Source organism: Pantoea sp. EKM10T (assembly GCF_011800685.1).
GTDB classification, from domain to species: Bacteria; Pseudomonadota; Gammaproteobacteria; order Enterobacterales; family Enterobacteriaceae; genus Pantoea; species Pantoea agglomerans.
In genome coordinates, this window is record NZ_JAALEU010000007.1 from 287,064 (window position 1) to 342,353 (window position 55,290).

A 55,290-nucleotide genomic window follows, 5' to 3' on the forward strand; every position below is an offset into this window, starting at 1 on the left:
GGTTGGGAATATGAATCTGATAGCGCACCCGCGTAATCATGGTTTTGATGTGGGTGAGCAGGTCAGCACGCAGCTGCTGATCGTTTTGCAGATTGAAGTTGTAATGCGTGTTGATAAAGCTGAGCAGATAATCCACCAGCGCGTCGGCGTCATCAGCATTGATGGCGCTGGGAGCAATCGCCTGAATGCGTCGCGCGGCGATATTGACCCGCAGCCAGTTCTCTTCCGCCGGTGAAATCGGTTTGCTGACCAGCGGACGCATCAGATTAATCAGGTGATGGGCCGCTTCACGCACCTCATCACCAATCTCCTCTGCACCCGGATCGTTAAGCGGATAGCCTTCACTGATGCGCCGCACCGCCACGGCGCAGTAAAGCCGCAGATAGCGTTCACCCTCATCGCTGAGCCGAATGTTGTGCTGAGCAAAACAGCTTTGCAGCAGCGGGCGCAGCGTCTCCAGCATGCCGCTGTTCAGCGCTTCGATAGTGAGCAGCGGGCTCTCGGGCTGCGCCTGATCAATTTGCCATAACAGGTCGGTCAGGCAGGTACGAATTGCCACTTCGCTGCCAAACAGCTTCATGCCGTAGTGGGGCTTGCTCTCAATGGTGAGGTGATAGCGCCCCAGCCATTCGCGCACCTCCGCCATATCATTCTGCAGGGTGGCGCGGCTGACAAACCACTCTTCTGCCAGCTCTTCAAGTTTCAGGGAATAGGCGGCGGTAAGAAAGCGGGTCAGCAGGTAGCGAACCCGATCCGGCGAGGTGCGCGGCACCCGTAGCGGCGACGCGGTATGCTGTTGCAGATGCTGAAAGCGCTGAGCATCCTCAATCTTCAGCTGATAGCCCGCGCCGCGATTGAGGACAAACTGCGCGCCATGTTCTGCCAGCAGCGCATTCAGCGCCGTGATATCGGTACGCACGGTGCGTGTCGAGACGGCGAAACGCCGCGCCAGCTCATCCTGAGGCAGCGTTTCGTTTTGCATGGCATCGAACAGTTGCGCAAGGCGCTGATTGGGAAATCTCACAAGCGTTACCTGTTTGCAGACAGAAATAGGGAACATCAGCCTACGGAGATCGTCTCGCAACGTCCATGTTGCGCGATCTGCCTGTAACAGGCAGATCGTGTTGATCTCTAAGCCAGCAGCGTTTTACAGATGGCCAGCAACTGCTTCACATCTTCAACGCGGGTCTCTCCGCTGGCTTTGTCGATGATCGAACTGTAGACGTGCGGGATCACTTTGCTGACGCCCGACTCCAGCGCTATGCGCACGATCTCACCGAAATTTTCCAGATCGATGCCGCCGGTTGGCTCCAGCCAGAAATCCAGCTTTGCACAGGCTTCCGCCACAGCGCGATACTCATCCACCGCCTGCAGACCGCCCATCGGGAAATATTTTACCGAGCTGCCGCCCATATCCTGCAGCATCGCGATCGCCGTTTCGACGGGCACAATCCCATCACGCTGTTTTGAGCTGCGCGGTCCGGTGGAGATTTTCACCTGACCTGGCGTGCCGGTGGGCGAGATCAGACCGTTCACTATCGTCTGCGACTGCCCCAGCAGCGCACGGCTGGTGGCGACGCCGGTAAAGACCTGATTCACATGCTGCGGTTGCAGCACTGCCGCGAGCTCACTCACCATCTGTGACTGGTTGGGATCGCCCGCACCCAGACCAATCGAGAGCGCATTATCGATCAGCGCGGCATACTCGCGCATATCGGCGATAGCGGCTTCATTGCTGGCGTAGTTTTTCGACAGCACGCCGACCAGCACATGCCCTTCTGCCGCCTGCCAGATGGCGCGCGCATTCTCTTTCGATCCCGCCAGTACGTTAAGGCAGAGACGATCCTGATAGAAATTGGGGGTCAGCGTCATGCGTTTTTCTCTCCGTTTAACAGTACCTGAATGCGGGTGAAAATAGTGTGCAGTTGATCGGCGCTGACGCTGCGCACGTCCGCCTCAATGATCCCTTCGTTGGCTTTGTAGCCACGGAAGTAGATCGCCACCTCGCCGTTTTTCAGCGCCTGTACCAGATCGCCGGTGCGCTGCTGGATCGCGGCTTCGTCGAACTTGATCTCAGCACGGGCGATGTCGCGTCCGGCGGCATCCCACACTACCCGGGCCGTCACGCCATTCAGACCGTTGAGCTGTTCAATGAACGGCGTCATTTTTTCCACCATCTGCGCACCACTGATTTTTGGCTGCGTCAGATAGTTTTCAATCGCCTGGGTCAGCCCCAGGATCCCCTCTTTGCCCACTTTCATCGCGCGGCCAATGCCGTTGGTCTGGCGTTTGACCCACTCAACGTAGTGGTGTCGGCCAATTACCAGTCCGCTGGTCGGCCCTTCAATCGCTTTTGCTCCGCTGTAGATCACCAGATCGGCACCCGCCTGGTAGTAGCATTGCAGATCCTCTTCTGCCGCCGCATCGACGATCAGCGGGACGCCATGCTGGCGCGCAACGGCCGCGGCCTGCGCCACATCGAGATGGCTCTTCTGCACACAGTGGTGCGATTTTACATAGAGGATCGCCGCGGTCTGTGGGGTGATCGCCGCCGCCAGCTGGGCGGGTGAGCACTCGTTGCTGTAACCCGCTTCCACCAGTTGCCCGCCACCCAGTGCCACCATGCTGCCGACCGGTGCGCCATAGTTCACGTTGTGCCCTTTCGGCACCACAATCTGATGCGGGACGGTCAGCGGCGCGGCATGCAGGTTATCCACCAGCCAGTCGTTGTCTTTCACAATCACCGCCGCCACGCTCTGGGCGATACCGGCCGAGGCGCAGGAGACCACCAGCGCGTTCTCCACCTTCAGCAGACCGGCGATATAAGCACCGGTCTTATCCACCAGATCTTTCATTTCGAAGTAGTGATCGAGGCCATATTTCACCGTATCGATCACCTCACTCGACGGCGTAGAGACGCCGAGGATCGTCATACGGCCAGAGGCGTTAATCACCGGCTTCAGGCCATACTTTTCATATACCGAGGTCATGCGCTTTTCCTTCTTCAGTCGCGATCCACGTACCAGCAACGACGGCCGCCAGCGGGACCAGATGCTTCTCACCTGCGACCTGTTCACCTTCTGAATCGATGAATGGCCGGGTTTCCTCTTTGACGCTAAACACCGTCAGATCGGCGTCGTAGCCCACTTTCAGCTGGCCCTTGCGCTGCAGGCGCAGTCCTGCCGCCGCATTGAGCGTTACGCAGTCAATCACCTGCGGCAGGGTCATACCGACACTGAAAAATTTCGACATCACATGCGCCAGGTTGTGAACCGGTCCGGCCAGACGATTGCGGCAGTAGATGTCAGAGCTGATGGTGTCGGGCAGAATGCCCTGCGCAATCGCCGCGCGGGCGACTTCAAAGCTGAAGCTGGCACTGCCGTGGCCGACATCAAGTTTGACGCCACGCGCGATAGCCTGTTTTACCGCCGCTTTGAGTTCGCCCTGCGGCGTCAGGATACGGTTGGGTTTGCCGTTAAAGCAGTGCGTGATGATATCGCCCGTGGTGAGCAGATCCGCAATCTGGTCGAGATTGGGCGGATTATTGCCAATGTGAACCATCAGCGGCAGCCCGCCGGTTTCCTGCTGGATCGCCTTCGCTTTAATCAGCGGCTGCACACCATTCTCGCCCACCACGCTGCTGCTGATGCGCGCCTTGAGGCCGACAATAAAATCGGGCAGCCGCGCCACCGCCTGCTGCACCGCCTCGCCATCTATCTGCGTCATGTCAGCCAGCTCATTCTGGGTGACGATGCCGGTGCGGGCGATATTGATCAGCGCATAAACCTGGGTCTGTGCCGCGCGTGTCAGCCGGTAAAAGTCATCAATGTGCTCTGCGCCGGTGCTGCCCGCATCGACAACCGTGGTGACGCCATGCGCTACGCCAATCGCATCCGCTTCATCATGATAAATTGGTGATTTGGGATAGCAGTGAACGTGGGAGTCGATCCAGCCTGCGCTGAGGTAGTAACGGCCAGCCAGATCGCGCTCGTGCTGCGCGTTACCCTGCACCTTGCCTATGGCGGCGATACGGCCATCCTGCAGCGCAATGTCGACCACCTGCTCATCGCTGAGACGCGCACCGCGAATAATCAAGTCGTACATGGTTTCTCCTTAACGGCAGCCCGCTGCCGGGCTGCCGGTGAGATCAGAGAGCAATCGGAAACAGTGCCCCAAGGATCATCGCGCCGAGGATGGCGCCGCCGGTAATGGGCTTGTTCCAGAGATAGAAGAGCAGCGCGCCCAGCAGCGAACCCAGGCCAATCGGAATGGATGCCGCCATGGCTGACAGGATGATCAGCGGCCCCAGAAAGCGCCCCGAGGCATTACCCGCACCCATCATCACGTCTGCGCCGTAGGTTGAGTCGCTCTGATTGATGGTGAATTTACGCGCCAGAATAATCAGGTAGCCAATCGCCACACCAATTACCAGGCCCGTCGCCAGCGAGGCAGCGAAGTTCGCTACCGGGAAGACAATGCCCGCACCCAGCAGCAGTGCCGGAACGCCCAGCCCGACGCCGGTCTGAATCGCCCCGCCGATATCCAGAATGCCCACCAGTGAGCCTTCGATGATACGGGCGAACAGGAAGCTGGCACCAAAGGCGGCGACCGCGCCGTAGACGCCGGTCTCCATGCCTGCGCGCAGCATCGACACAAACGCCACTTCGTTGAACGCGCCGATACCATAGAGGTAATACATGTGAGTTCCGGCAAAGACGCCAGAAGAGAGCAGGCCAACAAAGATCGGGAAGGACCAGTCGGCGTACCAGAAGCCTTTATTTTCGTTCATCGCATCGCCTCTTATTTGCCGCTGACTGAGTTATGGATCATGTCGAGCCAGCCGGGAATGCCGAGCTGGAAGGACTGCAGCAGCTTCATATCGAAACCACGGAAGAAGCCGCTCAGCACAAACAGCAGCACGATGGCGGTCATCATGACTTTGGTGACCCGGTTCCAGCCGCTCTCTTCCACGCCTTTACCGATCAGGATACCCAGCACCAGCCCCGGCACGGCGTTGCCCATGATCAGCTGCGCCAGACCGCCAAAAATGGTGGCCCAGAAACCTGACTTTCTGCCCGCGTCGATCGCCGCCAGCCAGAAGATCACCGGCATGACGGTGTTCACCAGCAGGTTAGCGGCGGGCACCAGCACTTTGACTGCCGTGACCTGCAGCGCAGCCGGAACAGCCGAGGCGGTGGAGTTGAGGAAGGCGACCACGATCATGCCGATGATGCCGCAGGCGATGGCCATTTTTTTCGGATCGTGCAGCGTCTCCGCCACATTACGATTCTTCACCATCAAGGCGGCCGCACCCCAGTTTGGAATGATGCGATGATCCACATCCTGAGTGAATGAACCGGCTGCAACCGACGATGCCCAGGCATTGAAAAAGAAGCCAAGACCAAAGGAGAAGTGGGATGCCGGATCGCCCTCGCACGAGTTCAGCTCGCCCAGCGTACGGAAAGCGCCCATGCCCTGAGTGGTTGGCGCGTGGAACATGCGCGCCGCACCCGCACCGACGCCGACCCCTACCAGCCCGCCAATGATCAACGACTTAAACAAAATGATTAAAAACATGTTGTTGTACCTTGTTGTCGTTTTTACCTGCCCAATCGCACGCCGCCGCATCGCCCCTGCCTGATCATCGCGATGTCGCGACAGCAGAGCATCGGGCAAACGGCTGGCTGGCGTTAACAGGCTCTGTTTTACGATGCCGCCGTGAACGCCACCTGTTCGGTGTCGAAAACGGTGACGCTGACGGTGATCTCCAGCGTGACGCTGAAGCTCCGCCGTTGGCGCGCCAGAAAGAAGAAGAGAAACTTCTCGGTTTTGACGCTCTCCTGCGCGCGCAGCACCCGGACATCCTGAGGTTCAATGCGCAGCAGAATTTTTTGCGTCGCGCGCAGAACCTGGTTCTGCACACGACTCAGGGCATCGGCAAAGGCTTTCGCTTTGGTGTCGCCTTTGCCCTCGACCGTCACCTGGGTAACGTATTGTTCTTTCATAATCAGCTGCCGTGCTTCTTGTTCCAGGCCTGCACCAGCCGCTCGCCTAACTCTTCTTTATCCATAAAGCCGAAGCCCAGCACCGTGGCACCTTCATTAATGGCGGTGACGCCTTCGTCGACAGAACGCATGCCATGTTTTGCTTTGTAGCCATATTTGTTCTGAGCGGTGATAGCACCGGCGCCGCCGCTGCCGCAGAACGAGATGCCGAAATCGGCGTTTTCCGCCTTCATCACGTCACCCAGTTTCATGTCAGCGGCGACACCTGGCACCACGACGGCACGGCCACCCGCTTTTTCGATGCCCGCAGCCACTTTCTGTCCTTTACCTAAACGATCGCCAATCACTACTGTTACCATCTTATGTTCCTCTCTGGTTGTTTGATCGCGCGACTTCAATATGCACTGACAGCAGCCAGGCCTCTTCGCGGGGCAGATTGCCAAACAGATCGACGACCTGCTGCGCCAGCGCTAACGTTTCCGGCGGAATATCCTCAAACAGCTCCGCTTCCACTTCCGGCAGCGGCTCACCGCTCAGCGAGCGTGACGCCATGGCACCGACATGCGATTGCAGCATCTGCTGCTGAACCGCATTGGGCTGAATACCCTGCTGCTGATAGATCGCAGCAATCTGCGTCATCACGCTGTCAGCCAGCTGTTGCACTTTCTCAGGTGCCGCTTCATACACCGGGACGCCGTTATTACTCACCTTGCTACTCCTGTTAAACCGGATAATTCGCGTTAAAAACAAATTAGCGGTCATCGCCCCGGCTGTGGAGAGGCAACATTTCCAGCAGCAAGTGGAAATTGAAGTGAAGGTTGTGCGTCAGATCGCAGGCTGCATGCTTAGTGCGACACGCGTCGCAGAATGCGTAATTTGATGGATTTAACCGAGAAAAGCGGTGATGTTGTGCGGCGACAAGCCGGACGCGCGGGGGTTCAGGGTGCGGTAATAAGCAGAAGTGATGGTAAAAAACCGCCGGCCTGGCTGGCCGGCGATCTGATTAACGGAATTTCTTATGGTTGGTATTGCGGATGTCGTCGAACTTCGCTGCTTCGCGTTTCGCCCCGTCCACATTGTTGGCTTTCGCCAGCGCGCTGACCACATCGATCTGCGCGATCAGTGAGTCGATACCGGCATGGAAATCTTTCACCTGTGGGCTGTCAGCCGGCTGGCCTTCCAGCTTATCCGGCGTGCCCTGTCGCGCATCCTGCGCTGCGGCACGCATTTTGGTTAACGCCTGCTGCATCTCCTGGGCATTGTCACTTTTTTTGACGATTTTCAGGTTCGCATTCAGTGTATCCATATCCTGCTCCAGATCCGCCGCATAGAGACTGACGCTGGAGAACAACAGAGAAGCCGACAACATTGCAATCACATGCTTACGCATCATTACTTCCTTTTTATTGTGATGAAAAAAAGCAGCCAACCGGCTGCTTCAGGAATCCATCTTTATTGTCCCGCTATCTTCATCTCAGGCAGTAACACTGAACCGCACTGGATATTGCTGCGGGTTTCAATATCGTCACCGATGGTCACCATATTGCGCCACATCTCTTTGAGATTTCCGGCGATAGTCACTTCGCTGACCGGGTACTGAATAACGCCATTCTCGACCCAGAACCCGGCCGCACCGCGTGAGTAATCACCGGTAATGGCGCTGACGCCCTGTCCCATCAGTTCGGTCACCACTAACCCGGTGCCCATCTGCTTCAGCAGGTCGTCAAAGCTGTGGCCCTGGCCCGCAATGCGCCAGTTATGAATGCCGCCAGCGTGACCGGTGCTGGTCAGGCCCAGTTTGCGGGCTGAGTAGCTGGTTAACAGCCAGGTCTGCAGCACGCCATCTTTGATGATGTCGCGCGCCTGGGTACGCACCCCTTCGCTGTCGAATGGCGTGGAGGCGAGCCCTTTCAGCAGATGCGGCTGTTCATTGATGGTGAGCCACTCCGGCAGGATCTGCTGACCCATAGAATCCAGCAGGAAGGTCGATTTACGGTAAACGTTGCCGCCGCTGATCGCGCCAACCAGATGACCAAATAAGCCGGTTGCCACTTCTGAGGCGAAAATCACCGGGGCTTTCATGGTCGGAAGTTTACGCGGTGCCAGACGGGAGAGCGTGCGGCGCGCGCACTCTGCACCGACCCACTCCGGGCTCTTCAAATCTTCAAACGCGCGCCCAATGGTGTAGGCGTAGTCGCGCTCCATATTACCATCCTGCTCGGCAATCACGCTGCTGGAGAGCGAGTGACGGCTTGAGCAGTAGCTCTGTAACATACCGTGGCTGTTGCCAAAGACTTTGATGCCGACGTGGCTGTTGAAGCTGCCACCTTCGGTATTGGTAATACGCTTGTCGGCGCGCAGTGATGCCTGTTCCGCCTGCGCAGCCAGTTCAATGGCGCGGTCAGCATCAATCTCCCACGGATGGTAGAGATCCAGGTCTGGCGCATCATAGGCCAGCAGCTCTGCGTCGGCCGGACCGGCAAAGGGATCGGGCGAGGTATAGCGCGCAATATCAATCGCCGCCTGCACGGTGCGTTTGATCGCGTCCGGGCTGAGGTCGGTCGATGAGGCGCTGCCTTTACGATTCTGATGATAGACGGTGATGCCCAGCGCACCGTCGCTGTTGAATTCGACGTTTTCCACTTCGCCATAGCGGGTGCTGACCCCGATGCCGGTGGTTTTACTGACTGCCACTTCCGCGCTGTCAGTGCTTGCTTTAGCCAGTTCAAGTGCCTGCGCAATGGCCTGCTCCAGTACTTTTCGCTGTTCTGCAACCTGAGTAGATACGTTCATCGACCTGCCGTCTAATCTTATGTGTGAATGATTTGAGTCTATCAGAGTCAGAGAACAATTTCGCAGTCACCCGATAAACTGGTAGGATTAGCCTCTTTTTTTTGGGAGCCCGGAAATGACCAAACAGCCCGATGAGTGGCTCGACGATGTGCCAGATAATGACGAAGAAGAAGATGAAGAGATTATCTGGGTCAGTAAGAGTGAAATTAAACGCGATGCAGAAGAGTTAAAGCGCCTGGGTGCTGAACTGGTTGATCTGGGTAAAAACTCGCTGGATAAAATCCCGCTGGATGAGCGCCTGCGTACTGAAGTGGAACTGGCACAGCGCATCAAGAAAGAGGGTCGCCGTCGTCAGCTGCAGCTGATCGGTAAACTGCTGCGCAGTATTGATGTGGAGCCGATCCGCGTTGCGCTGGATAAGCTCAATAATCGCCATAACCAGCAGGTTGCGCTGTTCCATAAACTGGAAATGCTGCGCGATCGTCTGATTGAACAGGGTGATGAAGCGATGGGCGACGTGATTGCGCTTTATCCCGATGCCGATCGTCAGCAGTTACGCAGCATGATCCGTAACGCGCAGAAAGAGAAAGCGGGCAGCAAGCCGCCGAAGTCTGCCCGTCAGATTTTCCAGTATCTGCGCGAACTGGCCGAAGCGAAGTAACGCCATGGCGGGCAGCCTCGCCCGCCTCCCGGCAGCGCATTTATCGATAGATATAGAGAATACCGGTGCGCAGCCGCAGCTGGCGTTCGCTCGATGTCGCAGAACGTCCGATATCGCCAAAGGTGACGTAAGGCACCCAGACGCGATCGTTGCCAAGCGCATAATCGAACTGTAACTCCTGTTCGTAATCGTCATGTTTATTGGCAAAGAGTTTCGCATCCGCGTGCTTATACACCAGCTTATAGGTGGTGGTCAGCCGATCGCTTTTATTTCGCAGATAGAGATCAAAACGGTTGGCAGTGCGATGCCGGTCAGTATCGCAATAATCAATACCGCCGGTGCGGCATTGATCGTCATGCGCATAATCGGTCAGCTCAAGACGATAAAGGCCACCGAGAGACCAGCGATCATTAAATTTATACCAGGGTGCCACACCAAATTTCCATTCAGTGCGCGAGGAGTTAAACTCTGGCTGAATAAAAGGCGACACTGTCCAGTTCCCCCAGTAATACGATTTCAGAAAGGTCACCTCCACCACATTTAACACGGTGTCGTTATAATATTTGTCTTTTGGATCGGCGCCGCCGGTTTTGAATTTGGTTTCGACGCCGAGAAACATATTGTCCGGCAGCGTGGTGCTCAGACCCAGCTTGTCGTAGTGCGTGCGGTCGCGAAGGCGGTACTCATGCCGGTAATCAACGGTGGCCGTGGCCAGCGCCGCAGCAGAACTGCATAACAACGCGGCGCCCAGCAAAAACGACAATGAATTATTATTTCCCATATGAACATCCTTATTAGTGGTAATCAGAGCAATGAATTATCCGAACTCATTCGTTTAACCCAGAGTTAACTTATATTTAAAAACCTCATCAATATAAGATCGCGCATAAAGAGAGACTGTTATTTATCCCTTTAACTTTAACGCGTTAATTATTATTTCTCAGTTACTACAGGGATGATGCTAGAAATAACCGGCGAGAGCGGCCTTTCTGTTTCAGACACTAATAAGAAAAATATGGCAACGGCAGGAAGAGTGAGCAGATCGAATTCAAAAATATGCGGGATTTATTGAGGGAATAATATTTCCGGGGATAATGCTTTTAAAAAAGCGCCCGAAACGGGCGCCTGTGACATTATGCCAGCCTGTCCAGCAGCTTCTGGTGGATGCCACCAAACCCGCCGTTGCTCATGACCAGAATCGTGTCGCCTGGCTGAGCGGCTTTGGCCACCATTTCCACCAGGGTATCGATATCCGCGCTCCAGTGTGCAGGCGGAATGCACGCTTCTGCGACATCAGATACCTGCCACGGAATATGGTGCGGCTGGAACAGAAAGACCTCATCAGCACGCGCCAGCGACGGTGCCAGATCGTTCTTGCTGACGCCCATCTTCATGGTATTAGAGCGTGGCTCCAGCACAGCCAGGATACGCGCTCTGCCGCCAACTTTGCTACGCAGGGCAGCCAGCGTCGCCAGAATCGCGGTCGGATGGTGGGCGAAGTCATCATAGACTTTGATGCTGTTCACTTCGCCGCGCAGCTCCAGCCGTCGACGCGCATTGATAAAGCTGTTCAGCGCCTGGCCTGCATCTTCCGGCTTCACACCCACATGGCGCGCGGCAGCAATCGCCATTAGCCCGTTGTGCATATTGTGTTCACCTACCAGCGCCCAGTTCACTTCCCCGACTTTTTCGCCGTCGAGCCAGATTTCCCAGTGAGACGCATCGTTGGTGAGCTTCTTCGCCTGCCAGCGCCCGTGCTCGCCGACGTTCTCCTGCTCGCTCCAGCAGCCCATCGCCATCACCTGTTTGAGGTTAGGATCATGTTCCGGCAGCAGGATCTTGCCCTGGCCCGGTACGATCCGCACCAGGTGGTGGAACTGCTTCTGGATCGCCCGCAGATCGTCAAAGATATCGGCGTGATCAAACTCAAGATTATTGAGGATCAGCGTACGTGGGCAGTAATGGACAAACTTGGAACGCTTATCGAAAAACGCGCAGTCGTACTCATCCGCCTCAATCACGAAGAATGGACTTTTTCCTAATTTTGCCGAGACATCGAAGTTTCCGGGCACACCACCAATAATAAAGCCTGGCTCAAGGCCGCAGGCCTCGAGAATCCACGCTGCCATGCCGGCTGTGGTGGTTTTGCCGTGGGTTCCCGCGACCGCCAGCACCCAGCGATCGCGCAGCACGAAATCGTGCAGCCACTGCGGGCCAGAGAGGTAAGGAATGTTGCGTTCCAGCACCGCTTCCACGCAAGGATTACCCCGCGTCATCGCGTTGCCGATAATCACCAGGTCAGGCACCGGGTCAAGCTGACTGGCGTCGTAACCTTCTGTTAATTCAATACCTTGCTGTTCAAGCAGAGTACTCATAGGTGGGTAAACGTTGGCGTCTGACCCGGTCACCTGATGACCAAGTGAACGGGCCAGCATCGCCAGACCGCCCATAAAAGTGCCACAAATCCCGAGGATGTGAATGCGCATTACGTGATCCATTACTCAAAAGTTCGGCGCACAGTGTAACGCCGCTCGCAGATGGAAGAAACGGATTAGGACTATGGTTTTTGAAGTTCAATCGGCTAAACTGCGTACGCATCCGTTGGCAGACTGTTACGCGTGCTGCCACTCCATCGAAGATTCAGGGAATGTGTTATGAAAACGTTGGGCGAATTTATCGTCGAGAAGCAGCATGACTTTCCGCACGCTACAGGTGAACTGACAGCGCTGATTTCCGCTATTAAGCTGGGTGCCAAAATCATCCACCGCGATATCAACAAAGCCGGTTTAGTGGATATTCTGGGTGCCAGCGGCGTCGAGAATATTCAGGGTGAGCAGCAGATGAAACTTGATCTGTTTGCCAACGAGAAACTGAAGGCAGCACTGAAAGCACGCGGCATCGTCGCCGGTATCGCTTCTGAGGAAGAAGACGAGTTTGTGATCTTTGAAGGTGAAGAAAACGGTAAGTACGTGGTGTTAATGGATCCACTGGATGGTTCTTCTAACATCGACGTTAACGTTTCCGTCGGCACCATTTTCTCTATCTACCGCCGCGTCAGCGAACCGGGTACGCCAGTTGTTGAAGCGGACTTCATGCAGCCAGGCAACAAGCAGGTCGCTGCCGGTTACGTGGTTTACGGCTCCTCCACCATGATGGTTTATACCACCGGTGCAGGCGTGCATGCGTTTACTTACGATCCGTCTCTGGGTGTATTCTGCCTCAGCCACGAACGTATGACCTATCCACCAACGGGTTACACCTACTCCATTAACGAAGGTAACTACATTCGTTTCCCGCAGGGTGTGAAGAAATATCTGAAGTTCTGTCAGGAAGAGGATCTGCCAACGCACCGTCCTTATACCTCACGTTACATCGGATCGCTGGTCGCGGATTTCCATCGTAATCTGCTGAAAGGCGGCATCTACCTCTATCCAAGCACCGCCAGCCATCCTCAGGGTAAGCTGCGTCTGCTGTATGAGTGCAACCCGATGGCGTTCCTGGCAGAGCAGGCGGGCGGTAAAGCCAGCGACGGTCAGAAGCGTATTCTGGATATTCCACCGGTCACGCTGCACCAGCGCTGTCCGTTCTACTGCGGTAACGAGGCGATGGTGAACGACGTTGAGCGTTTCCTGGCCGAGTTCCCGGATTGCCGTCAGGGTTAATCCGGCAGTGGTATAAAAAGTCATATAAAAAGCAAGGGCGCGATTTTCGCGCCCTTGCTGTTTTTACGCCGTCTGCAACCTGAACTGCGCCATGGTTGCCTGAAGCTGATCGGACTGCGCTTCCAGCGACTGGGTCGCGGCGGTTGCCTGCTCCACCAGCGCCGCGTTCTGCTGCGCCGCCGCATCCATCTGTGTGACCGCCAGATTAACCTGCTCAATGCCACGGCTCTGTTCGTCGGAGGCCATCGAGATCTCTTTCATCAGTGCCGTTACGCGCATGACCTCACCAGAAATCTCATCCATGGTTTCTCCGGCCCGCGTCGCCATCTCGCTGCCCTCTTTCACCCTCGACTGTGAATCACTAATCAGCGTACGGATCTCTTTGGCCGCGTTAGCGCTGCGCTGCGCCAGCGTGCGCACTTCGTTTGCCACCACCGCAAAGCCACGGCCCTGTTCGCCTGCGCGCGCCGCTTCAACGGCGGCGTTGAGTGCCAGGATATTGGTCTGGAAGGCGATACCATCAATCACGCCAAGAATGTCGCCGATACGATTGGCACTGTCGGTAATCTCATGCATTTTTTCCATCACATAGCAGACCACCTCCGCGCCGCGATCGGCAGTATCAGAGACCGCGTTAGCCAGCTGGTGCGCCTGCTGGGCATTGCTGGCGTTAAGCCGCACGGTTGCCGTGAGCTGCTCCATGCTGGCGGCAGTCTGCTCCAGCGAGGCGGCGGACTCTTCGGTACGCTGCGACAGATTGACGTTGCCCGCGGCCAGTTCACGGCTGCCGATGTCGATCTGCATACTCGCTTCGCGCACCTGACTCACCGAGGTGCGCAACGACTGCTGCATTCCGGCGAGCGCATGATTAAGCCGCCCCAGCTCATTGTTGCCCGACGGTGGCAGCGCCTGCGAGAGGTCGCCCGCCGCGACCTGCTCAAGATGGAGAATGGCCAGGTTCAGCGGCTGCAGCAGCATCCGGCGCAGCAGTTGCCAGGCGAGCAACAGCAGCAGCAGTGTTAATACCACCGCCACGGCGATCAGGATTTTCATTTTGGTTTCGTTGTAGGCCGCCTGCGCCAGCTGGGCCTGGGTGATCTGATCGGCCAGCTGGCTGAAGTCCATGACGGCCTTGTTGTAGCTGGCCGCCAGTGTCGCCAGGTTGCCTTCCAGCAGCTGGTAATACTCGTCGGTATATTGCTTATCCAGGGCGTTCATCATCGGTTTGATACCCTGGTCGAGATAGGCTTTGTAACTGGCCGAAACCGCATCGGCCAGCTTTTTGCCGTGCGCCGTCACCGTTCCGGCGTCCACAAAACGCTTCAGGCTTTGCTGTGATGAGACCACATCCGCCTGCGACAGTTTTGTTACTGCCGCCCCCTCTTCCAGCAAACCAATTTCAATTTTACGCACCGCCAGCGCGGCGTTAGCGCGGGCCCGCATCAGATCGGCATTGCTCTGGTAAAGACTGTTCAGCTCGATCCCCTGAATGCGGTTGATCACATCCAGCGAGCGATTCCCTTTGTTAATTGCCACGATACCCATAAAACTCACCGCCAACAGCAGCAGTGTCATAAATGCCAGCAATGCCAGCAACCCCGTGCGAAGTGATAACTGTTTCATCCAGATAGTTTCCGTGTATGTGAAAAGGCAAATTTTCCAGCGGCCCTAAAACGGATGAAGTATCGGCAGTAACGGCGCGAAACTTTAACCCTGATTAGTGTTAACAACTTGATCATCACGGGAACATCCATCAAGCTAATCGCCGCTTATCCGTTATCCGGAGAAAAGAATGAAACCAGGATTACTTCTGATGCTGCTGTGCCTCAGCACGGCGGCGCTGGCAGAGGATATGCCCCAGGACGCCTCGCCCGACCGCTGCCTCAATGAAGCCTCGACTACCCTTGCCATGAACCAGTGCTACGCTGCGGCCAATCGGGCCTGGGATCAGGAGATGAATAAGCAGTACAACAAACTGATGAAAACCCTCTCCGGCGAACCTAAAAACAAACTGCGCGCCGCGCAGCGCGCCTGGCTGAGCTACCGCGACAGCTGGCTTGAGGCGAGCCGCAGCCAGCTCAGTTCACAAGGCTCGCTGGGCAGCGTGGCGCTGAGCGCTCAGAGCCTGAGCCTGGTGCGCAATCAGGCACTGATGTTGCAGTCACTTGGTAAAGGCAGCTGTGCTAACCCCGATGACTGCTGATCGATAACCGGTTTTTGCGCTGGCTGAAGTCAGCGCGCTCATTAACCTTCAGGGAGAAACCATGGCTGCTTACGCCTCGACCATCATTCTGATTTGCCTTGCCGTGCTGAGTTATTTCGTTCACAACAACGCAGTCACAATTTCAATTCTGGTGCTGCTGGCGATTAAAATTACCCCGCTGGCTCAGTTCTTCCCCTACGTAGAAAAACAGGGCATTACCTTAGGCATCATTATTCTTACCGTGGCGGTGATGGCCCCGCTGGCAAGCGGCTCACTGCCCGCCTCTGCGCTGATCAAGTCGTTTGCTAACTGGAAGTCGATTGTGGCGATTCTGGTGGGGATCTTTGTCGCCTGGCTGGGCGGCCGTGGCGTGAACTTTATGAGCGTCCAGCCTTCGGTGATTGGTGGTCTGCTGATTGGTACGGTGATTGGCGTGGCGTTCTTCCGTGGGGTGCCGGTAGGACCACTGATTGCCGCAGGCATTGTTTCGCTGTTTGTGGCGGCTAAGTAGCGTTTGGGCGCATTCCGAAACGCCAAAAAGGGGGCATACTTTCAGAGTCAGTTGGCTATAATAGCCGACACTCAACATACGACTACTGAAGGAATGCCAGATGAGTTTGAACCAGGTGCCAGCAGGTAAAGACCTGCCAGAAGATATCTACGTTGTCATTGAGATCCCAGCGAATGCTGATCCGATCAAATATGAAGTTGATAAAGAGTCTGGTGCCCTGTTTGTAGACCGTTTCATGTCTACCGCCATGTTCTATCCGTGCAACTACGGCTACATCAACCATACCCTTTCTCTGGATGGTGATCCGGTTGACGTACTGGTTCCGACCCCGTATCCACTGGTTCCAGGCTCAGTGATCCGCTGCCGTCCGGTTGGCGTGCTGAAAATGACCGACGAGTCTGGCGAAGATGCCAAACTGGTTGCCGTTCCGCACACCAAACTCTCTAAAGAGTACGATCACATCAAAGATGTGAACGACCTGCCAGAACTGCTGCGTGCACAGATCACCCACTTCTTTGAGCACTACAAAGATCTGGAAAAAGGCAAATGGGTGAAAGTGGATGGCTGGGATAATGCCGAAGCCGCTAAAGCTGAAATCATCTCCTCTTACGAGCGCGCACAGAAGAAGTAATTCTGCTGCCGGTTTGTGAGTCGAAAAAAAAACACCGTCCGGATGGACGGTGTTTTTGTTCAGGCCTCTGGCTCCTCATCGCGCTTCAGCCAGTCACCACTCATGATGCGCTGGCGTCCTGCCACTGAGCGTTGATAGACATAAAGCCATGCACTGCCAAACGGCGTCTGAGTCAGATAACGTTTGTACTCTCCCCCTTTGGTGCGAAGCGCATCCAGCTCCGCAAGGGTTGAGGCATCAATGCGGTACACCTCACAATGTACCGCTCCATTGCCCTCAATCACGCCGGGATAATGGCCCAGACTGTAAAGCTCAAAGCCTTCAATCTGGTGATCACCCAGCCACTGCGCATTCGTCATCCAGTGACTGTTTCCCTGTTTGCGCCGTAAACTGCCGTAGACAATTATTCGCATTGCTAAAACTCAAACTGATAGAGCAAATCGAGAGCCTGATCCACACCGGACACGGCTTCCAGATAGAGTTTAGGCATCAGGCGGTAACGCAAGGTTAACGTCGCCAGTGAATCAAATATGCCAACACCGTATTTTACCTGCAGACCCGGTAGCACATAGCCGCTGACCTGCACCTGCTGGCTGTCGCCAACACCGGCAGTATCAACAGCGAGATTGCTGACACCGAATGTCTCCCCGATTTTACCCACAACCTGCCCACTTTGTGCAACCCCTAAGCCAACAAGTGCTGAAGTGAGGGCGTTACTGTCGCCGTCGCTGCCCAATCCCTGACCGCGCAGCAGATAGGAAAGCGCTTCCTGTTGCGACATCGCCGGATCGGAGAAGACTTCCGCTTTTGGCTCATCCGCCAGGCCAGTGACGCGCAGACCCGCGGTGACGCCATCTTCGGTGGCATCCGGGTTACGGATGGCTTCCAGGTTGACGTAAGGCTGATCCGGCGGACCGGCAAACTGCAGCTCGCCTTTACGCACGATCAGATCCTGACCATAAGCGTGGAAGCGACCGGACGGAATGTTGATCTGACCGTTCAGGCCGAGTCCTGACTTATCCTGTACCATTTTCAGATCGCCATTCAGCTTCGCTTTCAGGCCAAACGCAGAGAGTCGCACATCGTTGCCGACGTGGATCACCAGATTGCTGTTAATCGGAATCGCGGCGGTTTGCGGTGCAATCGGCTTCAGCTGTTTATCCAGCAACACCTCATCCGACGAGACGCCGGTGGCGCTTTCCGGCACTTCCTGCACCGTGATGCGCGCCCATGGAATATCGACCCGGCCATCAAGGTTAAAGGCCGCTGGCGTCGCTTCAAACACCAGATCCGGCGAGACATCCATGCGCACCATCGGCGGCACGGTCACGCGAACCCGGCTGCCCTGCGCCGCAATGCGCGCACGCCAGTTGTCGAGCTGGCTCCAGTCTGCGTTACCGCTGAGGTTGATATTGCCCTGCCCGGTCTGCACCAGCCCGTTAAGGGTGGAGCTCATGCCGTTAAACACCAGATTCAGGTTGGCACTGGTCAGGTCAACCGGCATAAAGTTGCCATCCACATCCACACCCGTCAGGCCAAGCTGACCAAATACCTGCGGCTGCTGCACGCTGCCGCCCAGGCGCAGGCTGCTGTTCAGGCTGCCTTTGATCTTCTCGCCCTGCATCAGCGCCGGATTGAGCATCGCCAGCGAGACATTGCGGATGTTGACGTTACCGCCCAGCGTGCGGCGGTTTTGCGGATCGTCGATCTGCACGTTGCCATCCAGCTGACCGTTATTGGCGATGCGGATCAGCCAGTCGAGCTGGGCGCGTCCGTTTCGCAGCGCGGCATTGAGGTTCAGCGTGTCAAAGGCGATCGGCAGATTGTTGCCCTGCACATCCTGCACCACTTTCACGCCGTTGCCCTTCAGCGCCACGGTACCGGTCGGCAGGCTGCCATCGGCAGTCCAGTTGACGCGCACGTCGCCGCTGAACAGGCCGCTAAGCTGAGTCGCATCCGGCATAAACGGCTTCACCATCGCCAGGTCAAAGCGATTCAGCACCACATGCGCCTTGCCTGCCGGGCCCGCTTCAACCGGCTCCGGCACACAAATTTGCGCATTGGGGTTCTGCCAGCAGTGCGGCCCGATAGTTGCCGTCTGGCGGCTGTTCAGATAGTCGATGGCCATGCCGCGGGTCAGACGCCACTCACCGACTGGCGTATCAAAGTGGGTGTCGTTCAGCGACCCTTTCCAGCGCTCCGTCTGGCGATCAAAGCTGCCGTTCAGCGCCAGCTGGCCAGAGACCGGTTTGCCCTGCACATTGAGCTTCAGCTGATGCTGATGCTCATTGCCGTCCGCGTTCAGCGTCAGCAGGCTGATGTTCAGCGCATCCTGCTTCAGCTGCTCGACGCGCAGTTGCAGTTTACCCGCCACCTGCTCGCCGGAACGGACGTCGCCATTCAGGGTGACGCGATTGATCTGCATCTGCTGCCAGCGCAGACCACGGGCATTGAGATCGGCCAGCAGCTGCGGTGCCTTCAGAGTGCCCCGCGCTTTTATTGTGCCGTTGATGACGCCGCCCAGACCCGGCAGCGCATTGTCGAGCTGGGGCGCGTCGATGCTGGCATCGAGATCCAGGCTGTCGCCCAGCGCCCCTTTAACATCCAGATGGTTGCGTCCCAGCGCCAGCTTAATGCCCGGCACCGTCCACTGGTTGTAGCTGTTACCGGTCAGGGAGCCATCAGCGGTCACGGCGTTCTGTTTCACATTGCCTTTCAGCTGTAGCTGCGGCACGCTCAGTTGCCAGCTGCCACCATACAGACTGCCGCGGGTGGTGATTTTGCCATCCAGCCTTGCTGGCCAGTCGGGATACTGTTTAGCGGTATTAATTCCCGCCAGCGTCAGCTCACTGCGCCAGCTTATCGCCTTGCTCCAGTCCACCAGCGCGGTGAGATCGATATTGCCCTGCAGCGCAGCCACGCGCAGGCGGTCGAGGCTGAACTGCTCAACGTTGCCTTTACCCGTCAGCGAGATCGTCGCCGGTGGTACAGATTCACCCTTCACGGCAGTCTGCAGCGACATCACATAGTCGGTGGCTTTGCCTTTGAACTGATAGTCCAGGTTATCCGCCTGATACGCTACCGGACCGGTCAGCGGCCAGCGTAACTGTGGGCTGGTCAGCTTCAGTGACAGCGGCAATCCTGCCACCGCCAGCTGGGTCGTGGCGTCCAGCTGCGCATTCACCGGACCGGAGAGGTTCAGCCCCATCTTCAGCTCGTCGCGCATCGCGCCATTAAGTTTCAGCGCGAGCTTTTCGCCTTTAATCGGATCGGTATTCACTGTGCCGTTAAGGGAGAAATCGACCGGCCAGTTATCCGCGAGCGTCGCCTGACCGCTACCCTTCAGGTTGCCGAGGTTCGAGTCCACCTCCAGCGTGCTGAGCTGCATCTGACGATCGGCGGTTCTGGCTTTCAGCAGCAACCGGCTGACGGAAATATCGGTGTCGCCGGTAATGCGCAGCTGTTCACCCAGAATCTGCTGCACCTCAATATCCAGTGGCAGACGGAAATCAGGCATCGCAGGCAGCAGGGGTTGCGCAAACATCGCCTGCAGCGTTTCACCCAGCGGTTTTTCAGCAGGATGTGGCTGCTGGACTTTCGGCTCCACCACCTCGTCATTGACCACTTTCGCCGCTTTCGGCAGCGCAATCAGCAGGCTTTGAATATGGGTCGGGTTCAGCGTCAGCGCACGATCCTGCCACTGCAGGCCGGTGGTGAAGTCGAGCAGCGATATTGCGGTGTCATCAACTTTGACATTGATATTGTGCAGGCCAAAGTGACGCAGCGTGATGGGGTATGGCGTGCTGAGGTTAGTGTTGCCACTCTCCTCTTCCGGCGCTGGTGCCGCAGGCGTCATTTTCTTGCTGTCGACCACCACGCTGATATCGCGCAGGGAGACATCGTTAACGCACACGGAGGAGTGCAGCAGGCAGTTGAGATCCACCGCCAGATGAATTTGCCCGGCATCGACGCTGACCCCAGGCATTTCGTAACGCAGACCGTTAAGGGTCAGGTTACGCCAGCCCCCATCGACCTGTTTGATTGACAGGCCCGGCACCCAGCGCGACGCACCTTTCAGCACTAAATGCAGCCCAGGCGTGGTACCGATTAAAAATGCCACCCCACCCAACAGCACGACCAGAAAGATCAGAATGCCGATCAGGACCTTTTTCCACAGCTTCATAGTTCTGGCCCCAGCCCTACGTAAAATTGTAATCCATGCTCTTCGTCATCCCCGATGGGTCTGGCGATATCAAATTTGATTGGGCCAACCGGTGAAGACCAGCGCACGCCGACGCCCGCACCGGTTTTGACGTTACTTTGCTTGATGTCGTTAACCGCTTCGCCCGAGTCGACAAACACCGCGCCCCACCATTTCCCGGTGACGTTGTACTGATATTCCAGCGATCCGGTGGCGAGTTTTGACGCACCGGTGAGTTTGCCGTCATCATCGCGCGGTGAAATGTTTTTATATTTGTAGCCACGAATACTGCGGTCACCACCGGCAAAGAAGCGCAGATCCGGCGGCACTTTTTCGAAGTCGTTGGTTTCGATCCAGCCCAGATTGCCGCGCGCCACAAAGCGATGACTGTCGCCAAGGGTACGGATCCAGACGTTTTGCGCCTGCAGGATCAGGAAGTCGACGTCTGAACCCCAGGTGGTATCAGAGACGTCTGCCGAATAGCGCTGTGAATCGCCCCAGGTCGGCATCAGGCCGCCACGGGAACGGGTACGGTTTACGCTGACGCCGGGATAGAGCAGCATAGTGGTGTTGGTCACGCTGCCCTGAGTAAAGTGATCCAGGCTCCAGCGCAGGTTGACCGCCTTCTGCCAGCCGCTGCTGCTGTCCCAGTTGCGCGACATCGCAAGCGTCGTGGTATCTGCTTTGGTGTCGTTGAGGTCGGTGCGCTTCAGGCCGCCGGAGAAGGTGTAGTACTGCTCAAGCGGGCTTTTCAGCAGCGGCACTTTGTAGCTGAGATCGACCTGCTGTTCCGGCGCGGAAACGTAGGCGCTGGCCGCCAGGCTGTGGCCGCTGTCGTTGATCCACGGTTTTTTCCAGGTCCCTTTCAGGCGCGGACCGACGTCTGTGGAATAGCCGACGCCGGTTTCAATGGTGTTTTCGGTGCGGGGTGACATTACTGCGCTCAGCGGCAGCACTTTGGTCTGTCGTCCCTTGCTGAATTCCGGCGCGACCACCACCGAATTAAACCAGCCGGTAGCGGAGAGGCGGCGATTCAGCTCGGCTAAATCGCGGGAGCTGTAGTAGTCCCCTTCTTTAAACGGCACCAGGTTTTGCAGGTACTCTTCGCGAATTTGCGATCCCTGGAAAGTAACGTCGCCGAAGCGATAGCGTTCGCCACTGTCGTAGTCGATATCCCAGAACGCTTCACGCCGCTCCACCGAGACACCAAGCTGGCTTTTTTTAAACGTGCCGTCGAAATAGCCGTTACGCAGTGCGAGATTAGAGAAGCCGCTTTTGAATTTGTCATATTGCCCGTGGTTAAGCTGGCTGCCCACTTCAGGGCGTCCCTGCTTCACCCAGGCTTTGTAATCCGCGTCATTACGCGCATCGCCTTCGACCACAATCGTGCTGCCGCCGATTTTTACCGGTTCACCAGGCGTTACGTGTGCCACTAATACCGGTCGTCCCCCCTGCGCAGGCGCGGGGCGGGATTCAAAATCGATGGTGGGCTCGTAATAACCGAGCGCGCGCAGCCCCTCTTTTATCGCAACAGAAACGCGCGCGCGAAAGCGGCCATCATTAGAGACCTCATCGCTGCCGATGGTGGACAGACGCGCTCTGACATTCTTTTGCAGATCCCCGGATAAGCCGTCTACCTGTAATCGCACTGTCGCCGCCTCAAGGGCGGGCGCGGCAAGCAGCAGGCCAGCCATGCAATAAACATAAAATCGTGGCACCTGTACTCCTGTTAATCATGCCGGCCCCTTTTCCGCGGGGCGCTTATTAATCTTCTTTGCCCGCACTACCGCAACGGCAACATCCTCATCATAGCCGCACTTTATGGCAAACGGCGGAGCAACTCTGACATCTAAGTCAAATAACGGGGCTATTGTCGGTAAATGGGGTGAGCGATACAACTCCTGCGGGTCGGAATGATCAGTCCGATATGACTCACTCAGATAAATCCGAGTCTGTAACCGGCCGCTCTGGCTGCTAATGCGCCCTTAAGCAGCGGTTTGCCCTCTGGCGGCGCAATGAGCGCTCCTGCTATAATCGGCCACCACAGGCATGCCGCCTGTTTTCATTTCTGCCCCGACATGTCGTTTGTTGTCGAACTGGCGCAGACATTTTTGGCACGGATAGCTTTGTTTCACGGATAAACCAACTCTGTTTGCGCTTACCCACGCTGCCCAGGCCAAAAATGACAAGTGGATAACCCTTTGGATCTCATATGTTAGATAGCTTACTTGTCATTCTGTTACTGATCGTAATCAGTGCCTTTTTCTCTCTGTCGGAGATCTCGCTGGCGGCCGCCCGTAAGATCAAACTGAAACTGCTGGCCGATGAAGGCAACGTAAATGCGCAGCGCGTGCTGAAAATGCAGGAAACGCCGGGCATGTTCTTCACCGTGGTGCAGATTGGCCTCAACGCCGTCGCCATCCTGGGGGGTATTGTTGGCGATGCGGCGTTTTCGCCGGTTTTCAGCGGCCTGTTTAACCGGTTTGTCTCGCCGGAACTGGCGGAGCAGCTCAGCTTTATCTGCTCCTTCACCATCGTCACCAGCCTGTTTATCCTGTTTGCTGACTTAACCCCAAAGCGGGTCGGCATGGTCGCACCGGAAACCATCGCGCTGCGCATCATCAACCCGATGCGTTTCTGCCTGCTGATAATGCGTCCGTTGGTGTTTCTGTTTAATGGCCTGGCTAACGTCTTCTTCCGTATTTTCAAGCTGCCGATGGTGCGTAAAGATGACATCACCTCCGACGATATCTACGCGGTGGTTGAAGCGGGTGCGCTGGCTGGCGTGCTGCGTAAGCAGGAGCACGAGCTGATTGAAAACGTGTTTGAGCTGGAGTCACGTACTGTTCCCTCCTCCATGACCTCACGTGAGAATATTGTCTGGTTTGATCTGCACGAAGATGAGACCAGCCTCAAAACCAAAATCGCCCAGCATCCTCACTCGAAGTTTCTGGTCTGCAGCGGCGATATCGACCATATCGTTGGCTATGTCGACTCCAAAGAGCTGCTGCTGCGCGTGCTGGGTAATCAGAGCATGGCGCTGAACAGCGGCCTGCAGATTCGCTCGGCGCTGATCGTGCCGGACACGCTGACCCTCTCTGAAGCACTGGAAAGTTTTAAAACCGCCGGAGAAGATTTCGCGGTGATCATGAACGAATATGCGCTGGTTGTGGGCATTATTACCCTGAATGATGTAATGACCACGCTGATGGGCGATCTGGTTGGCCAGGGTATGGAAGAGCAGATTGTGGCGCGCGATGAGAATTCATGGCTGGTTGAAGGCGGTACGCCGATTGATGACGTGATGCGCGTGCTGGACATTGATGATTTCCCGCAGTCAGGCAACTACGAAACCATCGGCGGCTTTATGATGTATATGTTGCGTAAGATTCCGAAGCGTACCGATTTTGTGAAGTTTGCTGGCTACAAGTTCGAGGTAGTGGATATTGATAGCTATCGCATCGATCAGTTGCTGGTCACCCGCATCGATGAACGACCGCCGGTGCTGAGCATGACAAAAAGCGAAGAAGAGTAGAATGACCAGCAGTCTGGACATGGACAGCGCGGAACAACCGGAATGTGACGTAGTCTGTGAGAATTGTTGGCACTGCTCAGGTTCAGAGTGACAAATAAAATGGCCTGACTGGCCAGACACTAAGGGCGCCATCGGCGCCCTTATGATTAGTTGAACTCAAGTTTGAGACGAACGACCTGGCGGTTAATTTCTGACATCACGCTCAGGTGCTGTTTGTCTTTGACGCGCGGGATTAATACTTTCCCTTTGTCGAACTCGAACGCGCCGACGTCCTTGATATACAACCTTCCTTTGAACAGCGTTTTTACATATTTCGCTATTTGTAGCGGATTATAGCGCTGGAAGATCTTCATACTGACTAACTCCTGTACATTTTTAAGCACGCTTCGCCGTTTCCAAATTTGGTTCCAGCCCATGAAGCGCGAATTCGCGATAACTATAGAACACTCAAACCTACTAATGTTCCTAAAAGTGATTTTTTTTACTGAATTGACACATCATTACAGAACACTCTGTTATCAGGCTCACACAACACAGTATAAACCTTCGTTGGTTAAGGAATTGTGGAGGCCATAACAAACCTGACACCTTTCCAGGACAGGCGCATCATCCCTGCTTACTATTGCAGTAAAATGACTAACTGGTCTGATCACTCAAGGAAATAGCAATGCGAATAATTCTGGCAGCTGTAGCGTTGTCTTTACTGATACCGGCAAGCGTGATGGCTCATGACCTCAGGCAGGATATGCGGGTACTGGCCGTTGGCGTGAACGACAAAGGCGAGCTGTTATTGCAGCAGGATAAGTTTAGCTATAAAAACTGGAATAGCGCGCAGCTCAGCGGAAAAGTTCGCGTGGTTCAGCACATCGCGGGTCGCTCATCCGCTAAAGAGATGAATGCCGCATTGATCGAGGCGATTAAGGCCGCGAAGCTGCCGCATGATCGCTATCAGACCACCACCATCGTGAATACAGATGATGCCATTCCCGGTACGGGCATGTTTGTGCGCAGCAGCGTCGAGACTAACAAGCAGCAATATCCGTGGTCGCAGTTTGTTGTCGACAGCAAGGGCAATGTACAGCATGCCTGGCAGTTACAACCGGGCGGTTCCGCCATTGTGGTGCTGGATAAGCAGGGTAAGGTGAAATTTGTGAAGGATGGATCGCTGACGCAGGATGAAGTGACAAAAGTGATTACGCTGGTCACCTCCCTGCTGAAGGATTAATCGCTGAAGCCCCGGTGGGGAGAGCATCGCCCGCCGGGGTTTCAGCCTTCAGCAGGCTGAGCGCTCAGACAGCGTTAAAACAGTGATACGCGGAAGCCTGGATTAAGGAAGGATTCGCGCGGCGCGTAGTCCAGAGTTTTACCCTGCCAGTCGTGCACATGCGCGCCCGCCGCCATCGCCACGGCATGACCCGCGCCGGTATCCCAGATGTTGGTGGGTCCGAAACGGGGATAGAGCTGGGCTTTTCCTTCTGCCACCAGGCAGAATTTCAGTGAGGATCCGGTCGCGACGGTCTGATGTTCACCTAACTGCTTCAGGTACTCTTTCATCTCATCGTCGTCGCCATGTGAACGGCTCACCACCACCAGCGGAGGACGCGCATCACGGACATGAATCTGTTCACGCTGACCGCCCTCCTCTTTCCACGCTTTGCCGTCTGCAGCGGAGTACATCACGCCCAGCACTGGCGCATAGACCACGCCCATTACCGGCTTGCCCGCTTCGATTAGCGCAATGTTAACGGTGAATTCGCCGTTACGCTTGATGAACTCTTTGGTGCCATCCAGCGGATCGACCAGCCAGTAGCGCTGCCAGTGCTGACGCACCTCCCAGGCTGGCGGATCTTCTTCTGACAGCACGGGGAGATCAGGCGTTAACTTTTTGAGGCCAGCGAGGATCACCTCGTGTGCAGCGATATCCGCGGCAGTCACCGGCGAATCATCCGATTTGTGAGAAACGTCAAGCGGCGCGGCACCGTTATAGACCTGCATAATCGCGTCGCCTGCTTCGCGTGCCAGTTGGCAGATTTGCTCTAACATTTTTCACCTCATTGTGTCTGTCTGCTGCAGGATCAGCTCATCGTCAGATAGTGACATTTTAGCAGTTCCGCCTGAAGTACCCATTTACAGGCACTTTGGCGATTCAATTTATAGATATATCAATATCATAGTTACCCATTTATCGCCACGCCTGTGCCGCTACGCCTCCATGGTTTAAGAATCCGTCGCTGACCGATGCGCCAAAACGTTATACCCATCACGATTTAAAATGACTATCTGTCATGCTTTTACATTATTTTGAGATCCTTATTTATTTTGCAGCAGGAGCAAGCATGTTTAAGCCCGGAATGATGTTACTGGCACTGAGCGTTTCCGTCGCCACCCAGGCGGCGACGGTGGATTTGCGGATACTGGAAACCACCGATCTGCACAGCAATATGATGGATTTCGACTATTACAAAGACACGCCAACCGAGAAGTTTGGCCTGGTGCGAACCGCCACGCTGATCCACGCCGCACGCCAGGAAGTGAAAAACAGCCTGCTGGTCGATAACGGCGACATCATTCAGGGCAGCCCGCTGGGTGACTACATGGCGGCCAAAGGATTACGTGAGGGCGAGATCCATCCGGTCTACAAGGCGCTCAACACGCTGGATTACAGCGTCGGTAACCTCGGCAATCATGAATTCAATTATGGCCTGCCCTACCTGAAAAAAGCGCTGGCGGGCGCACGCTTTCCCTATGTGAACGCCAACGTGATTGATGTGAAGAGCGGCAAACCGCTGTTTACCCCATACCTCATCAAATCCACTACGGTGGTTGATCGCGAGGGCAAAACGCAGACCCTGAAGATAGGTTATATCGGCTTTGTGCCGCCGCAGATCATGGTGTGGGATAAAGCCAACCTGCAGGGCAAGGTACGCGTCGATGACATCACCGAAACGGCTCGCCGCTACGTGCCTGAGATGCGCGCGCAGGGCGCCGATCTGATTATCGCTATTCCCCACTCCGGCCTGAGCAGCGAGCCGTATCACACGATGGCGGAGAACTCGGTTTACTATCTCAGCCAGGTGGAAGGCATCAACGCCATCCTGTTTGGTCATGCGCATGCGGTCTTCCCCGGCAAGGATTTCGCTGACATCAAGGGCGCAGATATCGCTAACGGCACCCTGAACGGTATTCCGGCGGTGATGCCAGGCATGTGGGGCGATCACCTTGGCGTGGTTGACCTGGTGCTGAACAATGAGGGAGGACGCTGGCAGGTCAGTAGCGGCAAAGCACAGGCGCGGCCCATCTACGATACCGCAGCGAAGAAATCGCTGGCGGCAGAGGATCCGGCGCTGGTGAAGGTACTGGCTGACGATCACCACGCCACGCGAGAGTTTGTGGCGAAGCCCATCGGCAAGTCCGCCGATGTGATGTACAGCTACCTGTCGCTGGTACAGGACGATCCGACGGTACAGATCGTCAATAATGCCCAGCGCGCCTACGTGGAGCATTTCATTCAGGGCGATCCGGATCTGGGCCGCCTGCCGGTGCTCTCTGCTGCTGCGCCGTTTAAAGCGGGCGGACGTAAAAACGATCCGGCCAGCTATGTCGAAGTGGAGAAAGGCGCGCTGACCTTCCGTAACGCGGCCGATCTCTATCTCTATCCCAATACCCTGGTGGTCATGAAAGTCACCGGTGCGCAGGTAAAAGAGTGGCTGGAGTGCTCAGCGGGCCAGTTTAATCAGATCGATCCCCACAGCACGAAAACGCAGTCGCTGATCAACTGGGATTTCCGCACCTATAACTTTGATGTGATTGACGGGGTTAATTATCAGATTGATGTGACCCAGCCCGCGCGCTACGACGCAGAGTGTCAGTTGATCCATCCTGAGGCCTCACGTATCCGTCAGCTTAGCTGGCAGGGTAAACCCGTCGATCCACAGGCGACCTTCCTGGTGGCGACCAATAACTATCGCGCTTACGGCGGCAAGTTTGCCGGCACCGGAGATAAATACATTGCCTTTGCTTCGCCGGATGAGAACCGTTCCGTGGTTGCAGCCTATATCAGCGCGGAAACCAAAGCGCACGGTGAAGTTCAGCCGAAGGCGGACAATAACTGGCGGCTGGCACCGATTACCTCATCCACCCCGCTCGACATTCAGTTTGAAACGGCACCGGGTGATAAAGCGACCGGGTTTATTAAGCAGCATGCGCAATATCCACTTCAGCCCAAAGGGACAGATGCGATCGGCTTTGCTCTGTGGCAGGTGGATTTACAGCAGAAATAAGGCGGGAGAAAACGCTGCAACCGGGGTGGTTGCAGCGTCCGGAATTACAGAATTTCCAGCAGTTCGACTTCGAAGATCAGGGTGCTGAATGGTGGGATAGAGGCACCCGCACCGCGCTCGCCATACGCGAGGTTCTGTGGGATCACCAGTTCCCATTTTGAGCCAACCGGCATCAGGGTCAGCGCTTCAATCCAGCCTGGAATTACGCCGCTTACCGGGAATTCCGCCGGTTCGCCACGGGCAACAGAGCTGTCGAATACGCTGCCGTCGATCAGTTTACCGGTGTAGTGAACGCGTACGCGATCCTGACGTGATGGGATTGGACCTTCGCCCTGAGTAATCACGCTGAACTGCAGGCCTGATTCGGTGCTGCTCACGCCTTCACGCTGCGCATGTTCCTGCAGGAACGCCTGACCTTCTGCGGCCATGGCTTCGGTGCGCTCACGACGCACGCCTTCAGCGCGTTCATGCACTTCACGCAGTGCGCGATGAACCACATCAACCGGTACGGCCGGCGAGTTCCCTTCCAGCGCGTCGCGCAGACCCGCGAGCAGTGCTTCTGGTTGCAGACCCTGCAGACCAGATTCCAGCAACTGCTGGCCAACCTGTAAACCAATACCGTAACTTGCTTGTGCTTCGACGCTGTCGAAAGAAGGGGTAGTCATCTTCGTTCCTTTCACTCTCGGATAAATTCGAACGGGCAGCATAGCAGCGCAGGCCGCTGGCGTAAAATGCCCTGCATCGCAGATGACTTTTGCCGGGGAAAGAGAAACAATAGAGCCGTCAATTTTATCAATGCTGGCAGGCACTTCGCGCCGGTATTGCCCATACTATAACTATCGGGGGGGATCACCCCCTCTGTAGCACACGAATAAGAGAGCAAACATGGGCCAGATAGCCCCACGACGCCGCAGGATGCGTGCAAAACATCTTGTATCCCGGCTGCAGACCTGGCTGGCCGCACGCAGGCTAAAGCAGCCTGCCGGAGAGGAGGAACCCCGAATGGCTTCAGACACGTCATCCCGCCTGCCGACATGGCTTCAGCGTATCTGGCATTTTACCGACCACATTCGCTGGATGGACCCGCTGCCTGCGCCGCACCGCCGTGGCATTGTGGCCGCACTGCTGGTGATGCTGGTGGCGTTTCTCTGGCCCGCCAGCACGCTGCGCTATCCGGTCGAGCAGCCGGTCGCACCCCAGACGGAGAAAGAGGTGCCGATGCAGGCGGATATTTATGAGAACAACAGTAGCCGCCAGCCGTCATCCTCACCGTCTCAGCAGACGCCAAAAGCCGATTCTCAGGGCGAGTGGCGCAATCTGACCATCGCTTCCGGTCAGACGCTGGCGCAGCTGTTTCGTGATAATAGTCTGCCGGTCAATGATGTGTTTGCGATGGCGCGGGTGGAAGGCAGCGATCAGCCACTCAGCTCACTGAAAAGTGGTCAGCAGGTGAAAATCCGTCAGGATGCGCAGGGGGCGGTAACAGGTCTGACGGTGGAGGGCGCAAACGGTCCGGTGCTGTTTACACGTCAGCCAGACGGCAGCTTTATTCGCGCGCAGTAACGCGAACAGCGGCGATTGAAAGGCACAAAAACAAAAACGCCGGCACAGGGCCGGCGTTTGTGTCGTGCTCAGTTAATAAAGATTAACCAGCAACTACTTTCACGTTCAGTTTCGCGAATACTTCGCTGTGAACCTGGAAGCTTACTTCATGCTCACCGGTAGTGCGCAGAACGCCGTTCGGCAGACGAACTTCGCTCTTAGCCACTTCAACGCCAGCTGCAGTCACTGCATCAGCGATGTCGCGGGCACCGATTGAACCGAACAGTTTACCTTCATCGCCCGCTTTAGACGTGATGGTTACAGTGCCCAGTTCATTGATTTTCTCAGCGCGTGCAGTTGCTGCAGACTGAACGTCAGCCAGTTTGGCTTCCAGTTCAGCACGGCGTGCTTCGAAGAACTCAACGTTTTTCTTAGTAGCAGGAACAGCTTTGCCCTGTGGTACCAGGAAGTTACGAGCGTAGCCCGCTTTAACGTTAACCTGATCACCCAGGGTGCCAAGGTTTGCTACTTTATCAAGCAGAATAACTTGCATTACCTTATCCTCTTAAAGTCGTTAATGGACAGTTGCCGATTACTGATGACGATCAGTGTACGGCAGCAGAGACAGGTAACGCGCACGCTTGATGCAGCGAGCCAACTGACGCTGGTATTTTGCACGAGTACCGGTGATACGGCTCGGGACAATTTTACCGCTTTCGGTAATGTAGTTTTTCAACGTTGCGATGTCTTTGTAATCGATCTCAACAACGCCTTCCGCGGTGAAACGGCAGAACTTGCGACGACGGAAATAACGTGCCATTAGGCTAGTCTCCAGAATCTATCAATTCAATCTGCTCGGCATGGAACACCACTTTGCTCTGGCCATTTCGTGCCTGATGGCAACTAATGAAACCGTCGAGTGTGAGTTGCGTGCCGACCGTTATATGTTGAGTAATCACCTGATGGGCGCTGCCGCTGATAATAACCGGCATACGACACCAGGCTTGCCGGTGAAACCCGGCCTCCTCCTGCACTGAGCGGTGCTCAAGCACGAACTGACAGTGAGGAATTCCTGACGGGCTAACTCTTCGAACCGGCGTCTTGCACACAGTGCCAGACAGGCGAAGTCGATTAACCGTCACGATGGATTACTCTTCAGAATCCCCAGCATCTGACTCATCAGCGGATTCGTTAGCAAAATCTTCGCGACGATCACGACGCTCATCTTTCGCTTTAACCATCGGCGATGCTTCAGTTACCGCGTTTTTAACGCGCATAACCATGCTACGGATAACGGCGTCGTTGAAGCGGAAGTTCGTTTCCAGCTCATCGATCGCTTCCTGCGGCGCTTCAACGTTCATCAGAACGTAATGCGCTTTGTGCAGTTTATTGATCGGGTAAGCCAGCTGACGGCGGCCCCAGTCTTCCAGACGGTGAATCGTGCCTTCTGCACCAGTGATAGCACCAGTGTAACGCTCGATCATGCCAGGAACCTGTTCGCTCTGGTCAGGATGAACCATAAATACGATTTCGTAATGACGCATCGAAATTGCTCCTTACGGATTATTCAGCCTCCTGTCGGGGTCAACCGCGGCCCATGGAAGCAAGGAACGTTATAGGCTGTGTCCCACAAAGGTTCGTTGTGACGAGCGTTTGTGGGACACAGCCTGAGAATGCGGCTGAAAAATTGACGCGTAATCATACTGGCGGCGACGGCTAAACTCAAGCGCACATTTCAACAAATGCCATCCGGCGTGCCATATACGGTAGCTTTTCGTGCTAATCATGTGAATACAGCGCGTTAAGCGGGAAAGGTTCAAAAAAGCTGATAAAGAGCTTCAGGCGGACGATCTGGCGATAATGTGCACAGTCGCTAAACTTAATGCAGACGTTACGGTTTGGCTTATCGGCGTCTAACAGAGTGTGTTCCCTGAAGTGAGGAGTCGGGCATGAAAACGTTCGTCATCGCCACTTTACTGGGTCTCTTCCTGTCTCCACCCGCTCTTGCCAGCAATGCTGACTGTGCGCAGCAGATAAGAAGTCACAGCAGCGAAGCGGCATCGGGTTATATCTATGTTAATCGGCTGGATGCGCCACAAAAGAACCCGGTCAACGCGCCTGCCAGAGCAGCAGAAAAATCGTCTGCGCACTGGTAAGTGCCGGTAAATTTACGGGCGGCAGATCCACTCTCCGCCCGCTCATTTTTATAGCTGCTGTTTAAAAAAGCTGACCAGCGCCGTCAATGCTGATGGCGTGATCTTATGTCCAATCTGTTTTTCAGACAGCGAAGTCAGATGCTGCGCCAGCCCGTTGTCACGCAGCGCCCTCTCCAGCCGTATGCTCTCCGCCCAGGGCACCACCTCATCCGCCTCACCATGCCACAACAGCAGCGGACGGTTTGCCAGTGCCTCCAGCCGGTTGCAGGGATCGTAGTCGGCCAGCGGTGCCATGCGGGCAGCAAACTGCGCTTGCTGCTCAGGCGTGTCGGCTACCAGCGGCGGAAAGAGCGACTGACTGAGCTGCATAAAATAGCCCGATCCCATCAGGCAGGCGACGCTTTGAATCTGCGGATAACGCGCCATCGCGCCCAGCGCCGTCATGCCGCCCATCGACGCGCCCGCCACCGCAAAGCGCTCGCCGGCGATCAGATTGTCAGCGCGCAGCGCCGATTCCAGCTGCGGCAGCTCATCAATGTTCTGTTTCAGAATCTCCCAGAAGCGACCAAGGCGTGCATCGGCATCGCCGTGATAGCGCGCGCCGTGCAGATCCGCATCCGGCATCACCGCCCGGAACCCCGCCTGTGCCAGCGCGACAGCGAAGTAGGCGTAGACCTCTTTTGAAGAGGTAAAGCCGTGATAAAACAGCACGGTAGGCAGTGGCTGATGCCGTTGTCCGGCAGGCGTGGCATGCAGGCATTCGATACCGGCCAGCGTTTCTGTGGTGAGTTCAATCATTGTCTCTCCTGAGAAGGGGCAAGGCGTGCCGATTGAGTGTACGTCTGCGGGTTAATTTACGAAATCCCCTGCTGCGTTTAGTCGCCAGATTTCGGCCTAAACTTTTCCCGCGCTTTGCCGTTGATGTTGTGTCCCCCTAACTTGATCAAAGGTAATTTATGAAGCGTCTCTCTCTCAGCGGCCTGAGTCTTGGAGTTAAGCTGTCTGTACTGACGTCTCTCAGCGTTGCGTTATTGTTGCTGGTTCTGACGCTAACCCAGAGCCACACCGCTTCGCGGCAGCTGGAAAATCTCGCCATCGATGACATGCAAAACCAGGTGCAGGGCATCAGTGAAATGGCCACCATGTTCAACGCCACTCTCACCGAAGAGGTGGCTCACTACACCAGTCTGTTTACCAGCTTCCTGCCTAAGCGCTTTAGCCTGGATGAAGACTCCCGGGTGCAGGTCGGTGCCTTTTCGACGCCGGTGCTGCGCGCCGGGTTAAAAACGCTGAACCTCGACCAGACCGCGGTAGACGATTTCACCGAACGCACCGCCGCCGTGGCGACCATTTTTGTGCGTGATGGCGATGATTTTATCCGTATTTCCACCTCGCTGAAAAAGCAGGATGGCAGTCGCGCAATCGGTACGCAGCTTGACCGCAACGGCGCCGCCTGGAAAAGCGTCAGTCAGGGCGACGTCTATCAGGGGCTGGCGACGCTGTTCGGCCATCGCTACATCACACAATATCAGCCGGTAAAAGATGAGAGTGGCAAGGTTGTCGCCATCCTGTTTGTCGGCGTTGGCATTGATAAGCAGTATGCGCTGATGCGTGAAAAAATCCTGGCACGCAAGCTGGGTGATAGTGGTCATTTCTTTGTGCTCAACGGCACGCCCGGTAAGACGCAGGGAGAGTATCTGTTCGATCAGCACGACGAAGGAAAACGACCCGCCTGGGATGACGCGACACTCCAGCCGCTGCTGACTCAGCCGCAGGGCATGCTGCAGGCAGAGATCAACGGCGAGCACCAGATTCTGGCCTGGCAGCAGCTGCCGGGCTGGAACTGGGTGATCGCCGGCGAAGTTAACCGTGAAAGCCTGCTCGCCCCGATTACGCATAGCCGTAACCTGTTCCTGATAACCGGACTGATTCTGGTGGTGGTCTTTGCGCTGGGGTTTGTCTGGTACAGCCGTCGGGCGATTACCCGTCCGCTGCAGCAGGTGATCCATCTGGCGGAGCAGTATGCCGCCGGGAATCTGCAGGTCCATATGGACACCCAGCGTCGCGATGAAGTGGGCCAGTTGATCGTTGCGATCAACGGCATTGGCGATGGTCTGGAGAAAATCGTCAGCCAGGTGCGCGGCGCGGCGCAGGAGATCAGCGACGGCACAGACACCATCGCGGCCAGCAGTCATAACATCAGCGAGCAGATCGGGCGTCAGGCCAGCAGCGTGGAGCAGACCTCTGCCAGCATGGAGCAGTTTGGCGCGACGGTTGAACACACCGCAGACAGCCTGCGTCAGGCGATGTCACTGGTGGCCGAAGCCAGCGATATCGTCAGTCACGGCAGCCAGACGGTGGTGCGCTCGGTCAACACCATGTCGGCGATTAAGGTTTCATCACAAAGCATTGCGGATATCACCCACGTGATTGAGTCGATCGCCTTCCAGACCAATATCCTGGCGCTGAATGCCGCCGTTGAAGCGGCACGTGCCGGGGAACAGGGCCGTGGCTTTGCCGTGGTGGCCGCAGAAGTGCGTGCGCTGGCACAGCGTTCTGCGCAGGCCGCTAAAGAGATTGATGGACTGATTGCGACCTCCATCAGCAACGTGGCGGAAGGCCATCAATTATCTGAGCAGACGCGCGATGCGATGAGCGACATTGTGACCCACATCGAGCAGGTGCAGGCGCTGATGGGCGAGATCAACGTGGCGGCGCAGCAGCAGGCGGCAGGCATCGGCCAGGTTAATCTGGCGATGAACCAGATCAGCCAGGCGACTCACCAGAACAGCGAACTGGTGACACAGGCGGAAAACAGCGCGCAGAACCTGAGTGATAAAGGGCATCACCTGACCCAGCTGGTCAGCGTATTCAGCCTTAAATCCTGACGTCATTCAGGGCGATGGCATACACTTAATGCTTCGTCCTGAAAGAGGGTTTTGCTATGCGTTTCGCTTATTTACTGGTGATAAGCCTGCTGCTGGCAGGCTGTTCCGCGCTTGAGACCACGCCAAAAGCACCGCCCGCGTCGACGCAACAGGCGCAGGAGATTTCACGGGCGCAGAGTGGCGGTTTGCCGAAGCTGGGCAATATTACCGTTAACGTGCGCGGCTCACCGGATGATGCCGGGCGGGCAGTGGCCACCCGGGCTAACCAGGCCGGTGCGGCTTACTATCAGATCGTGGCGCTGAGTGAAACGGTAATGCCCGGTCTCTGGTACGCCAGCGCGATTCTTTACGGCGCATCACCTGCCACAGGCGCGGGCCAGTAATCGGTCTGTGATTGCTGTCTCAAGCGGGCGGGAGCCACGCCGATCGAGCCACTGCTGGCACCATGCATCCGCCAGCGGCGGTTCGCCATATTTCAGTAGCTGAGCGCCGGTCGCAAGCTGCAGCAGCGTGCGGGTCACCTCGCGCGCCTGCTCTTCGGGGACTTTGCTCATTCGCAGCCGTAACTGACGCCAGCGCGCATCGAAATGACGATTACTCCCTTTCACCGCTTCAAATTCCTGACTCAGCATCTCCGAAACCTCTGCCTGACGGGTGAGCACGCGCAGTACGTCAAGACACATCACGTTGCCCGACCCTTCCCAAATGCTGTTGACCGGTATGTCACGATAGAGGCGCGGCAGCTCGCTCGCTTCGCAGTAGCCGATGCCCCCCAGCACTTCCATCGACTCCGCGACGAACGGGGCACCCGCTTTGCAGATCTGATATTTTGCAGCCGGAGTGAATAAGCGGGCAAACGTGACCTCATGCGGTTTTGCCGGTTGTGACCAGGCGCGCGCCAGCCGCATCAGCAGCGCGGTTTGTCCCTCCAGCTGCAGCGCCTGCTGTGCCAGAACCTGACGCATCAGCGGCTGATCCACCAGGTTTTTCCCCATCACCTGGCGCTGATGTGCATGCCAGAGTGCCACCGAGAATGCACGCCGCATCTGACCATGACTGCCGAGTGCGCAGTCGAAGCGCGTCATACCGCCCATTTTAAGGATCAGCCGCACGCCCTCGCCCTCTTCTCCCAGCAGCCAGCCGGTCGCATCGCGAAACTCCACCTCACAACTGGCATTTGAGCGATTACCCAGCTTATCTTTAAGCTGCTCAAGCTGGATGGCGTTGCGTGACCCGTCAGGCAACAGGCGCGGCAGGAAGAAGCAGCTTAATCCGGCGGGCGTCTGCGCCAGCACCAGATGTGCATCGCTCTGCGGCACCGAGAAGAACCATTTGTGGCCGGTCAGCCGGTAGGCTTCACCCGGGCCGCGCGCCCCCAGCGGCTCGGCCCGGGTGGTGCTGGTGAGCAGATCGCTGCCGCCCTGTTTTTCCGTCATGCCCATACCGATCAGCAGACCCCGTTTCTGGTCGCCGGGCTGCGCATGGGTATCGTAACGATCGCTGAGCAGCGGATCGAGCCAGCCTTCGAACGCGGCAGGCAGATAAGTCTGCAGCAATGGAATGGCCGCGTGCGTCATGGTCACCGGGCAAAGCGTGCCCGCTTCAACCTGTGCATGCAGAATAAAGCGCGCAGCCCGCGCCACGCTGGCCTGTTCACGTACTGTGGGATGCCAGCTGAGATTATGCAGGCGGCTGGCGCAGACACCCTGCATCAGCAGGTGCCAGGCGGGGTGAAAACGGACTTCATCCATCCGTACGCCACGGGCGTCGTAGCGCAGCAGTTCAGGTGGCTCCGCGTTGGCGAGCCGGCCCAGTTCCAGCGACTCGGCGCTGCCCAGCTGTCGGCCTACCGAAGCCAGCCACTCCCGATCCCATCCGGCGCCTTCGCGTGACAGTGCCTCGCCGAGCGGCGTATCAGACAGGAACAGGTTGCTGTTGCTCAGAGGATGGGGCTGATTAAAAACGGTGTGTGTTGTCCAGGTCATAACCACTCCTCGCGGATGTCACTCAGTAAGTATACCCGTCGTCTTTCAAGCTGCATTTTTGTTGGCTGCGTTCACTCACCCGAATCACTTACTCATGTAAGCTCATCGGGATTCGTTCTCTTGCCGCCTCAATGCAACCCGAAATCCTTTGGGTATATACGAATGACGCGCAGTTATGCCTGGTACAGAAACTAATTTGTGGCGAGGATCACATCGGGGATCAGGCGTTGCGCTGACGCACCGCTTCAAACAGGCAGACACCCGTAGCCACCGAGACATTCAGCGAAGAGACGCTGCCGGCCATCGGAATGCTGATCAGCTCATCGCAATGCTCACGGGTCAGACGACGCATGCCTTCCCCTTCCGCGCCCATCACCAGCGCCATCGGACCGGTCATTTTGCTCTGGAAGACAGTATGGTCAGCTTCACCTGCGGTACCGACAACCCAGATGTTGTACTCCTGCAGCAGACGCAGGGTACGTGCCAGGTTGGTGACGCGGATCAACGGCACATTTTCTGCCGCGCCGCTGGCCACTTTTTTGGCCGTTGCATTCAGGGGCGCAGAGCGATCTTTCGGCACGATAATCGCGTGCACACCGGCCGCATCGGCACTGCGCAGGCAGGCACCCAGATTGTGCGGATCGGTGACCCCGTCCAGCACCAGCAGGAAGGGTTTCTCCAGGCTCTGCAGCAGATCCGGCAGGTCGCCTTCCTGATACTGACGACCCGGTTTTACCCGCGCCACAATACCCTGATGCACACCGCCTTCAACCTGGCTGTCGAGCCACTTGCGCTCGGCCAGCTGAATCACGACCCCCTGAGCTTCCAGCGCGGCGACCACGGGTTGCAGGCGACGATCGTCGCGGCCTTTGAGGATAAAGACTTCCTGGAAACGTTGTGGATCACGTTCCAGCAGCGCCTGCACGGCATGGATACCAAAAATAATTTCGCTCATCGATCTGCTCAGTGTTTGGAAATGAATGAATGACCGCCCTTTCTCAGTGAGAAAGGGCGGGTGCGCGCATCAGTCAGGCTGCGCCTTTTTTCTGGCGCGCTTCGCCCGGGTGGCGGCGGCGATTTTACGGGTTTTTTCCGAGACGTTTTTACTTTTATTCTCGGTATTTGCAGCGGCGGGCTTACTCTTGTCGCCCCGGAAAGCGGCGTCCGGCTCGAAGTTGGACTTCTTGCTCGCATCACGACGGCGTTTCGCTGGCGCTTTGTCGTCACGCTTCGCCCGGTCGCGTGCGGTTTTGCCTTCACCACGTACCTGACGCTGACTGGAGATCAGGGCAAAGTCGATTTTACGCTCATCCATATGGACGGCTTCAACACGCACTTCAACCGTGTCACCCAGACGATAGGTGCGACCGCCCGATTCACCGATCAGACGCTGACCTACCGGGTCAAAACGGTAGTAATCGTTGTCGAGCGTCGAAACGTGGACCAGACCATCAATGAACAGATCGCTTAAGCGTACAAAGAAGCCAAATCCGGTCACGCTGGAAATGACGCCGTTGAAGACGTTGCCAACCTGATCCTGCATGAAGTCACACTTGAGCCAGTCCGCGACGTCACGGGTCGCTTCATCGGCGCGGCGTTCGGTCAGGGAACAGTGCAGGCCCAGTTGCAGCATCTGCGGCATCTCGTAGTGATAGCCGCCGGTTGCTGTCGTCATATCTTTGGCGACGCTGCGATCTCTCGGCATCAGGTATTTAATGGCGCGCTGTACCAGGCCTTTACCTTCATCCTGCTCTTTTGCCAGCAGATATTTGATGGCGCGATGCAGCGTCAGATCCGGATAACGACGGATTGGCGAGGTAAAGTGCGCATACGACGAGAGCGCCAGACCAAAGTGACCGCGGTTTTCCGGATCGTAAACGGCCTGCTTCATCGAACGCAGCAGCATGGTTTGCAGCATTTCCGCATCAGGACGATCGGCAACCTGCTTCAGCAGCGCCGCATAGTCGATTGGCTGCGGTTTATTACCACCAGGCAGGCTCAGTCCCAGCTCGTTGAGCACGGTACGGAAGCTCTTGATGCTTTCGTCGGTCGGGCGATCGTGATCGCGGAACAGCGCCGGTTCCTGATTTTTCTCAACGAAGCGTGCCGAGGCGATGTTCGCCAGGATCATGCACTCTTCGATCAGCTTATGGGCGTCATTACGTGACACACGCTCAACACGCTCAATACGACGCTCGGCGTTGAAGATAAACTTCGCCTCTTCCGTTTCAAACGAGATACCGCCGCGCTCTTCACGAGCGGCTTCCAGCGCATGATAGAGGTTGTTCAGCTCTTCAAGGTCTTTAACCAGCGGCGCATACTGCTGACGCAGCTCTTTGTCGCCCTGCAGGATGTTCCAGACTTTGTTGTAGGTCAGACGCGCATGGGAGTTCATCACCGCTTCGTAGTGCTTGAAGCCGGTCAGTTTACCTTTGGTCGAGATGGTCATCTCGCACACCATACAGAGGCGATCAACCTGCGGGTTAAGCGAACATAAGCCATTCGACAGCACTTCCGGCAGCATCGGCACAACCTGCGACGGGAAGTAGACCGAGGTTCCGCGCTGATGCGCTTCGTCATCCAGAGGGGTGCCAGGACGGACGTAATAGCTGACATCCGCGATAGCTACCCACAGACGCCATCCGCCACCGCGCTTCTTCTCACAGTAAACAGCATCATCAAAGTCACGGGCATCTTCACCATCGATGGTGACCAGCGGCAGCTTACGCAGATCGACGCGACCTTTTTTGGCCTCTTCCGGGACTTCTTCTTTCAGTTTGCTGACCTGAGCTTCCACTTCCGGCGGCCAGGTGTGCGGGATTTCATGCGTACGCAGCGCCATATCCACGGCCAGGCTGGTACCCATATCATCGCCCAGAATCTCGGCGATTTTACCGATCGCTTTGCTGCGACGGTTCGGACGCTGGACCAGCTCAACCACCACCACGGAACCCATACGGGCATTCATCGTCTCTTCAGGTGGGATGAGGATGTCAAAACTCAGGCGACTGTCGTCCGGTACCACGAAGCCAGCACCGGCATCGGTAAAGTAACGGCCAACGATCTGATTGTTGCGGGGTTCCTGCACCCGGACCACGCGCGCTTCGCGGCGGCCTTTGCGATCGGCACCCAGCGGCTGCGCCAGGATCACGTCACCGTGCATACAGAATTTCATCTGTTCTGCGGAAAGGTAGAGGTCATCTTTCTGACCTTCTGCCCGCAGGAAGCCGTAGCCATCGCGGTGGCCAATGACTTTACCGCGCAGGAGATCAAGACGTTCTGGCAGGGCATAACACTGACGGCGGGTGAACACCAGCTGACCATCACGCTCCATGGCGCGAAGGCGGCGACGCAGCGCCTCAAGGTGTTCTTCTTCCTGCAGATTCATCTCTTCAGCCAGCTCTTCGCGGCTGGCCGGTTTTTCACGTTTTTCTAACAGAGCCAGAATAAATTCACGGCTCGGAATAGGGTTTTCGTATTTTTCAGCTTCTCTATCCTGAAAAGGATCTTTTGACATAGCGGTTCCTCCGATGTCATTTAATATTTATTTCCACCGGCGATCTGGACAAGATGATCTCATAAAGTGGTGTATTTCCTTCGACCAGATCTGCCAACGTATAGCTATCCAGCTCCTGCAAAAATCGCTGCACCGCATCATGTAACGCCTGCTTCAGACGACAGGCTGGCGTGATGGAACAGGACGCACAATCCACTAATTGTAGTGGTTCCATCTTACGTACCACATCGCCAATGACAATCTGACGAGCTGGCATACCCAGACGAATGCCCCCGTTTTTACCACGCGTTGCGGCGACATAGCCCGCCCGGCTCAGCTGATTGATAATTTTGACCATATGATTACGGGACAAACCATAAGTGTTCGTCACTTCCGTAATATTGGTCTGCTGACCTTCCGGCAACGATGCCAGATAAATCAGTGCCCGTAAGCCATAATCAGTAAAACTCGTGAGCTGCACAGTAACCTCAGTGAACCTTCAGGCGCGGCATGACCTTATTCGCCCTGTGATTGATGCCAGGATTAAATCGGATCGCCATTCGATTAGCTACGATGATAAACCAGAGTCTGTCTGGCCGTGCGCTTTTTTAAGCCAGCAGAAGGTTTGACAAGCGAAGGGAGGTTAAGTGGCATCAAAGAATGGAAAAACAAGGGCCGGACAGCGTCCGGCCTGAATGATTACGCGTCGAACGGGTCGCGCAGAATCATTGTTTCACTACGATCAGGGCCGGTTGAGATGATATCAATCGGCACACCCGTTACCTCTTCCACACGCTTGATGTAGTCACGCGCGGCCTGAGGCAAACCTTCCAGCGTCTTGACGCCAAACGTTGTCTCGCTCCAGCCTGGCAGGGTTTCGTAGATCGGCTCAATGCCTTCCCAGTTCTCTGCCGCCAGTGGCGTGGTGGTCACTTCGCGGCCATCAGGCATACGATAAGCCACACAGATCTTCACCTCTTTCAGGCCATCCAGCACGTCCAGCTTGGTCATGCAGAAACCTGACAGGGAGTTGATCTGGACCGCGCGGCGAACCGCTACCGCATCCAGCCAGCCGGTACGACGACGACGACCGGTGGTCGCACCAAACTCATTACCCTGCGCACAGAGGAATTCGCCGGTTTCATCGAACAGCTCGGTCGGGAACGGGCCTGCGCCAACGCGGGTTGAGTAAGCTTTCACAATACCCAGCACGTAGTCGACATAGCGCGGGCCAATGCCTGAACCGGTCGCTACGCCACCTGCGGTGGTGTTGGATGAGGTCACGTACGGATAGGTACCGTGATCGATATCCAGCAGCGTACCCTGCGCACCTTCAAACATAATCAGATCGCCACGCTTACGCGCGACGTCCAGCAGTTCAGAGACGTCAACGACCATGCCAGTGATGATGTCAGCGACTTCCATCACATCACTCAGCACTTTATCGAAGTCGACTGCCGGCTCTTTGTAGTACTCCACCAGCTGGAAGTTGTAGAAATCGACCACTTCTTTCAGCTTGGCAGCAAAGGTTTCTTTGTTAAACAGGTCGCTGACGCGCAGGGCACGGCGAGCGACTTTATCTTCATAAGCCGGTCCGATGCCACGACCCGTGGTACCAATCGCTTTGGCGCCACGAGCACGTTCACGCGCCATATCCATCGCAACATGATATTGCAGGATCAGCGGACAGGCTTCAGAAATCAGCAGACGTTCGCGTACCGGAATCCCGCGCGCTTCCAGGCCTTTCATCTCTTTCATTAAGGCTTCAGGAGAGAGCACTACGCCGTTACCAATGATGCTGGTGACGTTATCGCGCAGAATGCCAGAAGGGATCAGGTGGAGGACGGTTTTTTCACCGTTGATGACAAGCGTGTGGCCCGCATTGTGGCCGCCTTGATAACGCACAACGTAATTCGCGCGCTCAGTCAGAAGGTCTACAATCTTACCTTTACCTTCGTCACCCCATTGGGTGCCCAGTACGACGACGTTCTTACCCATTTCTCAAAATCACCGATTGCTTAAAAAAGGATTCTACCATCTGATCCCGTGGTTTTCAGCACTTTTAGCATACGATTGCGCGCTTTTTTGCCTGAGTTTTGATCACTACAACATGTTGGGGATAATAGCGTTGAAAGGCACAATTTAGCCGGTCTGAACGTCAGCCTCAGAGGTTGCCGTGCAGGCTGAGCATGCAGTAAATCACCATGCCAGCAACGACCAGTCCTCCACCAAAGCGGTGTAGCAGACGATCGGGCAACCGCGTCATCGTCAGGATCATGCGTCGCCAGGCGCGCGGCATAAACATCGGTCCCAACCCTTCCAGCACTAACACCAGCGCCAGCGCCATCCAGATGCTTGTTTTCATTCTGATACCCAAAAAAAAGGGCCGACAACATTGTCGGCCCACAGGTTATATCAGTTCTTAGCGTGTCGCGTTAGAGGGCGCCTTCATATATCGGAAGAAGTCGCTATCCGGGCTTAACACCATCACATCCTGATCGCTATTGAAGCTGTTTTCATAGGCACGCAGGCTACGAATAAAGGCGTAGAAGTCAGGATCTTTGCTGAACGAATCGGCAAACAACCGCGCCGTTTCCGCATCACCGTCACCGCGTGTAATCAGCGCTTCACGCTGGGCTTCAGCCAGAGTACGGGTGACCTGGTAATCGGCCTGGGCGCGCAGTTTTTCCGCCTCTTCCTGACCCTGTGAACGCTGGCTACGCGCTACCGCTTCACGCTCAGCACGCATACGGTTGAAGATCGCATCAGACACTTCAGTCGGCAGGTTGATCTGCTTGATGCGCACATCCACCACCTGAATACCTAACGCAGCCATACTGTTCGGGTTCGGTGCTGGTTCGCTGCTGTTGGTTTCACGCTCGACACGGGCCGCTGCACTGGCAATCGCGTCATCAGCCGCAGGGGTTGCGATTTCATCATCGTTGCCTGCAGAGCCGGTATTCAGCGCGTCACGCACATCGGTAGTCAGACGACCACGGGAGTCCGTTACGATATCTTTCACATCCAGACGACCCATCTCAGAACGCAAGCGGTCACTGAACTTACGTTTCAGCAGCACTTCCGCCTGAGAGACATCACCGCCACCGGTGGCCAGGTAGTAGCGACTGAAGTCGCTGATACGCCACTTGATGTAGGAGTCCACGATCAGATCTTTCTTCTCTTTGGTGACGAAGCGATCGGCCTGGTTATCCATGGTCTGGATACGCGCATCCAGCGTTTTAACCGTTTCCAGGAATGGAATCTTGAAATGCAGACCCGGCTCAAACACCTGCGGCTTGTTTTCGCCGTCGCGCAGGACTTTACCGAAGCGCAGAACAATGCCTCGCTGCCCTTCCTGCACCACAAACAGGGACGCATAGAGCGCCACCAGCACGACAATGATTAAAAATACTATTGGCTTACGCATCGATTACTCTCTCCCTTCGCGCTGGCTGTCGCTGCGCTGAGCATTCGCCCGACGCTGATCCATGATGTTGTCCGGACTGTATGACGACGTGTCATTGCGGCTGGCACTGCTATCGGAGCGCGCAGGCTGCGAAGAACCGTTCGCGCCTTTCTGACCATTCTGGCCCGATGAAGTCTGACCGCCACGCATCAGTTGATCCAGCGGCAGCACCATCAGGTTATTACCCCGATCGTTAACCAGTACTTTGCGGGTATGGCTCAGCACACGTTCCATGGTCTCGATATAGAGACGCTCTTTGGTGATTTCGGGTGCAGCTTTATACTCAGGCAGGATCTTGGCGAAACGCGCCACCTCACCCTGCGCTTCCAGAACGGTACGCTCTTTGTAAGCACGTGCCTCTTCCAGAATACGTTGCGCCTGGCCGTTAGCACGAGGCTGAACTTCGTTGGCGTAAGCTTCGGCTTCGCGAACGTATTGCTCGCGGTTTTCGCGTGCGGCAATCGCGTCATCAAATGCAGACTTCACCTCTTCCGGCGGACGTGCAGCCTGGAAGTTGACGTCCAGCACCGCGATCCCCATGTTATAAGGGCGAATTGTCTCGTCGATTTCACGCTGGGTATCGCTACGCACCACGGTACGACCTTCGGTCAGGATGCGGTCCATGGTAGAGCGACCAATCACGCCGCGCAGTGCGCTGTCGGTAGCCTGACGCAGGCTGTCGTCCGCGCTGGTCACAGCATAAAGATAACGTTCCGGATCGGTCACGCGGTACTGCACGTTCATCTCCACGCGTACCACGTTCTCATCCGAAGTCAGCATGACGCCAGAAGCAGCCAGTTCGCGCACCGATTCAACGTTAACCGCACGCACCTGGTCAACGAATGTCGGCTTCCAGTTCAGACCGGGTTCGACCAGATGACTGAATTTACCGAAGCGCGTCACCACGCCACGTTCCGCTTCTTTGATGGTGTAGAAACCGCTTGCAGCCCAGATGACTACAGCAGCAACAGCCACGATACCAACAATTTTGCCACCGCTGCCGGAGCCGCGCTGACCGTTGTCGTTCTGTTTGCCACCGCCCAGTCCACCAAGCTTCTTGCTCAGCTTACGGAAGATATCATCCAGATCAGGAGGCCCGGATTCCCGTCCTCCCTTATTCCCCCCAGAGTTGCCGCCTTGATTATTGCTGCTTCCCCACGGGTCGCGGTCCTGTCCGTTATTTCCGGGCTGATTCCACGCCATGTTTCTACTCCATTTATTGTAATTACGATTTTTACCCTTCAGCTTTCGGATTGCAGCGGTGTTGGCTGCCTTCGCTCACCCCGGTCACTTACCTGCGTAAGCTCCCGGCGTTTCACTCAGTTGCCGCCTTGCTGAAATCCAAAATACTCGGGTAACGCCAGCGTATTCGGGTCTGCAAAGAAAGTGCGACAATCTTCAATTTTTAAGGTAAATGCGTTTGGGCAACATCAAACAATGTAACTGGTCAGCGACGGTTCCTGCTTACATAAACGCATCCACTCAATAATGGGCATACGTATCTGCAATCCTACACTGCCGTCTTCTTCATTCCACTCTTTCTCAATCGCCTGCAGCTGATAGAAACGGCTGCGAAGTCGCCCCGCTTCCGGTGGCAGACGTAATGCGTGCTGGGCTATTTCACCCGCCAGACGCTCAGACAGCGCCTGCCATAGCAACGGAATGCCTGCGCCTGTCTGGGCGGAAAGCCAGACGCGGATTGGCAGGTTCTCTTCGTTACGATCGATACGCGGTTCGAATCCGTCGAGCATATCGATTTTATTCATCACCAGTAACGTCGGGATTTCGTCCGCTTCAATCTCTTCCAGTACGGCATCGACAGCAGCGATATTTTCCGTGACGCGAAGGTCAGCCCCATCAATCACGTGCATTAACAGCGTCGCCTGACGTGTCTCCTGCAGCGTGGCTTTAAAAGCGGCAACCAGGTCGTGAGGAAGATGGCGAATAAAGCCTACCGTGTCCGCCAGTACCACGTCCCCGACATCAGCAACATTCAGACGGCGCAGTGTGGGGTCGAGCGTCGCAAACAGCTGGTCTGCGGCAAAGACATTGGCGGAGGTCATGGCGTTAAAGAGGGTCGACTTGCCGGCGTTGGTGTAACCCACCAGCGAAACCGTTGGCACATCCGCTTTGGCGCGTGACTGACGTCCCTGCTCACGCTGTTTTTCAACTCGCTCAAGACGAGACAAAATCTGACTGATACGGCCGCGCAACAGCCGGCGGTCCGTTTCTAACTGCGTTTCACCGGGGCCACGTAAACCAATCCCGCCTTTCTGGCGTTCAAGGTGGGTCCAGCCGCGCACCAGACGTGTCGCAAGATGGCGCAGCTGTGCCAGCTCAACCTGCAATTTACCTTCGTGGGTACGTGCGCGTTGGGCAAAGATATCCAGAATTAAACCGGTGCGATCAATGACCCGGCATTCGCACAGGCGCTCGAGGTTTCTTTCCTGAGCGGGCGTAAGGGCATGATCGAATAATACGACCGATGCTCCTGTTGTTTTTACCGCATCGGCAATTTCAACGGCCTTTCCTTCACCGACAAAATACTTGGGGTGTGGCGCTTTGCGGCTGCCAGTAACCACTTGCAGCGCCTCAACGCCAGCAGAAGAGACCAGGGTTTCAAACTCCTGCAAATCTTCTACTTCTTTGTCTTGGGAGAACCAGATGTGTACCAGTACGGCCTGCTCACCGGCTTCATAACGGTCAAACAAGCTATAACCTCGCTAAATAAAAGACCAGGACGGAAAACCGCTGTTCTCCGTTCCTGGCTGTACGGTGACGCGTTATTCTGCGTTATCACCGTCTTGTTGTGGCTGTGGCTGCGCAGTTGTGTTGCTGCCGCCATGATGGTAATTGTTGCTGCCGCCACCGGTATTATTGCTATGGTGAGAAACCGGGCGTGAAGGAACAACGGTAGAAATGGCGTGCTTATACACCATCTGACTCACCGTGTTTTTCAACAAAATGACGAACTGATCAAATGACTCAATCTGACCCTGCAACTTAATACCGTTAACCAGATAAATCGAAACCGGAACACGTTCACGACGCAGTGCGTTCAAAAACGGGTCTTGTAATGATTGCCCCTTAGCCATTCTATCTTTTCCTTATATGCTTGTTGTTTGTTGCAAGTAGAACCTATGGTTCTGAAAAAACTGCGTAAAAATTTGCGCACGATAACCCATCAATTGTACACAATCACCCATGCTTCGCACTAAGAACCTGTAACACTGTATCACGCGCCAGCCGGGGCTCGTCACTGTCAAGCCAGTGAACATTTTCCCAACCGCGTAACCAGGTCATCTGTCGCTTAGCAAGCTGCCGGGTTGCGCAAATTCCCCGATAAACCATCTCGCTGTAATCGATTTCGCCCGATAAATAAGACCACATCTGACGATAGCCAACACAACGAATGGAAGGCATGTCCGTATGCAAATCACCTCGTGCAAAAAGGGCCCGAGACTCCGCTTCAAATCCTGACGCCAACATCTGCTCAAAACGCAACGCGATGCGCTGGTGCAGCAATTCACGGCTCGCGGGGGCGATGGCAAACTGTTGCACGTCGTAGGGTAACGCTTCACCGGATGTTTTTGTCAGTTCCGTTAAAGTTTTACCCGAAATAAAAAAAACTTCCAGTGCTCGCGAAAGTCTCTGCGGATCATTCGGATGAATACGACTGCCGGCAACCGGGTCGATTTCACACAGCTGGCGGTGTAAAGCTTCCCAGCCTTTTTCACGTGCCGTTTGCTCTATCCGCTGACGAACGTCGGGATCGGCCGAGGGCAACGGCGACAATCCTTCAAGTAACGCCTTGAAGTAGAGCATGGTTCCACCAACAAGCAACGGTATTCGTCCGGCTTCAACGATATCCGCCATTTCTGCTAAAGCATCCCGCCGGAACTCCGCTGCCGAATAGGCTTCAGCGGGATCGCGAATGTCGAGCAAACGATGGGGTGCCACTGCTAACTCCTCAGCCGACGGTTTCGCCGTACCAATATCCATCTGACGATAGATTAAGGCAGAGTCTACGCTGATTAGTTCCACTGGTAACCGCTTACGCAATTCAATTGCTAAAGCAGTCTTGCCAGAAGCCGTGGGTCCCATCAAAAAAATAGCCTTTGGCCGGCCAGCCTGGTTTAATTCACTCATGCTTCAACGCGTTGATCGCGCTCTCAATCTCTATGGGCTGTAATAAGCCTGAAGGCGGCGATTTCAGCAGCTGTGGGCAAAGCCGTTCAAGCTCTGCCAGCAGGTTGATCGCCTGTGAGTGATTCCAGTCGGAGGACTCTGTATCCTGACGCCGCGCCAGCCACTGGGCCAGTTGCGTCGCAGAGATCTCCTGCTGCCGGGCGAGATAGCCTAACAGCTCAGGAATCAAGATTTGTAAATTTTGTGTTCGTAACGGTAAAGGCACCGCGCGTAAGGTCACGTGGTCACCTTCGGGCTGAAGATCAATACCCATCTGATTGAGCAGGCTGCTCTTTTCTTTTGCGGCCTGCCGTTCATCCAGGGCGATTTTGAGCCGCACCGGAATCAGCAGGGGTTGCGGTTTAAGCCCTTCCTCACCCGGTTCAAGCTGCGCCTGTTTCAGCCAGCGCGCCGCGACCGGCAGCGCCATCAGCATTAACTTCTGATCCTGCTCCAGCAGCGCATAGTGGTTTTGCAACACGGTCAGTACCCGGCCAAAGCTCTGGGCATGCGCGGCCAGCGGCGAGGGTTTTTCGGCCGGACGCGGTGCCGGTTCACGGTTTTTTGGCGGCGGCGTGGCGCTGACAGGCGTTTTCAGCAACTGCTGATAAACCGCGCCTTCACGCTGACGATACACGTTCTCTTTGTTTTGCCAGGCCGGCGCCGCTGCGGGCGGTGTTTGCCGCGTGGAGGCTGAAGATTGATTCTCGCTGGCGGGCGCTGCAGGCTGCGCAAAATGATTCCCCCCCGCCGCCTGACGGTTTTCCGGCTGCCAGCGCGGTGCGGCTTCTTCTGCCTGCAGCGCAGGCAAAATGGGTGACGCTATCGCCTGTAACGCGCTGACCACGCCCTGATAAATAAAATCATGCACCAGGCGTGACTGATGAAAACGCACTTCATGCTTGGCCGGGTGAACGTTGACATCCACCTGATGCGGATCGATCTCCAGATAGAGCACGTAAGCGGGCTGCTGGTCATCCTGGAGCTGGGTCTGGAAAGCCTGGCGAATAGCGTGATTAATCAGCTTGTCGCGCATCATCCGGCCATTGACGTAGCAATATTGTAACTCGGTGACCTGGCGCGAACCGGCGGGATCGGCGACCCAGCCGCGCAGCGAGAGATCATCATGCTGCCAGTCAATTCGCAGCGCATGCTGAATAAACGTGGTGCCGCAGATAGCTGCCAGTCGCCGTTCGCGCTGGCTCTCCTCGCTGACGGCCCGATACTGACGCATCATTTTGCCGTTGTGGCTCAGTGAAAGCGCGACATCAAAACGCGCCAGTGCAATACGACGGATCACTTCGTCGATATGACCGAACTCGGTTTTCTCTGTGCGCATAAATTTGCGGCGCGCCGGGGTGTTATAAAACAGATCCAGCACTTCGAGCGTGGTCCCACAGGGATGCGCAGCCGGTTTAACCGTTACCGTCATATCACGCCCTTCCGCATAGGCCTGCCAGGCTTCGGTTTGATCGGCGGTACGTGAGGTTAAGGTCAGGCGGGAGACAGAACTGATACTGGCGAGCGCTTCACCGCGAAAACCCAGGCTCATGATCGCTTCCAGGTCATCCAGTGAGGCGATTTTACTGGTGGCGTGTCGGGCCAGCGCCATCGACAGCTCGCTTTTCACGATGCCGCAGCCGTTGTCACGAATGCGGATAAGCTTTGCGCCCCCCTTTTCAATATCAACGTCAATGCGCGTTGCACCAGCATCCAGGCTGTTCTCCACCAGCTCTTTTACAACCGATGCAGGACGTTCAACCACTTCACCCGCCGCAATCTGGTTTGCCAGTTGGGGCGGTAAAATTTGTATCGGCATGGTTTTCCTTTTAGCTGGTCGCCCGGCGCAGCGGCCGGGCAAACAATCAGGATGCAGGGATTTTCAGGTTCTGCCCCAACATGACGTTGGTCGATTTCAGATTATTGGTCTGCATTATCGCTTTCGGGCTGACGCCATAATGTGCGGCAATGCCGGTCAGTGAATCCCCCACAACCACTTTATGACGCACAATGCCGCGTGGCGTGGCGCGCGTGGTGCGGCTGGCGGCCGCACTGGCCGGCACTTTCAACCGCTGTCCGACCCATACCACATCCCGCTTCAGGGTGTTCATTTCACGCAGTGTCGACATGCTGACGCCATACTTCGCGGCAATCCCGGAGAGTGTCTCACCGCGCGTAACCGTATGGCGCTGAGTTACGCCGGTATATTGCGTCACCCCGGTCGCCGGGTTGCTGGCGACGTTAACCGCTGGCGACGAGCCCAGCGGCCGGTTTTCCTCCTTTGGGATGGATTGCAGCGGGTGCGCCAGGAAATAAGTGCGCAGACCTTTATAGATCGACTGCGCAATCTTATCCTGGTGTGCGCTACTGCCAAGCAGTCGCTCCTCCGAGGAATTACTGATAAAGCCGGTTTCCACCAGCAAAGAAGGAATATCGGGTGAACGCAGCACGCCAAGACTGGCATGCTCAGGCAGACGTTTATGCAGCGACGTCACGCTGCGCATCTGCTGCAACACTTTCTGGGCGATGTCATAACCGACACGCTGCGAGTGACCGAATTGCAGGTCAAGTACTGCCTGGCTGAGGTAGGGGTCGGCCTGACTGTTAGCCAGCAGGTCACCTGCGCCGCCCAGCAGCTCAGACTGTTTCTCTTTCTGCTCCAGCCAGTTAGCCATCTCGTTATTGGCCCGGCGGTTTGATAATACCCAGACCGATGCACCGGTCGCCGCATGGCTCGGCGCAGCGTCAGCATGAATTGAAACCAGCACGTTGGCGTTGGCTTTACGCGCCACGTCGGAGCGGCCCATAACCGAGATAAAATAGTCGCCATCACGTGTCAGGACGCCTTTAAACATCGGATCGTTATTCAGCAACACCCGCAGTTTACGTGCAATTGCGATTGTGACGTTCTTCTCTTTCAGTCCGCGCTGCCCGATAGCGCCGGGATCCTGACCGCCATGTCCGGCATCAATCGCCACAATCACGGTATCGTTCTGGCTGACGGCCCGGCCAGGACTCACGGTGCTGGCTGTGCTGGTCACGGACGTCACCGGATTCGAATTAAAGGGGTTCGCCGCTGCGGCACTCTGGGTGGGCACGCGCGTCGGGGCCGTTACCGGCGCAGGCACACTGCGCGTAACAGCAGGCGGCTTACCGGTAATGGTGAAGACCACGCTGTAGCTGTTGCCATTGCGCTGGGTGACCGCCCGGGTTTTACCCGCCTGCGTCAGCTCAAACACCAGCCGCACGCTCTGTTTATCTTTCGGGGTGCTGGTGCGAATTCGCTTTACGATGTTTTCGCCGCTGAAATTTAACGGCAGCCCCTGAACCACGCCGCTCTGGCGCACATCAAGCACCACACGGTCAGGATTGCGCAGCGGGAAGAAGCCATAGACAGGTTGTCCGGCAAAGTTCAGGGTGATGGTTGCCTGGCTGTCGCCATTGGCGACTTTGATATCCGACAGGGTGGCAGCAAACAGGGGTGTACAGACCAGCAGCAACAGTGTCACCAGCGCTATTTTCATCCGTGACATCATGCCTGATCCCTGCCCTGACCAAATTGTTCAAGCCATTGCTGGCCCGACGAGGATTGTGCCGTCAGTTCCGCTTCACGCGCCTCACCCACGTAACGCAGCGTTAGCGTGAGATCGGGCGGCGGCAGAAAACCGGCGCCCTGCTGCGGCCATTCAACCAGGCAGATAGCATCGCCGCTGAAATAGTCGCGGATGCCCATGAATTCAAGCTCTTCAGGATCGGCAAGACGATAGAGGTCGAAGTGATAAAGTGTACGGTCGTCCAGCGTGTAAGGCTCAACCAGCGTGTAAGTAGGGCTTTTGACGTTGCCCTGATGGCCCAGCGCCTGCAGAAAGCCGCGGCTGAAGGTGGTTTTACCCGCCCCCAGATCGCCATAGAGATAAATCACTGCCGCGCTGCCACAGGCGCGCGCCAGCTGAGCGCCCAAACTGAGCGTAGCCGCCTCATCGGGCAAAGAGATAACACAGGTCTTCATGCTTCTTTATTCATCTCAGGATTAACAAACTGCCACAGCAGATCCAGTAAATCAGTTGCCAGCATACCGCGCGTACCACGTTCCGCAGCGACCGCATCGGCCGCGGCACCATGTGCAACGCAGCCGGCGCAGGCCGCATCAAACAGCGTCAGTTTCTGGCCCACCAGTGAGGCGATGATTCCACTCAGGAGATCGCCCATACCGCCGGAGGCCATACCGGCATTGCCCACGTCAGCAAAGGCCATTTCACCTTGCTCGCTGGCAATCAGCGTACCGGCACCTTTCAGTACCACTACACCACCATAACGCTGCGCCAATGTCTGCGCTGCATGTAAGCGGTCACTCTCAATTTCACTGGTCTCGGTATTCAGCAAACGCGCCGCTTCACCAGGATGCGGCGTAATAATGCGATTCTGACGTTTCTCCGCACTGATTGCCAGCAGGTTAAGTGCATCCGCGTCCCAAAGCATCGGCTTTTCACTGCTCGCGACCTGCTTCAGCGCACGCTTTCCCCAGTCGCGCTGACCCAGACCGGGCCCTATCGCAATGACATCGGCCCACTCCAGCGCCTCCGTCAGGCGCTCATCGGTCAGTTCATCGACCATAATTTCGGGCCGGGCGGTCAGGATCGGAATAATATTATCTTTGTGAGTAAGTACTCGCACTAACCCACTACCGCTGCGCAACGCCGCTTCTGCCGTCATCCGCACCGCGCCAGCGGTACCGGCATCGCCCCCCACTACCAGCAGCCGGCCATGACTGCCCTTGTGCGAGGTTGGTTTGCGCGGCTTGAGCCAGCGGGTTAATGCGCTGGCATCATAACGCGCGATGGGAGCTACTTCGCCCGCCAGAAAAGCGGCCAGGCCGAGATCGGCATAGTAAAGCTCTCCAATGTAATCTCGCGCTTTGCCAGTGATCTGGCCCGGTTTAAGAGCGACCACACTCAGCGTATGGCTGGCATTGATTACCTCACCGGGCGCGGTGCCATTGCGGGCTGATAAGCCGGAAGGCATATCAATGGCAAGTTTCGGCGCCGCATGAGCGTTCGCCTGCTGGATCAGCGTGGCATAGGGTTCTTCGGGCGCACGATGACTGCCGGTTCCCAGCAGCGCATCCACAATCACATCGATCTGCTCTGGCCAGACCGCATCGGCCGCATGAATTTCACCGCCCGCATCCAGCCACGCGTCCCGTGCACGCTGCGCCTCTTCCGGCAACGCTTTTTCACTTTCGCACGCCAGCAGCGTAACGGTTTTGCCCGCCGCCTGTCCCAGTCGCGCCAGCACATACCCATCGCCACCGTTATTGCCGTGACCACACAGAATCAGCCAGTGGCTGGCCTCTGGCCAGTGCGCAGTCAGATGCTCGTAAGCGGCCTGTCCGGCACGCAGCATCAGCTCATACAGCGTAATGCCGAGCGCATCGGCCCCCTGTTGCTCAAGCTGGGCCACAGCCTGCGCAGGCCAGACAGAATATGGTAAACTGCGGCTGTTTTTCTTCGAATCCTGGTTACTCATGTCATACCCTCTCGATCTTCATCAATTCGCACAACAGATTAAACAGTGGGGATTGGATCTCGGCTTTCAGCAGGTCGGCATCACCGATACCGATCTCAGTGCGGAAGAGCCGCGCCTGCAGGCGTGGCTGGATAAGCAGTATCATGGCGAGATGGAGTGGATGGCGCGACACGGCATGATGCGGGCGCGTCCTCATGAACTGCTGCCCGGCACGCTGCGCGTTATCAGCGTTCGCATGAACTACCTTCCGGCCAAAGCCGCCTTTGCCAGCACGTTGAAAAATCCCCAACTGGGCTATGTCAGCCGTTATGCATTAGGTCGTGATTACCACAAAGTATTGCGCAATCGACTGAAAAAGCTCGGAGAAATGATCCAGCAGCATTGTGGCGAGCTTAATTTTCGCCCGTTTGTGGATTCGGCCCCGCTGCTTGAGCGGCCGCTGGCAGCCAAAGCGGGACTCGGCTGGACCGGCAAACATTCGCTGATACTGAATCGGGAAGCAGGCTCATGGTTTTTCCTCGGCGAACTGCTGATCGATATTCCGCTGCCGATAGATACACCGCAGCAGGAGCAGTGTGGCCGCTGTGTCGCCTGCATGACCATCTGCCCTACCAGCGCGATCGTTGAGCCCTACGTCGTGGATGCCAGGCGCTGTATTTCCTATCTCACCATTGAGCTGGAAGGCGCGATCCCGGAAGAGTTTCGCCCGCTGATGGGCAACCGGATATATGGCTGTGATGACTGCCAGCTGATCTGTCCGTGGAATCGCTATGGACAACTCAGTGACGAAAGCGATTTTTCACCGCGAGCGGCGCTACACGCCCCTGAGCTGATCGATCTGTTTCAATGGGATGAAGCGAAGTTTTTACGCATCACTGAAGGCTCAGCGATTCGCCGCATTGGTCATTTACGCTGGCTGCGTAATATTGCAGTGGCGCTGGGTAACGCGCCCTGGTCGCCCGAAATCGTTAAGGTACTGGAACAACGACTCGGTGAAAGTGACCTGCTGGATGAACATATTCTGTGGGCAATCACGCAGCAGCAGCAGAAACGCGAGCAACTCGTGGTTGAAGTGCAACCTGCCCAGCAGAAGCGCCTGGTTCGTGCAGTAGAGAAGGGTTTACCGCGTGATGCGTGATTGAACAGCTTGATCGCGAATTATCTTTTTCCACATGCTGTGAATAAAAATAAAAAGCTGTTGTCATTCAACTGCAACAACGCTGATTTTGCTGTTAAATAACAAATTGAAATATTTTCATAATGATAAATATCAACAACTTATATAAAAGTTGTGTTTATTTAATAATGAGGCTATCGCTTCGGTTAACCTGCAAGGTTGTGGATAACTCTGTTCAAAAGCCATTTACAGATCGCCGTAACAGGCGCAGATGATGGGGTGCAGTGCTGTGGATAACCTTCATGAAACAATCAAAATCACGCGACGTAAAACAGTCGGCTAACGGACTGAAATGAGGGTGATGTTAAATCTGGAGCGGGAAACGAGACTCGAACTCGCGACCCCGACCTTGGCAAGGTCGTGCTCTACCAACTGAGCTATTCC

Annotated in this window: 53 protein-coding genes (1 of these 53 cut by a window edge); 13 read left to right on the top strand and 40 right to left on the bottom strand. The window is 56.1% G+C overall.

Annotated elements, in window-relative coordinates; genetic code table 11:
- The 11 genes from HFD95_RS15410 to pmbA form a co-directional block, all read right to left on the bottom strand.
- Positions 1-1,024, bottom strand: the 5' portion of a protein-coding gene (locus HFD95_RS15410) for a transcription antiterminator (RefSeq protein ID WP_031594357.1). 899 nt of this gene lie to the left of the window's left edge; 1,024 of the gene's 1,923 nt are visible here — the first part of the coding sequence; it begins with the start codon at positions 1,022-1,024; its stop codon lies beyond the left edge, outside the window.
- Positions 1,025-1,131: 107 nt separating this feature from the next.
- Positions 1,132-1,872 carry a KDGP aldolase family protein gene (locus HFD95_RS15415; RefSeq protein WP_022623925.1) on the bottom strand — a complete coding sequence of 247 codons (741 nt, stop codon included), beginning with the start codon at positions 1,870-1,872 and terminating at the stop codon, positions 1,132-1,134.
- Positions 1,869-2,990 carry a DgaE family pyridoxal phosphate-dependent ammonia lyase gene (locus tag HFD95_RS15420; RefSeq protein WP_167430462.1) on the bottom strand — a complete coding sequence of 374 codons (1,122 nt, stop codon included), beginning with the start codon at positions 2,988-2,990 and terminating at the stop codon, positions 1,869-1,871. Before HFD95_RS15420 ends, HFD95_RS15415 begins: the two co-directional genes overlap by 4 nt.
- On the bottom strand, positions 2,974-4,104 hold the full coding sequence (locus HFD95_RS15425; RefSeq protein WP_167430463.1) for an amidohydrolase/deacetylase family metallohydrolase: 1,131 nt from the start codon (positions 4,102-4,104) through the stop codon (positions 2,974-2,976). The genes HFD95_RS15420 and HFD95_RS15425 overlap by 17 nt, the downstream gene beginning before the upstream one ends.
- A 43-nt stretch (positions 4,105-4,147) precedes the next feature.
- Positions 4,148-4,789, bottom strand: a complete 642-nt coding sequence (locus tag HFD95_RS15430) for a DUF4310 family protein (RefSeq protein ID WP_010256482.1) — start codon at positions 4,787-4,789, stop codon at positions 4,148-4,150.
- A gap of 11 nt (positions 4,790-4,800) precedes the next feature.
- Positions 4,801-5,577, bottom strand: a complete 777-nt coding sequence (locus HFD95_RS15435) for a DUF4311 domain-containing protein (RefSeq protein WP_010256480.1) — start codon at positions 5,575-5,577, stop codon at positions 4,801-4,803.
- A gap of 128 nt (positions 5,578-5,705) precedes the next feature.
- On the bottom strand, positions 5,706-6,005 hold the full coding sequence (locus HFD95_RS15440; protein ID WP_010256479.1) for a DUF4312 family protein: 300 nt from the start codon (positions 6,003-6,005) through the stop codon (positions 5,706-5,708).
- A gap of 2 nt (positions 6,006-6,007) precedes the next feature.
- The gene (locus HFD95_RS15445; protein WP_010256477.1) at positions 6,008-6,364 is read right to left on the bottom strand and encodes an SFCGS family glycine-rich protein; all 357 of its coding nucleotides are present in this window, start codon (positions 6,362-6,364) and stop codon (positions 6,008-6,010) included.
- 1 nt (position 6,365) lies between these two features.
- Positions 6,366-6,713: a glycine dehydrogenase gene (locus tag HFD95_RS15450; protein WP_022623928.1), complete on the bottom strand. Its 348-nt coding sequence runs from the start codon at positions 6,711-6,713 to the stop codon at positions 6,366-6,368.
- A 295-nt stretch (positions 6,714-7,008) separates the two neighbouring features.
- Positions 7,009-7,395, bottom strand: coding sequence for a cytochrome b562 (cybC, locus tag HFD95_RS15455; RefSeq protein WP_010256473.1), 387 nt, complete (start codon positions 7,393-7,395; stop codon positions 7,009-7,011).
- A gap of 62 nt (positions 7,396-7,457) precedes the next feature.
- Positions 7,458-8,798, bottom strand: a complete 1,341-nt coding sequence (gene pmbA, locus HFD95_RS15460) for a metalloprotease PmbA (RefSeq protein WP_010256470.1) — start codon at positions 8,796-8,798, stop codon at positions 7,458-7,460.
- Positions 8,799-8,913: 115 nt separating this feature from the next.
- Between pmbA and yjgA the strand changes: the two genes are divergently transcribed.
- Positions 8,914-9,459 (top strand): ribosome biogenesis factor YjgA, encoded by a 546-nt coding sequence (gene yjgA / locus HFD95_RS15465; RefSeq protein ID WP_010256467.1) that lies wholly within the window; start codon positions 8,914-8,916, stop codon positions 9,457-9,459.
- A 40-nt stretch (positions 9,460-9,499) separates the two neighbouring features.
- On the opposite strand, the gene HFD95_RS15470 is transcribed toward yjgA, so the two are convergent.
- Together HFD95_RS15470 and mpl are read right to left on the bottom strand one after the other, a co-directional pair.
- Positions 9,500-10,240: an oligogalacturonate-specific porin KdgM family protein gene (locus HFD95_RS15470; protein WP_010256466.1), complete on the bottom strand. Its 741-nt coding sequence runs from the start codon at positions 10,238-10,240 to the stop codon at positions 9,500-9,502.
- A gap of 352 nt (positions 10,241-10,592) precedes the next feature.
- Positions 10,593-11,945 carry a UDP-N-acetylmuramate:L-alanyl-gamma-D-glutamyl-meso-diaminopimelate ligase gene (mpl, locus tag HFD95_RS15475; RefSeq protein ID WP_010256463.1) on the bottom strand — a complete coding sequence of 451 codons (1,353 nt, stop codon included), beginning with the start codon at positions 11,943-11,945 and terminating at the stop codon, positions 10,593-10,595.
- A 168-nt stretch (positions 11,946-12,113) separates the two neighbouring features.
- Between mpl and fbp the strand changes: the two genes are divergently transcribed.
- Complete coding sequence (gene fbp, locus HFD95_RS15480; protein WP_010256459.1) at positions 12,114-13,121, top strand: class 1 fructose-bisphosphatase; 1,008 nt, start codon at positions 12,114-12,116, stop codon at positions 13,119-13,121.
- Between the two features lie 63 nt (positions 13,122-13,184).
- Here fbp and HFD95_RS15485 read toward each other — a convergent pair whose 3' ends face one another.
- Positions 13,185-14,744: a methyl-accepting chemotaxis protein gene (locus HFD95_RS15485; protein WP_167430464.1), complete on the bottom strand. Its 1,560-nt coding sequence runs from the start codon at positions 14,742-14,744 to the stop codon at positions 13,185-13,187.
- 169 nt (positions 14,745-14,913) lie between these two features.
- Here HFD95_RS15485 and HFD95_RS15490 point away from each other — a divergent pair, with 169 nt between their 5' ends.
- The 3 genes from HFD95_RS15490 to ppa all read left to right on the top strand — a co-directional run bounded on the left by HFD95_RS15490 (position 14,914) and on the right by ppa (position 16,466).
- Complete coding sequence (locus tag HFD95_RS15490) at positions 14,914-15,324, top strand: lysozyme inhibitor LprI family protein (protein ID WP_167430465.1); 411 nt, start codon at positions 14,914-14,916, stop codon at positions 15,322-15,324.
- A 61-nt stretch (positions 15,325-15,385) separates the two neighbouring features.
- Entirely contained in the window at positions 15,386-15,835 is a 450-nt protein-coding gene (locus tag HFD95_RS15495; protein ID WP_003855520.1) for a DUF441 domain-containing protein, read from the top strand.
- 100 nt (positions 15,836-15,935) lie between these two features.
- Positions 15,936-16,466: an inorganic diphosphatase gene (gene ppa / locus HFD95_RS15500; protein ID WP_003855519.1), complete on the top strand. Its 531-nt coding sequence runs from the start codon at positions 15,936-15,938 to the stop codon at positions 16,464-16,466.
- A 59-nt stretch (positions 16,467-16,525) separates the two neighbouring features.
- Here the strand turns inward: ppa and HFD95_RS15505 are convergent, their stop codons facing one another.
- From HFD95_RS15505 to HFD95_RS15515, 3 genes are read right to left on the bottom strand one after another with little or no spacing between them, the layout of a single operon-like run.
- Positions 16,526-16,879 (bottom strand): gamma-glutamylcyclotransferase, encoded by a 354-nt coding sequence (locus tag HFD95_RS15505; protein WP_010256451.1) that lies wholly within the window; start codon positions 16,877-16,879, stop codon positions 16,526-16,528.
- A gap of 2 nt (positions 16,880-16,881) precedes the next feature.
- Positions 16,882-20,649: a translocation/assembly module TamB domain-containing protein gene (locus HFD95_RS15510; protein ID WP_167430466.1), complete on the bottom strand. Its 3,768-nt coding sequence runs from the start codon at positions 20,647-20,649 to the stop codon at positions 16,882-16,884.
- Complete coding sequence (locus HFD95_RS15515) at positions 20,646-22,361, bottom strand: autotransporter assembly complex family protein (protein ID WP_154210861.1); 1,716 nt, start codon at positions 22,359-22,361, stop codon at positions 20,646-20,648. Before HFD95_RS15515 ends, HFD95_RS15510 begins: the two co-directional genes overlap by 4 nt.
- A 518-nt stretch (positions 22,362-22,879) precedes the next feature.
- Here HFD95_RS15515 and HFD95_RS15520 point away from each other — a divergent pair.
- Complete coding sequence (locus HFD95_RS15520; protein WP_010256442.1) at positions 22,880-24,202, top strand: hemolysin family protein; 1,323 nt, start codon at positions 22,880-22,882, stop codon at positions 24,200-24,202.
- 146 nt (positions 24,203-24,348) lie between these two features.
- On the opposite strand, the gene HFD95_RS15525 is transcribed toward HFD95_RS15520, so the two are convergent.
- Positions 24,349-24,555: a DUF1107 domain-containing protein gene (locus tag HFD95_RS15525; protein ID WP_003855513.1), complete on the bottom strand. Its 207-nt coding sequence runs from the start codon at positions 24,553-24,555 to the stop codon at positions 24,349-24,351.
- A 314-nt stretch (positions 24,556-24,869) separates the two neighbouring features.
- Here HFD95_RS15525 and HFD95_RS15530 point away from each other — a divergent pair, with 314 nt between their 5' ends.
- Positions 24,870-25,427: a YtfJ family protein gene (locus HFD95_RS15530; RefSeq protein WP_167430467.1), complete on the top strand. Its 558-nt coding sequence runs from the start codon at positions 24,870-24,872 to the stop codon at positions 25,425-25,427.
- A gap of 74 nt (positions 25,428-25,501) precedes the next feature.
- Here the strand turns inward: HFD95_RS15530 and cysQ are convergent, their stop codons facing one another.
- A complete protein-coding gene (gene cysQ / locus HFD95_RS15535) occupies positions 25,502-26,245 on the bottom strand; it encodes a 3'(2'),5'-bisphosphate nucleotidase CysQ (protein WP_010256437.1) in 744 nt (247 codons plus the stop codon).
- Positions 26,246-26,538: 293 nt separating this feature from the next.
- Between cysQ and HFD95_RS15540 the strand changes: the two genes are divergently transcribed.
- A complete protein-coding gene (locus HFD95_RS15540) occupies positions 26,539-28,482 on the top strand; it encodes a bifunctional 2',3'-cyclic-nucleotide 2'-phosphodiesterase/3'-nucleotidase (RefSeq protein ID WP_167430468.1) in 1,944 nt (647 codons plus the stop codon).
- A 44-nt stretch (positions 28,483-28,526) separates the two neighbouring features.
- On the opposite strand, the gene fklB is transcribed toward HFD95_RS15540, so the two are convergent.
- Positions 28,527-29,147: an FKBP-type peptidyl-prolyl cis-trans isomerase gene (gene fklB / locus HFD95_RS15545; RefSeq protein ID WP_010256433.1), complete on the bottom strand. Its 621-nt coding sequence runs from the start codon at positions 29,145-29,147 to the stop codon at positions 28,527-28,529.
- A 220-nt stretch (positions 29,148-29,367) separates the two neighbouring features.
- Between fklB and HFD95_RS15550 the strand changes: the two genes are divergently transcribed.
- A complete protein-coding gene (locus tag HFD95_RS15550) occupies positions 29,368-30,045 on the top strand; it encodes a LysM-like peptidoglycan-binding domain-containing protein (protein WP_149917073.1) in 678 nt (225 codons plus the stop codon).
- Positions 30,046-30,127: 82 nt separating this feature from the next.
- On the opposite strand, the gene rplI is transcribed toward HFD95_RS15550, so the two are convergent.
- The 4 genes from rplI to rpsF are packed head-to-tail and all read right to left on the bottom strand — an operon-like array spanning position 30,128 to position 31,568.
- On the bottom strand, positions 30,128-30,577 hold the full coding sequence (gene rplI / locus HFD95_RS15555) for a 50S ribosomal protein L9 (RefSeq protein ID WP_010256429.1): 450 nt from the start codon (positions 30,575-30,577) through the stop codon (positions 30,128-30,130).
- Positions 30,578-30,616: 39 nt separating this feature from the next.
- The gene (rpsR, locus tag HFD95_RS15560; protein ID WP_002210155.1) at positions 30,617-30,844 is read right to left on the bottom strand and encodes a 30S ribosomal protein S18; all 228 of its coding nucleotides are present in this window, start codon (positions 30,842-30,844) and stop codon (positions 30,617-30,619) included.
- Positions 30,845-30,848: 4 nt separating this feature from the next.
- Entirely contained in the window at positions 30,849-31,166 is a 318-nt protein-coding gene (priB, locus tag HFD95_RS15565) for a primosomal replication protein N (RefSeq protein WP_010256154.1), read from the bottom strand.
- A gap of 6 nt (positions 31,167-31,172) precedes the next feature.
- Entirely contained in the window at positions 31,173-31,568 is a 396-nt protein-coding gene (rpsF, locus tag HFD95_RS15570) for a 30S ribosomal protein S6 (RefSeq protein WP_003855334.1), read from the bottom strand.
- A 405-nt stretch (positions 31,569-31,973) separates the two neighbouring features.
- Between rpsF and HFD95_RS15575 the strand changes: the two genes are divergently transcribed.
- Positions 31,974-32,180 (top strand): hypothetical protein, encoded by a 207-nt coding sequence (locus HFD95_RS15575; RefSeq protein ID WP_010256150.1) that lies wholly within the window; start codon positions 31,974-31,976, stop codon positions 32,178-32,180.
- Positions 32,181-32,228: 48 nt separating this feature from the next.
- Here HFD95_RS15575 and yjfP read toward each other — a convergent pair whose 3' ends face one another.
- Positions 32,229-32,978, bottom strand: a complete 750-nt coding sequence (gene yjfP / locus HFD95_RS15580; RefSeq protein ID WP_167430469.1) for an esterase — start codon at positions 32,976-32,978, stop codon at positions 32,229-32,231.
- A gap of 158 nt (positions 32,979-33,136) precedes the next feature.
- Here yjfP and HFD95_RS15585 point away from each other — a divergent pair, with 158 nt between their 5' ends.
- Positions 33,137-35,068: a methyl-accepting chemotaxis protein gene (locus HFD95_RS15585; protein ID WP_052271675.1), complete on the top strand. Its 1,932-nt coding sequence runs from the start codon at positions 33,137-33,139 to the stop codon at positions 35,066-35,068.
- A 56-nt stretch (positions 35,069-35,124) separates the two neighbouring features.
- Positions 35,125-35,451 carry a biofilm peroxide resistance protein BsmA gene (gene bsmA, locus HFD95_RS15590; RefSeq protein WP_167430470.1) on the top strand — a complete coding sequence of 109 codons (327 nt, stop codon included), beginning with the start codon at positions 35,125-35,127 and terminating at the stop codon, positions 35,449-35,451.
- Here the strand turns inward: bsmA and HFD95_RS15595 are convergent.
- The 15 genes from HFD95_RS15595 to nnr form a co-directional block, all read right to left on the bottom strand.
- Complete coding sequence (locus HFD95_RS15595; RefSeq protein WP_061902003.1) at positions 35,425-37,053, bottom strand: isovaleryl-CoA dehydrogenase; 1,629 nt, start codon at positions 37,051-37,053, stop codon at positions 35,425-35,427. The genes bsmA and HFD95_RS15595 overlap by 27 nt on opposite strands.
- Positions 37,054-37,273: 220 nt before the next feature.
- The gene (gene rlmB, locus HFD95_RS15600) at positions 37,274-38,008 is read right to left on the bottom strand and encodes a 23S rRNA (guanosine(2251)-2'-O)-methyltransferase RlmB (protein WP_010256134.1); all 735 of its coding nucleotides are present in this window, start codon (positions 38,006-38,008) and stop codon (positions 37,274-37,276) included.
- A gap of 69 nt (positions 38,009-38,077) precedes the next feature.
- Positions 38,078-40,570 (bottom strand): ribonuclease R, encoded by a 2,493-nt coding sequence (gene rnr / locus HFD95_RS15605; protein WP_132500098.1) that lies wholly within the window; start codon positions 40,568-40,570, stop codon positions 38,078-38,080.
- Positions 40,571-40,586: 16 nt separating this feature from the next.
- Positions 40,587-41,030: a nitric oxide-sensing transcriptional repressor NsrR gene (gene nsrR, locus HFD95_RS15610; protein WP_010256130.1), complete on the bottom strand. Its 444-nt coding sequence runs from the start codon at positions 41,028-41,030 to the stop codon at positions 40,587-40,589.
- Positions 41,031-41,248: 218 nt separating this feature from the next.
- Complete coding sequence (locus HFD95_RS15615) at positions 41,249-42,547, bottom strand: adenylosuccinate synthase (RefSeq protein ID WP_010256129.1); 1,299 nt, start codon at positions 42,545-42,547, stop codon at positions 41,249-41,251.
- A 166-nt stretch (positions 42,548-42,713) separates the two neighbouring features.
- Entirely contained in the window at positions 42,714-42,914 is a 201-nt protein-coding gene (locus HFD95_RS15620) for a DUF2065 domain-containing protein (protein ID WP_010256126.1), read from the bottom strand.
- A 57-nt stretch (positions 42,915-42,971) separates the two neighbouring features.
- Positions 42,972-43,976, bottom strand: coding sequence for a protease modulator HflC (gene hflC / locus HFD95_RS15625; protein WP_010256123.1), 1,005 nt, complete (start codon positions 43,974-43,976; stop codon positions 42,972-42,974).
- Between the two features lie 3 nt (positions 43,977-43,979).
- A complete protein-coding gene (gene hflK, locus HFD95_RS15630; protein ID WP_010256122.1) occupies positions 43,980-45,218 on the bottom strand; it encodes an FtsH protease activity modulator HflK in 1,239 nt (412 codons plus the stop codon).
- A 227-nt stretch (positions 45,219-45,445) separates the two neighbouring features.
- Positions 45,446-46,726: a ribosome rescue GTPase HflX gene (gene hflX, locus HFD95_RS15635; RefSeq protein WP_010256119.1), complete on the bottom strand. Its 1,281-nt coding sequence runs from the start codon at positions 46,724-46,726 to the stop codon at positions 45,446-45,448.
- Between the two features lie 72 nt (positions 46,727-46,798).
- A complete protein-coding gene (gene hfq, locus HFD95_RS15640; RefSeq protein WP_010256116.1) occupies positions 46,799-47,110 on the bottom strand; it encodes an RNA chaperone Hfq in 312 nt (103 codons plus the stop codon).
- 103 nt (positions 47,111-47,213) lie between these two features.
- A complete protein-coding gene (gene miaA, locus HFD95_RS15645; RefSeq protein WP_010256112.1) occupies positions 47,214-48,164 on the bottom strand; it encodes a tRNA (adenosine(37)-N6)-dimethylallyltransferase MiaA in 951 nt (316 codons plus the stop codon).
- Complete coding sequence (gene mutL / locus HFD95_RS15650) at positions 48,157-50,022, bottom strand: DNA mismatch repair endonuclease MutL (RefSeq protein WP_010699808.1); 1,866 nt, start codon at positions 50,020-50,022, stop codon at positions 48,157-48,159. Before mutL ends, miaA begins: the two co-directional genes overlap by 8 nt.
- A gap of 46 nt (positions 50,023-50,068) precedes the next feature.
- Positions 50,069-51,739 carry an N-acetylmuramoyl-L-alanine amidase AmiB gene (gene amiB / locus HFD95_RS15655; protein ID WP_022623938.1) on the bottom strand — a complete coding sequence of 557 codons (1,671 nt, stop codon included), beginning with the start codon at positions 51,737-51,739 and terminating at the stop codon, positions 50,069-50,071.
- Entirely contained in the window at positions 51,736-52,212 is a 477-nt protein-coding gene (gene tsaE / locus HFD95_RS15660) for a tRNA (adenosine(37)-N6)-threonylcarbamoyltransferase complex ATPase subunit type 1 TsaE (protein ID WP_010256103.1), read from the bottom strand. The genes amiB and tsaE overlap by 4 nt, the downstream gene beginning before the upstream one ends.
- On the bottom strand, positions 52,209-53,729 hold the full coding sequence (gene nnr, locus HFD95_RS15665) for a bifunctional ADP-dependent NAD(P)H-hydrate dehydratase/NAD(P)H-hydrate epimerase (protein ID WP_167430471.1): 1,521 nt from the start codon (positions 53,727-53,729) through the stop codon (positions 52,209-52,211). The genes tsaE and nnr overlap by 4 nt, the downstream gene beginning before the upstream one ends.
- On the opposite strand from nnr, the gene queG reads away from it, so the two are divergent.
- Positions 53,728-54,867: a tRNA epoxyqueuosine(34) reductase QueG gene (gene queG, locus HFD95_RS15670; RefSeq protein WP_167430472.1), complete on the top strand. Its 1,140-nt coding sequence runs from the start codon at positions 53,728-53,730 to the stop codon at positions 54,865-54,867. The genes nnr and queG overlap by 2 nt on opposite strands.
- Positions 54,868-55,290: the final 423 nt, after the last annotated feature.

Coding starts and splice junctions, on each gene's coding strand:
- HFD95_RS15415 (WP_022623925.1), bottom strand. CDS start 1,872: ATGACGCTGACCCCCAATTTCTATCAGGATCGTCTCTGCCTTAACGTA.
- HFD95_RS15420 (WP_167430462.1), bottom strand. CDS start 2,990: ATGACCTCGGTATATGAAAAGTATGGCCTGAAGCCGGTGATTAACGCC.
- HFD95_RS15425 (WP_167430463.1), bottom strand. CDS start 4,104: ATGTACGACTTGATTATTCGCGGTGCGCGTCTCAGCGATGAGCAGGTG.
- HFD95_RS15430 (WP_010256482.1), bottom strand. CDS start 4,789: ATGAACGAAAATAAAGGCTTCTGGTACGCCGACTGGTCCTTCCCGATC.
- HFD95_RS15435 (WP_010256480.1), bottom strand. CDS start 5,577: ATGTTTTTAATCATTTTGTTTAAGTCGTTGATCATTGGCGGGCTGGTA.
- HFD95_RS15440 (WP_010256479.1), bottom strand. CDS start 6,005: ATGAAAGAACAATACGTTACCCAGGTGACGGTCGAGGGCAAAGGCGAC.
- HFD95_RS15445 (WP_010256477.1), bottom strand. CDS start 6,364: ATGGTAACAGTAGTGATTGGCGATCGTTTAGGTAAAGGACAGAAAGTG.
- cybC (WP_010256473.1), bottom strand. CDS start 7,395: ATGCGTAAGCATGTGATTGCAATGTTGTCGGCTTCTCTGTTGTTCTCC.
- pmbA (WP_010256470.1), bottom strand. CDS start 8,798: ATGAACGTATCTACTCAGGTTGCAGAACAGCGAAAAGTACTGGAGCAG.
- yjgA (WP_010256467.1), top strand. CDS start 8,914: ATGACCAAACAGCCCGATGAGTGGCTCGACGATGTGCCAGATAATGAC.
- HFD95_RS15470 (WP_010256466.1), bottom strand. CDS start 10,240: ATGGGAAATAATAATTCATTGTCGTTTTTGCTGGGCGCCGCGTTGTTA.
- mpl (WP_010256463.1), bottom strand. CDS start 11,945: ATGCGCATTCACATCCTCGGGATTTGTGGCACTTTTATGGGCGGTCTG.
- fbp (WP_010256459.1), top strand. CDS start 12,114: ATGAAAACGTTGGGCGAATTTATCGTCGAGAAGCAGCATGACTTTCCG.
- HFD95_RS15485 (WP_167430464.1), bottom strand. CDS start 14,744: ATGAAACAGTTATCACTTCGCACGGGGTTGCTGGCATTGCTGGCATTT.
- HFD95_RS15490 (WP_167430465.1), top strand. CDS start 14,914: ATGAAACCAGGATTACTTCTGATGCTGCTGTGCCTCAGCACGGCGGCG.
- HFD95_RS15495 (WP_003855520.1), top strand. CDS start 15,386: ATGGCTGCTTACGCCTCGACCATCATTCTGATTTGCCTTGCCGTGCTG.
- ppa (WP_003855519.1), top strand. CDS start 15,936: ATGAGTTTGAACCAGGTGCCAGCAGGTAAAGACCTGCCAGAAGATATC.
- HFD95_RS15505 (WP_010256451.1), bottom strand. CDS start 16,879: ATGCGAATAATTGTCTACGGCAGTTTACGGCGCAAACAGGGAAACAGT.
- HFD95_RS15510 (WP_167430466.1), bottom strand. CDS start 20,649: ATGAAGCTGTGGAAAAAGGTCCTGATCGGCATTCTGATCTTTCTGGTC.
- HFD95_RS15515 (WP_154210861.1), bottom strand. CDS start 22,361: ATGGCTGGCCTGCTGCTTGCCGCGCCCGCCCTTGAGGCGGCGACAGTG.
- HFD95_RS15520 (WP_010256442.1), top strand. CDS start 22,880: ATGTTAGATAGCTTACTTGTCATTCTGTTACTGATCGTAATCAGTGCC.
- HFD95_RS15525 (WP_003855513.1), bottom strand. CDS start 24,555: ATGAAGATCTTCCAGCGCTATAATCCGCTACAAATAGCGAAATATGTA.
- HFD95_RS15530 (WP_167430467.1), top strand. CDS start 24,870: ATGCGAATAATTCTGGCAGCTGTAGCGTTGTCTTTACTGATACCGGCA.
- cysQ (WP_010256437.1), bottom strand. CDS start 26,245: ATGTTAGAGCAAATCTGCCAACTGGCACGCGAAGCAGGCGACGCGATT.
- HFD95_RS15540 (WP_167430468.1), top strand. CDS start 26,539: ATGTTTAAGCCCGGAATGATGTTACTGGCACTGAGCGTTTCCGTCGCC.
- fklB (WP_010256433.1), bottom strand. CDS start 29,147: ATGACTACCCCTTCTTTCGACAGCGTCGAAGCACAAGCAAGTTACGGT.
- HFD95_RS15550 (WP_149917073.1), top strand. CDS start 29,368: ATGGGCCAGATAGCCCCACGACGCCGCAGGATGCGTGCAAAACATCTT.
- rplI (WP_010256429.1), bottom strand. CDS start 30,577: ATGCAAGTTATTCTGCTTGATAAAGTAGCAAACCTTGGCACCCTGGGT.
- rpsR (WP_002210155.1), bottom strand. CDS start 30,844: ATGGCACGTTATTTCCGTCGTCGCAAGTTCTGCCGTTTCACCGCGGAA.
- rpsF (WP_003855334.1), bottom strand. CDS start 31,568: ATGCGTCATTACGAAATCGTATTTATGGTTCATCCTGACCAGAGCGAA.
- HFD95_RS15575 (WP_010256150.1), top strand. CDS start 31,974: ATGAAAACGTTCGTCATCGCCACTTTACTGGGTCTCTTCCTGTCTCCA.
- yjfP (WP_167430469.1), bottom strand. CDS start 32,978: ATGATTGAACTCACCACAGAAACGCTGGCCGGTATCGAATGCCTGCAT.
- HFD95_RS15585 (WP_052271675.1), top strand. CDS start 33,137: ATGAAGCGTCTCTCTCTCAGCGGCCTGAGTCTTGGAGTTAAGCTGTCT.
- bsmA (WP_167430470.1), top strand. CDS start 35,125: ATGCGTTTCGCTTATTTACTGGTGATAAGCCTGCTGCTGGCAGGCTGT.
- HFD95_RS15595 (WP_061902003.1), bottom strand. CDS start 37,053: ATGACCTGGACAACACACACCGTTTTTAATCAGCCCCATCCTCTGAGC.
- rlmB (WP_010256134.1), bottom strand. CDS start 38,008: ATGAGCGAAATTATTTTTGGTATCCATGCCGTGCAGGCGCTGCTGGAA.
- rnr (WP_132500098.1), bottom strand. CDS start 40,570: ATGTCAAAAGATCCTTTTCAGGATAGAGAAGCTGAAAAATACGAAAAC.
- HFD95_RS15615 (WP_010256129.1), bottom strand. CDS start 42,547: ATGGGTAAGAACGTCGTCGTACTGGGCACCCAATGGGGTGACGAAGGT.
- HFD95_RS15620 (WP_010256126.1), bottom strand. CDS start 42,914: ATGAAAACAAGCATCTGGATGGCGCTGGCGCTGGTGTTAGTGCTGGAA.
- hflC (WP_010256123.1), bottom strand. CDS start 43,976: ATGCGTAAGCCAATAGTATTTTTAATCATTGTCGTGCTGGTGGCGCTC.
- hflK (WP_010256122.1), bottom strand. CDS start 45,218: ATGGCGTGGAATCAGCCCGGAAATAACGGACAGGACCGCGACCCGTGG.
- hfq (WP_010256116.1), bottom strand. CDS start 47,110: ATGGCTAAGGGGCAATCATTACAAGACCCGTTTTTGAACGCACTGCGT.
- miaA (WP_010256112.1), bottom strand. CDS start 48,164: ATGAGTGAATTAAACCAGGCTGGCCGGCCAAAGGCTATTTTTTTGATG.
- mutL (WP_010699808.1), bottom strand. CDS start 50,022: ATGCCGATACAAATTTTACCGCCCCAACTGGCAAACCAGATTGCGGCG.
- amiB (WP_022623938.1), bottom strand. CDS start 51,739: ATGATGTCACGGATGAAAATAGCGCTGGTGACACTGTTGCTGCTGGTC.
- tsaE (WP_010256103.1), bottom strand. CDS start 52,212: ATGAAGACCTGTGTTATCTCTTTGCCCGATGAGGCGGCTACGCTCAGT.
- queG (WP_167430472.1), top strand. CDS start 53,728: ATGTCATACCCTCTCGATCTTCATCAATTCGCACAACAGATTAAACAG.
- nnr (WP_167430471.1), bottom strand. CDS start 53,729: ATGAGTAACCAGGATTCGAAGAAAAACAGCCGCAGTTTACCATATTCT.